Annotated in this window: 67 protein-coding genes and 2 pseudogenes (1 of these 69 running past the window's edge); 35 read left to right on the forward strand and 34 right to left on the reverse strand. The window is 43.8% G+C overall.

Annotated features, from left to right (window positions below; genetic code table 11):
• The first annotated feature begins 46 nt into the window (after positions 1-46).
• On the forward strand, positions 47-406 hold the full coding sequence (locus tag AAW31_RS17205; protein WP_046851186.1) for an IS630 transposase-related protein: 360 nt from the start codon (positions 47-49) through the stop codon (positions 404-406).
• Positions 402-872, forward strand: a complete 471-nt coding sequence (locus AAW31_RS17210) for a transposase (RefSeq protein ID WP_144413014.1) — start codon at positions 402-404, stop codon at positions 870-872. Before AAW31_RS17205 ends, AAW31_RS17210 begins: the two co-directional genes overlap by 5 nt.
• 20 nt (positions 873-892) lie before the next feature.
• On the opposite strand, the gene AAW31_RS17215 is transcribed toward AAW31_RS17210, so the two are convergent.
• Positions 893-1,099: a hypothetical protein gene (locus tag AAW31_RS17215; RefSeq protein ID WP_046851188.1), complete on the reverse strand. Its 207-nt coding sequence runs from the start codon at positions 1,097-1,099 to the stop codon at positions 893-895.
• A gap of 209 nt (positions 1,100-1,308) precedes the next feature.
• Between AAW31_RS17215 and AAW31_RS17220 the strand changes: the two genes are divergently transcribed.
• The 3 genes from AAW31_RS17220 (at position 1,309) to AAW31_RS17230 (ending at position 2,520) form a co-directional block, all read left to right on the forward strand.
• On the forward strand, positions 1,309-1,605 hold the full coding sequence (locus tag AAW31_RS17220) for a hypothetical protein (protein WP_046851189.1): 297 nt from the start codon (positions 1,309-1,311) through the stop codon (positions 1,603-1,605).
• A 101-nt stretch (positions 1,606-1,706) separates the two neighbouring features.
• A complete protein-coding gene (locus tag AAW31_RS17225) occupies positions 1,707-2,063 on the forward strand; it encodes a hypothetical protein (protein WP_046851190.1) in 357 nt (118 codons plus the stop codon).
• A gap of 91 nt (positions 2,064-2,154) precedes the next feature.
• Complete coding sequence (locus AAW31_RS17230; RefSeq protein ID WP_046851191.1) at positions 2,155-2,520, forward strand: hypothetical protein; 366 nt, start codon at positions 2,155-2,157, stop codon at positions 2,518-2,520.
• Positions 2,521-2,732: 212 nt separating this feature from the next.
• Here the strand turns inward: AAW31_RS17230 and AAW31_RS20980 are convergent, their stop codons facing one another.
• The 3 genes and pseudogenes from AAW31_RS20980 to AAW31_RS17245 all read right to left on the reverse strand — a co-directional run bounded on the left by AAW31_RS20980 (position 2,733) and on the right by AAW31_RS17245 (position 5,157).
• On the reverse strand, positions 2,733-3,149 hold the full coding sequence (locus tag AAW31_RS20980; RefSeq protein ID WP_144413015.1) for a hypothetical protein: 417 nt from the start codon (positions 3,147-3,149) through the stop codon (positions 2,733-2,735).
• A gap of 12 nt (positions 3,150-3,161) precedes the next feature.
• The gene (locus AAW31_RS17240) at positions 3,162-3,608 is read right to left on the reverse strand and encodes a phage regulatory CII family protein (RefSeq protein ID WP_046851193.1); all 447 of its coding nucleotides are present in this window, start codon (positions 3,606-3,608) and stop codon (positions 3,162-3,164) included.
• Between the two features lie 208 nt (positions 3,609-3,816).
• A pseudogene (locus AAW31_RS17245) lies at positions 3,817-5,157 on the reverse strand (IS1380 family transposase).
• Positions 5,158-5,344: 187 nt separating this feature from the next.
• Here AAW31_RS17245 and AAW31_RS17250 point away from each other — a divergent pair.
• Positions 5,345-5,533 (forward strand): hypothetical protein, encoded by a 189-nt coding sequence (locus tag AAW31_RS17250; RefSeq protein WP_046851194.1) that lies wholly within the window; start codon positions 5,345-5,347, stop codon positions 5,531-5,533.
• Positions 5,534-5,541: 8 nt separating this feature from the next.
• Here AAW31_RS17250 and AAW31_RS20225 read toward each other — a convergent pair whose 3' ends face one another.
• Positions 5,542-5,862 (reverse strand): transcriptional regulator, encoded by a 321-nt coding sequence (locus tag AAW31_RS20225; RefSeq protein WP_082110590.1) that lies wholly within the window; start codon positions 5,860-5,862, stop codon positions 5,542-5,544.
• Between the two features lie 103 nt (positions 5,863-5,965).
• Between AAW31_RS20225 and AAW31_RS17260 the strand changes: the two genes are divergently transcribed.
• The 4 genes from AAW31_RS17260 (at position 5,966) to AAW31_RS21530 (ending at position 8,050) form a co-directional block, all read left to right on the forward strand.
• Entirely contained in the window at positions 5,966-6,637 is a 672-nt protein-coding gene (locus AAW31_RS17260; protein ID WP_258920441.1) for an XRE family transcriptional regulator, read from the forward strand.
• 145 nt (positions 6,638-6,782) lie between these two features.
• A complete protein-coding gene (locus tag AAW31_RS17265) occupies positions 6,783-7,166 on the forward strand; it encodes a hypothetical protein (protein WP_046851195.1) in 384 nt (127 codons plus the stop codon).
• Positions 7,167-7,581: 415 nt separating this feature from the next.
• Positions 7,582-7,797: a hypothetical protein gene (locus tag AAW31_RS22345; RefSeq protein WP_200899661.1), complete on the forward strand. Its 216-nt coding sequence runs from the start codon at positions 7,582-7,584 to the stop codon at positions 7,795-7,797.
• A gap of 79 nt (positions 7,798-7,876) precedes the next feature.
• Entirely contained in the window at positions 7,877-8,050 is a 174-nt protein-coding gene (locus tag AAW31_RS21530) for a hypothetical protein (RefSeq protein ID WP_158441583.1), read from the forward strand.
• 108 nt (positions 8,051-8,158) lie between these two features.
• Here the strand turns inward: AAW31_RS21530 and AAW31_RS17280 are convergent, their stop codons facing one another.
• Both AAW31_RS17280 and AAW31_RS23800 read right to left on the reverse strand, forming a co-directional pair.
• Positions 8,159-8,986: an IS3 family transposase gene (locus tag AAW31_RS17280; RefSeq protein ID WP_046848692.1), complete on the reverse strand. Its 828-nt coding sequence runs from the start codon at positions 8,984-8,986 to the stop codon at positions 8,159-8,161.
• A 20-nt stretch (positions 8,987-9,006) separates the two neighbouring features.
• Positions 9,007-9,288: an IS3 family transposase gene (locus AAW31_RS23800; RefSeq protein ID WP_036503716.1), complete on the reverse strand. Its 282-nt coding sequence runs from the start codon at positions 9,286-9,288 to the stop codon at positions 9,007-9,009.
• Between AAW31_RS23800 and AAW31_RS17290 the strand changes: the two genes are divergently transcribed.
• The 7 genes from AAW31_RS17290 (at position 9,288) to AAW31_RS22350 (ending at position 12,655) form a co-directional block, all read left to right on the forward strand.
• Positions 9,288-9,674 carry a PIN domain-containing protein gene (locus AAW31_RS17290; protein WP_046851197.1) on the forward strand — a complete coding sequence of 129 codons (387 nt, stop codon included), beginning with the start codon at positions 9,288-9,290 and terminating at the stop codon, positions 9,672-9,674. The two genes, AAW31_RS23800 and AAW31_RS17290, sit on opposite strands and share 1 nt — an antisense overlap.
• Positions 9,675-10,483: 809 nt before the next feature.
• Positions 10,484-10,660, forward strand: a complete 177-nt coding sequence (locus AAW31_RS21535) for a hypothetical protein (RefSeq protein ID WP_158441585.1) — start codon at positions 10,484-10,486, stop codon at positions 10,658-10,660.
• 170 nt (positions 10,661-10,830) lie between these two features.
• Positions 10,831-10,977: a hypothetical protein gene (locus AAW31_RS21540; RefSeq protein ID WP_158441587.1), complete on the forward strand. Its 147-nt coding sequence runs from the start codon at positions 10,831-10,833 to the stop codon at positions 10,975-10,977.
• Entirely contained in the window at positions 10,974-11,159 is a 186-nt protein-coding gene (locus AAW31_RS17295) for a hypothetical protein (protein ID WP_046851198.1), read from the forward strand. The genes AAW31_RS21540 and AAW31_RS17295 overlap by 4 nt, the downstream gene beginning before the upstream one ends.
• Before the next feature lie 35 nt (positions 11,160-11,194).
• On the forward strand, positions 11,195-11,476 hold the full coding sequence (locus AAW31_RS17300) for a helix-turn-helix domain-containing protein (protein ID WP_046851199.1): 282 nt from the start codon (positions 11,195-11,197) through the stop codon (positions 11,474-11,476).
• A gap of 347 nt (positions 11,477-11,823) precedes the next feature.
• On the forward strand, positions 11,824-12,318 hold the full coding sequence (locus AAW31_RS19280; RefSeq protein ID WP_052752338.1) for an HNH endonuclease signature motif containing protein: 495 nt from the start codon (positions 11,824-11,826) through the stop codon (positions 12,316-12,318).
• Positions 12,311-12,655 carry a hypothetical protein gene (locus tag AAW31_RS22350; RefSeq protein ID WP_187426941.1) on the forward strand — a complete coding sequence of 115 codons (345 nt, stop codon included), beginning with the start codon at positions 12,311-12,313 and terminating at the stop codon, positions 12,653-12,655. The genes AAW31_RS19280 and AAW31_RS22350 overlap by 8 nt, the downstream gene beginning before the upstream one ends.
• On the opposite strand, the gene AAW31_RS17315 is transcribed toward AAW31_RS22350, so the two are convergent.
• Complete coding sequence (locus AAW31_RS17315; protein WP_046851200.1) at positions 12,652-12,900, reverse strand: hypothetical protein; 249 nt, start codon at positions 12,898-12,900, stop codon at positions 12,652-12,654. The two genes, AAW31_RS22350 and AAW31_RS17315, sit on opposite strands and share 4 nt — an antisense overlap.
• Before the next feature lie 207 nt (positions 12,901-13,107).
• Between AAW31_RS17315 and AAW31_RS17320 the strand changes: the two genes are divergently transcribed.
• From AAW31_RS17320 to AAW31_RS17350, 7 genes are all read left to right on the forward strand, one after another.
• Positions 13,108-13,872 (forward strand): hypothetical protein, encoded by a 765-nt coding sequence (locus AAW31_RS17320; RefSeq protein WP_052752339.1) that lies wholly within the window; start codon positions 13,108-13,110, stop codon positions 13,870-13,872.
• A gap of 268 nt (positions 13,873-14,140) precedes the next feature.
• Positions 14,141-15,472 (forward strand): IS110 family RNA-guided transposase, encoded by a 1,332-nt coding sequence (locus AAW31_RS17325; RefSeq protein WP_046851201.1) that lies wholly within the window; start codon positions 14,141-14,143, stop codon positions 15,470-15,472.
• A 178-nt stretch (positions 15,473-15,650) separates the two neighbouring features.
• The gene (locus AAW31_RS17330; protein WP_046851202.1) at positions 15,651-15,878 is read left to right on the forward strand and encodes a DUF4224 domain-containing protein; all 228 of its coding nucleotides are present in this window, start codon (positions 15,651-15,653) and stop codon (positions 15,876-15,878) included.
• Entirely contained in the window at positions 15,875-16,327 is a 453-nt protein-coding gene (locus tag AAW31_RS17335; protein WP_046851203.1) for a hypothetical protein, read from the forward strand. The genes AAW31_RS17330 and AAW31_RS17335 overlap by 4 nt, the downstream gene beginning before the upstream one ends.
• The gene (locus tag AAW31_RS17340; RefSeq protein WP_144413016.1) at positions 16,300-16,965 is read left to right on the forward strand and encodes a site-specific integrase; all 666 of its coding nucleotides are present in this window, start codon (positions 16,300-16,302) and stop codon (positions 16,963-16,965) included. The genes AAW31_RS17335 and AAW31_RS17340 overlap by 28 nt, the downstream gene beginning before the upstream one ends.
• Positions 16,966-17,320: 355 nt before the next feature.
• A protein-coding gene (locus AAW31_RS17345; RefSeq protein WP_235264581.1) for an ISNCY family transposase occupies positions 17,321-18,765 on the forward strand; the annotation gives its coding sequence in 2 pieces (ribosomal slippage) (positions 17,321-18,692 and positions 18,692-18,765; 1,446 coding nt in all).
• Positions 18,766-18,885: 120 nt separating this feature from the next.
• Positions 18,886-19,125, forward strand: a complete 240-nt coding sequence (locus AAW31_RS17350; RefSeq protein ID WP_235264406.1) for a tyrosine-type recombinase/integrase — start codon at positions 18,886-18,888, stop codon at positions 19,123-19,125.
• 434 nt (positions 19,126-19,559) lie between these two features.
• Here the strand turns inward: AAW31_RS17350 and AAW31_RS17360 are convergent, their stop codons facing one another.
• From AAW31_RS17360 to AAW31_RS23220, 19 genes are all read right to left on the reverse strand, one after another.
• Complete coding sequence (locus AAW31_RS17360; RefSeq protein WP_052752341.1) at positions 19,560-22,031, reverse strand: EAL domain-containing protein; 2,472 nt, start codon at positions 22,029-22,031, stop codon at positions 19,560-19,562.
• Positions 22,032-22,066: 35 nt separating this feature from the next.
• Complete coding sequence (locus tag AAW31_RS17365) at positions 22,067-22,507, reverse strand: response regulator (RefSeq protein WP_046851205.1); 441 nt, start codon at positions 22,505-22,507, stop codon at positions 22,067-22,069.
• Positions 22,497-24,992 carry a sensor histidine kinase gene (locus AAW31_RS17370; RefSeq protein ID WP_052752342.1) on the reverse strand — a complete coding sequence of 832 codons (2,496 nt, stop codon included), beginning with the start codon at positions 24,990-24,992 and terminating at the stop codon, positions 22,497-22,499. Before AAW31_RS17370 ends, AAW31_RS17365 begins: the two co-directional genes overlap by 11 nt.
• A gap of 621 nt (positions 24,993-25,613) precedes the next feature.
• On the reverse strand, positions 25,614-28,934 hold the full coding sequence (locus tag AAW31_RS17375) for a mechanosensitive ion channel domain-containing protein (protein WP_046851207.1): 3,321 nt from the start codon (positions 28,932-28,934) through the stop codon (positions 25,614-25,616).
• Positions 28,935-29,227: 293 nt separating this feature from the next.
• Positions 29,228-30,010, reverse strand: a complete 783-nt coding sequence (gene tatC / locus AAW31_RS17380; RefSeq protein WP_082110512.1) for a twin-arginine translocase subunit TatC — start codon at positions 30,008-30,010, stop codon at positions 29,228-29,230.
• A gap of 106 nt (positions 30,011-30,116) precedes the next feature.
• Positions 30,117-30,530, reverse strand: coding sequence for a Sec-independent protein translocase protein TatB (tatB, locus tag AAW31_RS17385; protein ID WP_046851208.1), 414 nt, complete (start codon positions 30,528-30,530; stop codon positions 30,117-30,119).
• A gap of 125 nt (positions 30,531-30,655) precedes the next feature.
• Positions 30,656-30,889, reverse strand: coding sequence for a Sec-independent protein translocase subunit TatA (gene tatA / locus AAW31_RS17390; protein ID WP_046851209.1), 234 nt, complete (start codon positions 30,887-30,889; stop codon positions 30,656-30,658).
• A 25-nt stretch (positions 30,890-30,914) separates the two neighbouring features.
• Positions 30,915-31,265 (reverse strand): histidine triad nucleotide-binding protein, encoded by a 351-nt coding sequence (locus AAW31_RS17395; protein ID WP_046851210.1) that lies wholly within the window; start codon positions 31,263-31,265, stop codon positions 30,915-30,917.
• The gene (locus AAW31_RS17400) at positions 31,266-31,595 is read right to left on the reverse strand and encodes a phosphoribosyl-ATP diphosphatase (protein ID WP_046851211.1); all 330 of its coding nucleotides are present in this window, start codon (positions 31,593-31,595) and stop codon (positions 31,266-31,268) included.
• Entirely contained in the window at positions 31,592-31,981 is a 390-nt protein-coding gene (gene hisI / locus AAW31_RS17405) for a phosphoribosyl-AMP cyclohydrolase (protein WP_046851212.1), read from the reverse strand. Before hisI ends, AAW31_RS17400 begins: the two co-directional genes overlap by 4 nt.
• A gap of 46 nt (positions 31,982-32,027) precedes the next feature.
• Positions 32,028-32,804 (reverse strand): imidazole glycerol phosphate synthase subunit HisF, encoded by a 777-nt coding sequence (hisF, locus tag AAW31_RS17410; RefSeq protein ID WP_046851923.1) that lies wholly within the window; start codon positions 32,802-32,804, stop codon positions 32,028-32,030.
• Positions 32,805-32,894: 90 nt separating this feature from the next.
• Positions 32,895-33,641: a 1-(5-phosphoribosyl)-5-[(5-phosphoribosylamino)methylideneamino]imidazole-4-carboxamide isomerase gene (gene hisA, locus AAW31_RS17415; protein ID WP_046851213.1), complete on the reverse strand. Its 747-nt coding sequence runs from the start codon at positions 33,639-33,641 to the stop codon at positions 32,895-32,897.
• 79 nt (positions 33,642-33,720) lie between these two features.
• Entirely contained in the window at positions 33,721-34,371 is a 651-nt protein-coding gene (gene hisH / locus AAW31_RS17420; protein WP_046851214.1) for an imidazole glycerol phosphate synthase subunit HisH, read from the reverse strand.
• A gap of 25 nt (positions 34,372-34,396) precedes the next feature.
• Positions 34,397-34,984: an imidazoleglycerol-phosphate dehydratase HisB gene (hisB, locus tag AAW31_RS17425; protein WP_046851215.1), complete on the reverse strand. Its 588-nt coding sequence runs from the start codon at positions 34,982-34,984 to the stop codon at positions 34,397-34,399.
• Positions 34,985-35,014: 30 nt separating this feature from the next.
• Entirely contained in the window at positions 35,015-36,103 is a 1,089-nt protein-coding gene (hisC, locus tag AAW31_RS17430) for a histidinol-phosphate transaminase (RefSeq protein WP_046851216.1), read from the reverse strand.
• Positions 36,104-36,428: 325 nt separating this feature from the next.
• On the reverse strand, positions 36,429-36,758 hold the full coding sequence (locus tag AAW31_RS17435; RefSeq protein WP_235264407.1) for a hypothetical protein: 330 nt from the start codon (positions 36,756-36,758) through the stop codon (positions 36,429-36,431).
• A 562-nt stretch (positions 36,759-37,320) separates the two neighbouring features.
• A complete protein-coding gene (locus AAW31_RS17440; RefSeq protein WP_046851217.1) occupies positions 37,321-38,652 on the reverse strand; it encodes an IS110 family RNA-guided transposase in 1,332 nt (443 codons plus the stop codon).
• Positions 38,653-39,042: 390 nt separating this feature from the next.
• Positions 39,043-40,104, reverse strand: a complete 1,062-nt coding sequence (locus AAW31_RS17445; RefSeq protein WP_046848937.1) for an IS5 family transposase — start codon at positions 40,102-40,104, stop codon at positions 39,043-39,045.
• Positions 40,105-40,271: 167 nt separating this feature from the next.
• On the reverse strand, positions 40,272-40,406 hold the full coding sequence (locus tag AAW31_RS23220; protein ID WP_258920403.1) for a hypothetical protein: 135 nt from the start codon (positions 40,404-40,406) through the stop codon (positions 40,272-40,274).
• Positions 40,407-40,562: 156 nt separating this feature from the next.
• On the opposite strand from AAW31_RS23220, the gene AAW31_RS19285 reads away from it, so the two are divergent.
• Together AAW31_RS19285 and AAW31_RS17455 are read left to right on the forward strand one after the other, a co-directional pair.
• Positions 40,563-41,768 (forward strand): ATP-binding protein, encoded by a 1,206-nt coding sequence (locus AAW31_RS19285; RefSeq protein WP_052752343.1) that lies wholly within the window; start codon positions 40,563-40,565, stop codon positions 41,766-41,768.
• A gap of 445 nt (positions 41,769-42,213) precedes the next feature.
• A complete protein-coding gene (locus AAW31_RS17455) occupies positions 42,214-42,870 on the forward strand; it encodes a response regulator (protein ID WP_046851218.1) in 657 nt (218 codons plus the stop codon).
• 140 nt (positions 42,871-43,010) lie between these two features.
• On the opposite strand, the gene AAW31_RS17460 is transcribed toward AAW31_RS17455, so the two are convergent.
• Entirely contained in the window at positions 43,011-44,186 is a 1,176-nt protein-coding gene (locus AAW31_RS17460) for an FAD-dependent oxidoreductase (protein WP_046851219.1), read from the reverse strand.
• On the reverse strand, positions 44,164-44,937 hold the full coding sequence (locus AAW31_RS17465; RefSeq protein ID WP_046851220.1) for a glycerophosphodiester phosphodiesterase family protein: 774 nt from the start codon (positions 44,935-44,937) through the stop codon (positions 44,164-44,166). The genes AAW31_RS17460 and AAW31_RS17465 overlap by 23 nt, the downstream gene beginning before the upstream one ends.
• A gap of 147 nt (positions 44,938-45,084) precedes the next feature.
• On the opposite strand from AAW31_RS17465, the gene AAW31_RS17470 reads away from it, so the two are divergent.
• The 9 genes and pseudogenes from AAW31_RS17470 to AAW31_RS17495 all read left to right on the forward strand — a co-directional run bounded on the left by AAW31_RS17470 (position 45,085) and on the right by AAW31_RS17495 (position 52,433).
• Positions 45,085-45,717 (forward strand): hypothetical protein, encoded by a 633-nt coding sequence (locus AAW31_RS17470; protein WP_046851221.1) that lies wholly within the window; start codon positions 45,085-45,087, stop codon positions 45,715-45,717.
• Positions 45,718-45,831: 114 nt separating this feature from the next.
• Positions 45,832-46,149: a hypothetical protein gene (locus tag AAW31_RS22355; protein ID WP_200899662.1), complete on the forward strand. Its 318-nt coding sequence runs from the start codon at positions 45,832-45,834 to the stop codon at positions 46,147-46,149.
• Positions 46,150-46,320: 171 nt separating this feature from the next.
• Positions 46,321-46,599 (forward strand): hypothetical protein, encoded by a 279-nt coding sequence (locus AAW31_RS22360; RefSeq protein WP_200899663.1) that lies wholly within the window; start codon positions 46,321-46,323, stop codon positions 46,597-46,599.
• A gap of 27 nt (positions 46,600-46,626) precedes the next feature.
• Positions 46,627-47,010, forward strand: a complete 384-nt coding sequence (locus AAW31_RS22365) for a hypothetical protein (protein WP_200899664.1) — start codon at positions 46,627-46,629, stop codon at positions 47,008-47,010.
• Between the two features lie 329 nt (positions 47,011-47,339).
• Entirely contained in the window at positions 47,340-49,745 is a 2,406-nt protein-coding gene (locus AAW31_RS17480) for a penicillin acylase family protein (RefSeq protein WP_046851222.1), read from the forward strand.
• 39 nt (positions 49,746-49,784) lie between these two features.
• Positions 49,785-50,255 carry a hypothetical protein gene (locus tag AAW31_RS17485; protein WP_046851223.1) on the forward strand — a complete coding sequence of 157 codons (471 nt, stop codon included), beginning with the start codon at positions 49,785-49,787 and terminating at the stop codon, positions 50,253-50,255.
• Positions 50,256-50,271: 16 nt separating this feature from the next.
• Positions 50,272-50,867: pseudogene (locus tag AAW31_RS23940) on the forward strand (chromate transporter).
• 5 nt (positions 50,868-50,872) lie between these two features.
• The gene (locus AAW31_RS23945) at positions 50,873-51,604 is read left to right on the forward strand and encodes a chromate transporter (RefSeq protein ID WP_309567365.1); all 732 of its coding nucleotides are present in this window, start codon (positions 50,873-50,875) and stop codon (positions 51,602-51,604) included.
• Positions 51,605-52,145: 541 nt separating this feature from the next.
• Entirely contained in the window at positions 52,146-52,433 is a 288-nt protein-coding gene (locus AAW31_RS17495) for an Lpp/OprI family alanine-zipper lipoprotein (RefSeq protein WP_046851224.1), read from the forward strand.
• Positions 52,434-52,498: 65 nt separating this feature from the next.
• Here the strand turns inward: AAW31_RS17495 and AAW31_RS17500 are convergent, their stop codons facing one another.
• The 5 genes from AAW31_RS17500 to AAW31_RS17520 all read right to left on the reverse strand — a co-directional run.
• A complete protein-coding gene (locus AAW31_RS17500) occupies positions 52,499-53,446 on the reverse strand; it encodes a L,D-transpeptidase family protein (protein WP_046851225.1) in 948 nt (315 codons plus the stop codon).
• A gap of 129 nt (positions 53,447-53,575) precedes the next feature.
• On the reverse strand, positions 53,576-54,712 hold the full coding sequence (locus AAW31_RS17505; RefSeq protein WP_052752344.1) for a Kae1-like domain-containing protein: 1,137 nt from the start codon (positions 54,710-54,712) through the stop codon (positions 53,576-53,578).
• Complete coding sequence (gene hypB / locus AAW31_RS17510; RefSeq protein ID WP_046851226.1) at positions 54,702-55,619, reverse strand: hydrogenase nickel incorporation protein HypB; 918 nt, start codon at positions 55,617-55,619, stop codon at positions 54,702-54,704. Before hypB ends, AAW31_RS17505 begins: the two co-directional genes overlap by 11 nt.
• A 14-nt stretch (positions 55,620-55,633) precedes the next feature.
• Positions 55,634-56,089, reverse strand: coding sequence for a hydrogenase maturation nickel metallochaperone HypA (gene hypA, locus AAW31_RS17515; RefSeq protein WP_235264408.1), 456 nt, complete (start codon positions 56,087-56,089; stop codon positions 55,634-55,636).
• Between the two features lie 36 nt (positions 56,090-56,125).
• Positions 56,126-56,505 carry the 3' portion of a HupE/UreJ family protein gene (locus AAW31_RS17520; RefSeq protein WP_158441589.1) on the reverse strand. It continues 232 nt past the right edge of the window, so only the last 380 of its 612 coding nucleotides appear in the window; its start codon lies beyond the right edge, outside the window; the stop codon is at positions 56,126-56,128.

Below are 56,505 nucleotides of genomic sequence, written 5' to 3' on the forward strand. Positions count from 1 at the left end.
GCATTCATCTATAGCATGTCCCCTATAAATTGATTATAATTTACAGATGACCTATCCGATATTATTTCGCCGTAAAGTATTATCCGTTCGTGAGAAGGAGAACCTCTCAATGGCGCAAGTGGCCAAGCGTTTTGGTGTAGGGGTCGCCAGCGTGATGCGTTGGATCAAAACTCCCGATCCCAAGACCACCCGCAACAAACCTGCCACCAAGATCAACATGGAAATGTTGGCGCAGGACATCAAGAATTATCCGGACGCGTATCAGTACGAGCGCGCCAAACGGTTGGGTGTCAGCAAGCAAGGCATTAACCATGCTTTAAAGCGTCTGGGCGTGACTTATAAAAAAAAGCCTGTGTCACCCCAAAGCCAGCGAAAAAGAGCGGCGTATCTTCCAGAAAAAAATTGAAGACTATGAGCGAGCAGGCCGCGTTATCGTCTACCTTGATGAAAGCGGCTTTGCGCACGACATGCCACGCACGCATGGCTATGCGCCAGTGGGTGAGCGCGTCCATGGCGTAAAAAACTGGCATGCACGAGGTCGAACCAATGTGATTGGCGCTCTCATCGGAAAGACGCTGCTGACCATAAGTCTGTTCATCGCCAATATCACCGCTGACATTTTCTATGCGTGGCTGACGCAGGACCTTTTGCCTAAACTTCTGCCCGCTTGCGTGATTGTCATGGACAACGCAACCTTTCATAAACGGCAGGATATCCAAACCGCCATTGCCAATGCCGGGCATACACTTGAATACCTGCCGCCTTATTCCCCTGACTTAAATGACATTGAACCCAAATGGGCTCAGGCCAAAGCCATCAGAAAAAAGGAAGGTTGTTCCATCGAGCAGCTCTTTGCCGCTTATGAAATTTAAATCATTTTATATGGGATCTGCTATAAGTTAAACACTTCTTCAAAGACTTCACAGAAATCAAGCGCACCTTTGATACCAGGAACGCTAGTCAATGCCAGCGTACCTTCAGGTAATTCCTGATCTGGCATCCAGTCATCAATAATGTTGGATAAGCCAAGATGCTTGGCCAACTTCTCAGCATTTCTCGTTTTTCCGCAACCTTGCGGGCCGTAGATAATTGCACTCATTTTTTCTCCTTTTTTATAAGAAAGTAGCGTTGATTAAATTTGGATAAGCCCGAGAGGTTGGCGGTGTCAAGCTCTTAAATACCTTCCCGTTTAATTGATGAGTTGAGCTATGTTTCATCTCTTAATCCGCATTTAAGTTGCGATCAAATCTGGTACGTTCTCTGCTTGAATTCCCGAACTCCACATATAACCATAAGAGGAATCCCGTTATGTTTTCTGAATACTCTAAAGAACCCTTGCAGAAAGACCGCCCCATGGTATCCATTACAATAAGTGTTCCGGTTGATGTAGTGGACTCTCTGAGAAGAATAGCGTCAATTACAGAATTTACCGAATACCAGGAATTGATAAAGTCATACATTAATGAAGGGTTGCGCCGAGACGAATGTAGATATTCCGGCATATCAATTGCGCGTTTTATCGAAGCGCTAAAACAACATGGCGTACCTGAGATCGTAATCCAACAAGCTACATGGGATTTAATTGAGTCCGGCACACCGCAGTAAACCAGAGAAGCTAGATATGTCATCAGCATCATAATTGGCAGCCTCTCCTATGCTGATAGAATAGTAAGTTCCACCAAACTATTAACAGCAAAGGAGAGACCATGAAAGAGATATACCTTGTGTATGCCGAAGCAATACCTGCAAGAGCTGCAATCAATTCTAATATTGTCGAGGTTGATGCAATCATTTTTGTAGCTGCGGAATCTCAAGTAAATGCCCAGATACTGGCTCGTTCTGCATTGATGAATTATGAGTATGATCTAACAAAGGTCATAGCAGTCTCCATGCCAACTCCCTCCGATATTTCGAATTGCGACTCACAATTAATATCCCTGTACCACGAGGCGATTGATCGAGGATATGGAATTGAGATAATTGCTCATGCGCTTGATTCGGAACATCCTTTAGAGATGCGCTCTTTAAGCACTCCTACTATTAACGAGACAAAAAAGTATTAACTGATTCATTACTAATCGCCTATTTAGGTGGTTTCTCCTATGCTGATAGAATAGTAAGTTACAACAAACTAATAACAACAAAGGAGAAACCATGAAACTTAGTGACGATAAGAAATTTATAACCTTATCAATCAATGAAAAATTATCAGCGAACGAGCTTTCGACACTAATATATGAACTGTCTCTTCTCAGAGCAGAGATGCTTCCTGAGGTGCCGTATAACCTATCAGTTAACGGGGATGACAACATGGCTTCTATGCAAGAGGATCCAGAAATATTCATTACAACTATCGGAGATAACATTGGATTAGGGTTTAGAGATTCCGGGTTTGGCTGGCTTATCTTTAAGCTCCCTCACAGCCAAGTTTGCAACATTCGAGACTACCTCACTGCTTATACAAAGTCCGGAACCAGCGATCTCTTCATCAGCAACGGAAGCAAGAACCTCCTCCATTGATCCGGGAGAATCTGACCCTTCAATAAAAAGTATATTTTTATCAGTCATATTTATTCACCTTGTAAAAAATCCCCGCAACACCACACCGGAGGGAAGTCGGCAGTAAGGGAGGAGTTACGGGGATTCGTCATGTCAACTACTCGTATTACCTTTAAATTAAGATATTGCGTGTATGCAATAATCATATTTTTGATGTTATGATTTCCAGTTTATCAACCGCGCCCAAACAAATGATGGAGAATCCGCTTTCCAAGCTTGCGCTTGACTACTTGTACCAAGTTCTCATGGTGGTTTGCTTTTTTGTTTTCTTGTTTACTGGCTCCGGGTTTCTTTCCGAATTCCCGACCGTTCCGACTGCCTTGATGTCTATCGGTGGTTTTTTTGTTGGCCTGGGAGAATTGATCAATCATCCGCTTCAAACGAGACTCCTTCCAACTACAGCCAATACCCTTGGCGCCACTGCTAAGGGCTATCCGCGCAATAACAAACCAACCGGAATAGTTTTTGTTCTTTCTGGGCTTTCCATTGCTGGAGTCGGTATTTACAAATTGCTTAGTTAAATCACATCCGCATTTTGGGCAGTTCTTGTATAACGGCGTTACATCCCAACCAGGCTCTAGTTCTTTCATTTTTAACCTTAATTACTCGGAAAATCTTTTATAAAGGCTCGCCGTCACCTGATTCAAAGCAAGCAACAGCGGCGCTAGTTCTTTACGCTCAAAGGCATCGTACTTGCCATCATTGCTTAAATGCTCTGATCCTTTGTTCAGGCAGGCTGAAGCAGTAGCAACTAATGACAGGAAATGTTTAACCTGCCCCTCATCGCTCATGTCATTACCACTCATATCCATATCCATCGGAATTTGATTCACCAGCTGGCATATCTCAAACACAGCTCGTTTCTCTTGAGTTAAATCGATCATGTTGATGATGGTCGAGAATGAAGGAGGCTGCGTTTCATGATTAGGATCGAGACTGTTTGCCAGTCCTATAGGTGATTTACCCAAACGCTTTGCCAGCTCGGTTATTCCCCCATTGAATGCTTTTGCGTCACGCTGCAATGCTAGACCCGAATATTGCACAAGCATCAAAAATAAGAGCGAATTTGCCAGAAACTCATTTTACAATTGGATAAATCAGATCTCTATTCAAAATTTGTTGTGATGGAATGCGTTTTTCTGAGGATTTTGTCGGAAATTATGACAAAAAAGAGGTTTTTCTTTGTTGACAGGCGTAGCCCATCCACCCCATTGCTATTTTATGCGGTAAACGGCGCTTCATAATCCTGGGAATGAGTTACCCAGGAGCAAGTCTGGCCGCGGTTTGGAAGAACAGTTTTTGGTAGGGACAGCTACTTGCCAGTAAAAAGCGAATACGGCGGGTATTACGTAGCATGACGGCACCGATTTTGATCAGTTTGAGGCGTAATGTGCTCACATAGGCCTGAGCCAGTTCGGTACCTTGCAAGGCGAGTCGCCGTATGGTTTCCAGCAAGATGTAAGCCAGCGAGGACAGGAGTAGACGAAATTGATTTGACCACCACCGATGGCAACTGGTGCGGTCTGCAAACAGATCGAGCTGTTGTTCCTTGATCCGGTTTTCCATTTCACCGCGTAAACAATAAATCTTATCGTACAGAAGCTGCGGTTTACCGGTCAGATTGGTGACGAGATAACGTGGATGACTGCCTTTGTCAGTGTGTTCGATTTTAACAATGATGCGCCGTGTCCGCTGCCAGCTTTTTGCAGCATATTGAAACTCGTCAAATCGTCGTACTTTCTCACCTGATTCAACATACTGCTTCTCTGCCGCTTGCTGCCATTGCGCAGTGATCTCATTCAGCCGCTTGTTTTGGGCGATACCCACGATATAACCCACCTCATGCCGCTCACACCATGCCAACATTCTGCGGCGGCAAAAACCACTGTCACCTCGAAAAATGATACAAACTGCAGGCCAGCTCTGCCTGAACCGTTTTACCAGCAATGACAGAATGGCCCAGGCATGTTTTGCCCCATCAATATTACTTGGCCGCAGGTAGCTTACCAGCAGTTGATCCTGGCAGAACACATACAGCGGCAAAAAGCAGTAGTGATCTGAATGCCATGAAAGAAGCGGCCTTCCTGTTTGCCATGAACCGCATCATCAGTAACATCAAAAATCCAGCATCAGTTCCTTGGGTGGCTGTTTAAATGAAGCCATAAACCGCTCTACCATTACTTGATGAACATGCCAGGCCGTTTGCCGATTCGCCCGATTCTCCCAGCGGCATAAGGTAGAGCTGCTCGCCAATACCTCTGCGCGTTCAACCGCTGATTGAATCGCCAAATCATGGCGTAATTGCTGATGATCATTGAGGTCTTCATAGCCACATGCCAACGCATAAACCCGTTGGCGCAATAGCGTCAAACTATCATGCCTGCAACTTGCCTGCCGACGATTATCGTCCAGTACTTGAGCAACCGCTTTGCTCAACCCAATGCGTTTATCCACCTGGCGCAATAACATGACGCCACCATCTGAAGTAATATCGCCACCCTGGAAATTCACTTCAACAGTACGCTTTTTTACCTCTGGAAAATTAAACGATTCCTGGGTACACTTTGTCACTGGCAATTCCTTTTCTTTATTCAGCATAGGTAACTGAATTATAAAGATTTAATGGGGAATTGCCACTTCCCTTCGTGCAATATTCGGGCTAGAAACAACGATCTGTATTCTTGTTTAAATGTTCTGGTACCCACCTTTAATCCTCCAACTTTTTAATCTATGAAGTTTTTATTGCCTTGCTGATAATGACGACATCATTTAATTAGGAGCCGTCATGAAATTCTTACCGCCAGTTAAAAAGCCACCGCCAGAACCGCTTGATATGCGATCAGCGTCTGCATGGGCTGCCATTATTGGGGCCGTCATCGAAGCTGAGCGGATCAGGACTGGCAAAGAGAAAGTGGATTCATCTTGCATTAGCGATTCCATAGCTCCAACTGAACGATCTGATGTAAATAAATAAGCGCCATGTCAGCTTTGACGACGATCAAACACACGCCTGTATTCCTTGCGCCTGTAATTTTTACGCCTGTCTTCTTGACGACGCTCATGGATACGTCGTTCCGGAAGCTCGCCAGCAATAATTTGTTCGCTAGCAGCAGACTTCCTAACGTACAAATCAGGTCTCAATTCTTCGCGAGATATGCCGGTAACTTTTTCAACGTCCAGTATCCTGTCAGCTGGAATCACTTCCCATTGAGACACGGCAGCCCTGCTTAAACCAAGCTTCTTTGATAGCGCAACTACCCCGCCGACCCTTTTTGCTATATTTTTGATATGTTCTTTACTCATGAAAGAAAGTTTAGAGTCACTTAACAACAAATGTCAAGCTCTACTTGATTACAGAAGTATAGTTTTGCTATACGATTAAATATATGGAAATTGGAACTAAACTATTAAAGTTAAGAAAAGCCTTGGATTAAACCAGGAGCAATTTGCCGAATATGCCGGCATTTCTAAATCCGCTGTCTCCCAATGGGAAAATGGCGCGACCACACCAGGGCTAGAACAACTGTTAAGGTTGAGAGAAAACCTGTCTTTTTCTTTTGATGAGTTACTTTGTGATGAATGCAGAGAGCCATCATGTCTTAAGTTGACGACAAAAAAAGAAAGCAGCAAAATCCTGCCTTTTGAGAGAAATGTAGTGAATATTTCCGTGTTTTCAGCTAAAGGTTCAATGGGATCAGGTGAGCCGCAATCTGGCTACGAGACCATTGTTGGCGACATCAAAGTTAGCAAAGAGTGGGTTGAGGAGAATTTAAAAGGTATTACGAATGTAAGAAATCTTGCGGCAATGACCGGCAGAGGCAACTCTATGTCGCCAACATACAAGGATGGAGATATCCTGATTGTTGATACCGGGGTGAAGGCAGTAGATGTTGACGGCGTATATGTTTTTACTACTAATGGTAATCTATTTGTTAAAAGAATAAGAAAAAGACTTGACGGAAAGCTTGAGGTGTCAAGCGATAACCCTATCGTAAAGTCTTACGATATCTGCGACGAAAAAGATCAGCTAAACATCCTTGGCCTGGTAAGGTTGTCGTGGAATTGTAATAAGATTTGATCGACTATCAGACTTATTGAAAATTGCCAAGTGCAGCTGTTTGTAGAGCTGATACGGGACGGCGTGATGTAACTTAAAGCGCAGCGAAACAAAGTTTTCTAAAAATCCTCCAAATAAAAATCACAACATTTATGCGGAGGTATCTGTGAATCAGATAACTCAACTCAAGAGTTACTCAATAAGAGTACATAAGATAAAAGATACGATTCAAATTCTAGCTTTTCTCATAATTTTATGGCTGCTTTTATGGCTGCCTTCTGTTGAAGTTCACGCATTTAGTGCGATCACTAGAGGTGGGTATGTTGCTTGCACAAAAAAAGAATGGCTAGAAGACATGTTTCGTTTTAGTGCAGCGAAAGATATATATAGCCTCCAATCCTACTTAGACTCTAGAAAGTGCATCATTCTCAAAGAAGGGCTTCTAGTTACGGTAAAAGAATTTCCTGATTTGAATAATATTGTAGGATTTACCTATCGTCGCGAGGTGATAATGTGGGCTAATATAAAGGCATTAGATTATCGAGATTAAAAATAGTCACATTTGCGCGTCATATAGCGGCAAGGCTACCAAGCGCGACTGTTTGTAGGGCTGATACTGGATCAATTTGAAAAACATTAATATCATCATGGATTTATTGGCCTCATCTTATACGTCTCCAATTGACGACAACAGCATATAAGGAGAGAATCTCACCTTTTTGTTAATTACTCAAAGGGGAGAGAATGAAAAGATCAGTAGTAGTTTTAGCTGCAGTCACGTTATTGTCAGGGTGCGCTTCTATGTTTAATGGCACATCGCAACAAATATCAATCAGAAGCAACCAGCCGGACGCTGATCTTTATGTAAACGAAATGTTTATAGGCAAAGGAAATGGAATCACGTCCTTCAAGAAAAAAAAGAATACATAATTACTGCGCGTAAAGATGGGTGTCAGGCTGTCTCTGTGCCAGCTTCCAAATCATTCGATGCCACTACTTTACTTGGTATATGGTTAGATTTTGGGATCATTACTGTGCTAATGATAGATGGTGCTGCAACCGGAGCCTGGAAGAAATTTGACCAAACAAGCTATATCATTGATCCGCAATGCAGCACACCTGTTGCCACAATGCCAAGCACGCCAACTCCAAATACAACAGCGCAGAAAGAAGATAAGTAAATTAACAGCACTGCAAGTAAATCTTACTAAATGCCCCGAGATGGGGCGCTTTGTTCTATTAAAATTATTGATATTCATCTTGTCGCAGCAAGGCTACCAAGCGCAGATTTTTGCAGGGTTGATATGGGGATGGCGTGATGAAGCGAAGCAATTATTTTTTTATCTTAAAATGAAATTATCAAATACATTCAAAAACTTCTCAATTAATCCTTCAATTGCTTGTCTAAAATTGATCAGACGTGATCTGGTTTGATTTCGGTTACAATACTCGCAAAGATATGGACGCTGAACATTGATGTGGTTCCCTGTAACTGGACAACCTGAAAGAAAGTTCAGCTCTGATATGTATAGTTAAACAGGTTCAGGCAACCCGATCAATTCTTGGATCACTATAGTAGATTTCATCAGGCGTAAGACGGTCAAGGCTTTGATGAAATCGTTCTTGATTGTACCATTCAAACCATGTGGATAAATTCTGCTTTATCTCCTTCAGATTATTGAATTCTCTGGTATATAAAAGCTCATACTTAACTGTCCGCCAAAGTCGTTCAACAAAAATGTTGTCATAGTAGCACCCCTTGCCATCCATGCTGATCTGAATATGATGATCTTTTAGTATGGAGGTAAATGCTTCGCTGGTAAACTGTACGCCCTGGTCGGTATTCATGATCTGTGGACAGCCATAATCCTGGATGGCTGCCTCCAGCGCCTGAGTACAAAAGTCAGTATCCAAGGTATTGGACAAGCGCCAGCTCAACACCTTACGCGAATGCCAGTCGATGATGGCAACCAGATAGCCAAAGCCTTTCTCCATGGGGACATAGGTTATGTCGGCAGCCCAAACCTGATTGGGTTTATTAATGACAAGTTCTCTAAGCAGATAAGGATAGACCTTATGCTGTTTGCTTGAGATGCTGGTCCTGGGTTTTGGAGCTATGCTGACAATACCGAGTGTCTTCATTAAGGAAGAGGCTTTCTTGCGCCCTAACATGATTCCCTGGCGTTGAAACCAGGTAGCATAACTGCGTGAGCCATATTGTGGCGTCTTTAAGTACTGTTCATCCATCATGCGCAGCAGAACCAGATCAGCATTACTGATTGGTTGCGGTTGATAATAATAAGTTGAGCGCGCCAGATCCAGCAGCTGACATTGACGAGTTTGACTAAGTTTGCCATGGGGCTCAATCATCTCTTTGCGTTCTACAAGACTTAATGATTGAGCTTTCTTGCTAAAAAATCGCGTTCTACCGCCAATTGACCAATAACCCGGTGCAGGTCATCTGTTGTAGGCTGCTCCTTATTGGCGGCAGTATTATTTTTACAAAACAGCTCGGCAGCTTGCTCAATGAGTTGCCGTTTCCAGCTATTGATCTGCGTGGGATGTACATTATAACGCGCTGCTAATTGGGGGACAGTTTCATCACCACGTATCGCTGCCAGCGCTAGTTTTGCTTTGAATTCGCTCGAATATTGTATGCGCTTTTTACTCATTGTTATTAAGCTCCTTTTTAATTCTGCCAGAGCTTAACAACCTGTACAGTTTTTGGGTACCACTTCACCCTGTTATTCCAGTACAACCAACACCAAAAATAATTGATAGCGCCAGAGCGCTGATATGGGAATATGGATTAAATATAAAAACAATAGATGCGATCCATATCGCAACAGCAATAACGCTAAATTGCAGTGCATTTATCACTACCGATGAGAAACTGGCAGATTTAATAAATAACTCCGATCATAGATTATCAATAAAAATAGGATTTGCTGAAATTTTTAGCGAATATTTACCTGATAAATACAGACAAAATATTTTAGAGCTGAGAAGAGAAGAAAAAAATAATGAAAAAATCAGAAACAACATAATCTCAAAATAAAAAATTCGATGAAGTCTTGCGTCGAATGCTTTTTACTCATCCATAAAAGCCAAAACCAATCCAAGAATTAGATGCGGCGCATAGCCAGACAAAAGGGATATAAAATCTAAACTATGCGTCGCAAGAGACATTACTTAAAGGAGTTGCTATATGACAAAGTCGTGAAAGAGGGACGTCAGTAACAGCAGCAAATTTGATACTCCTAAATTGCTGGAGCATAATTAAGACTGACTTTCAGCAGCAAAGTTCAAAAACTTAGATATCTGATGGCGCTTACCAGGAAAGATTGAAAGACGCAGCACATAACAAAGACTGATTTATGAATAATCCCTCTCTAAATATTTCTCATATTCGTCAGGATAATTATTTCTCAACTCACTGGATAATTCATTAACCCTCTCAACGCATCTATTAACCCATTCATCAGAACCAATATACCCAGAATTATTATCTACCGCTCTCTTTAATTCAGTTTGAGCTTGGTCAATTTCTTGCTTAGTTCCATATCAATTTCCTCCTATTAGAAACTTCTTTTGAACAACATTCATATCAATTCAGACACATGCAAACTGTTTTAAATCCCTAACGGGATTTTTAACGGATTATTTCTAATCTACATTACATTTTTTTGACTCGTTTTTACCTTTTGCCCTACCCCACACCCTCTTAAATAAGCTCATAGAAACTCCTTGCGTTAAACATAAGTAGATTTTAACAGCCTATGTTAAGTTATACTTGACTTGATAAGTATAGCTACTCTAAACTTATCCTACCAACACAACAAAAATGTTATCTACCAGGAGACAAACATGGCATTCCAATATGAATTAGATGAAGAAGTCATCGACGACAACGGCAAAGAGGGCTTGATCATCGGTCGGTTTAAATTTAGCGGCAGCTCACCCGGCTACCTGGTCACATTCGTGAATAGTGAAGGCTTACCGTTTGATCAATATAAATCAGAGTCAGCATTAACAAAAAAGTGAGGAACCATGAAACCGACTGCAAAAGTTAAACGGCTAATCAACTTCAAGATTTCAGTCACTTGGATTGGAGGCATGTATACATGCTATCAAATGCTGTTTTTCAATTCTGAATCGGCTCGTTATTACGCCACTGAGGTGCATGGCATTGAGCCAAAGATCAAAGTGGAGCCATGCGCGGATTGATTCAGCAAATTGGATTTCAGTTAATTGTCGGTGCTCTGTACGTGGCAACACTGTTCATCACCCTGCTTTCAATTGATGAGGTTTATTTCCCAATGGTTCTGGATTCAATCAAGAAACAAGGATGCTGCTCATGAATATTAGCCCAGGAATGAAAGTGAGATTCCACCCGATCATAGGCGGCAAGCATGATGGCAATCTCTACGAAGTTAGATGTATTGGGAAATTATATGGCCGTGACTTTGCATGGCTTGAGGGAAAGCTTGATCTTATTGATATACGATCATTGACCATGCCGACGTCATTAAAGGACTGTTAAGATCTTGGTTGTGATAGTTAATAAAGGTTATTGATATGAGCAGGCAATTCAGCAATATAGAAAATCTTCGTGAACTTAGGCTTAAGTTTGGCCTGAGCCAGACAGAATTTTGGAGCGCGGTAGGAATTACGCAAACAGGCGGATCAAAATATGAGTCAGGTAGAAGCATGCCAAGACCAGTAAGAGAGCTGGTGAGACTGATTTATGTTGAAAAGGTAGATTTGGCTAAAGCCAAAAGAATCGATCTGGAGATAGTAAGAATGCTCAAGGAGCAGCATCCTGAAATCTATAAAAGCATCAAAGAGTCAATTAAATAATTTTTATGGGAGTGGTTATGGGATTTGTTGGTGGAAAAAAAGAAAAGCAATTAGCACACATTGCACACAAGTTTGATTATGTAAGGCCACAGATATGAGTTTTTGGGAGCGTTTTAGGTTCTGGCATGATCGCAAATTATCCATACTCGAATCAATAAGACGGGCTCGCAATATTAATAGCATCCTGTATTACGAATTTTACGATTTTATGCATAGAGATTCATGAATGGGCTTTGTTTGAGCCAAAAGATTCAACAACAAGGGAGATGTTATGAGCAACAACATATTAGAAACCTGCCGCGAGCTAATAAATATATACCCTCTGGTCTAAAGACGAGGAAAAACTGTTGGCGCATCTCTACCCCAACAGCCACCACCAAGCATTGGTCAAGCTGTTCAGAGGGCGCTTTGATTATGTCAAGATCAGAGCCAAAGCTATGAAAGAAAGATTAAATAAATCAGAGCGCTATTACCAGGGCATCTATACCAAGAATGCAAATCCCTGGAATAAAGGGCTCACCCTCAATCCAGCGTTAAAACAATACCAGATGCCAGGCTTTGGCCGTATCAGAAAAAATCGTAACGGTTACCTGGAAGTCTGGCATCAAGGCAAGCTCCAGGTGCTCTCCCATGTCATCTGGGAAAAGCACCACGGCAAACCGGTACCACACGGCATGACCTTGCGCTATGCCGATGGTAACAAGGACAACGTAGATCCAAGCAACCTGGTACTGGTGAGTAGAAGTGACGTCATACGCGAACACTCATTCAGCAATTATCCGAAAGAAATCAGGGAAGTTCACCTGATGAACAAAGCAATCAACAGGATCATCAATGAATAATAATCAAAACAATATCACCGAACTGCGCGCCATTCTGTTCGACACACTGCGCGGATTGAAAGATAAATCAATCGACATCGAGCATGCCAAAGCGATCTCTGACACCGCTCAAGTCATTATCAACTCAGCCAAAGTGGAAGCAGACTACGCCAAACATTACAAAAAGAAAACCACATCATTTATGCACGACAAAATCATAAATTCATCGTCAGACGAATCTAATGACATCGATGATGACGATACAGATGATCGACGTGAGCTGGCAGACGTTAACCGCACCGAACCCAAATTAACCAGTTATGTGCACCGCACTGGCGGTGGGAAGCAGCGGATTTAATTTAGCAAATTTACCGGGACCACCAGAAAAACGAGAGTATGAGGTTCTGTTTCATCTGGATCCAAGATCTCATCAACACGTACAGAAATTGGCTCATATGTCTCAGGACGAACAAGGCAAGGTCTAATGATTAAATCACCCTTATTCGGCAGCGTAGCGCAAGATGAATCACATAGATTTTCATTATATGACACCTGTTCTACATCCCATGGATACACAGCCCATCCTACAGCCGGATTACTCATTGTCGTTCCTCGGCGACATTGTGAAGTGAATTTACATAATAACACCATATTATTGTGGGTTATGAAAAGTTAATGAACCAACACCAAAAAGATAAATTAGATGCGAGTCTACAATCAAATCATCAAATTCCCTGATTTAGAAGAACTCAAACAGCCTGAGAATGTTGGCAATACTTCTGGTATTAAACGGATGCTTTAGGGTAGCCAATGACAGACAACATTAAACCGGCAATAAAAGAGCGCCCTATTCTATTTTCTGGGCCAATGGTTAGAGCAATTTTGGAAGGGAGGAAGACGCAGACTAGGCGTGTTGTTCATCCCCGTTTCACTGATTACATAAAGTGGTTACACGATGAAGATAGCCCAGTGCGCATCACGTACGATCAATGGACTAACGAAGAAGGAAAGCAGATGCACTCAGAGTGGATGCTTTACACATCAGAATATCCTGAAGAGGGTGTTATTCCTATTGGACAGCTCTTCGGTGCGCAGGGAGACAGGCTTTGGGTGCGCGAGAATTCCATCATTACTCCAAAACATTGGAACGATGGGCTAGGTTGCAACTGCAAGGATAAGGAAGGGCTGCCTAGAATTGTTCAGTACCTAGCGACTGATCCAGATCGTGAAGTGGCAAAGGATTATAAATTAAAGGTAACACCTTCAATACACATGCCACGCTGGGCATCTCGCATCAACCTGGAAATCATCAACATCAGCGTAGAGCGTTTGCAGGATATAAGCACCATAGATGCCATTCGCGAAGGAATTGCAGAGACGTGGGGAGAATTTGGCGGCAACCCACCGCAGTGGGCTTTGGATTCAATCACTAAGGAGTATGGCTCACCGGGATCACATCTCTACGACAACAGGCAATCAAGGGAAAATTACCGTTTGCTATGGGAATCCATCAACGGAAAAGGCTCATGGGATCTGAATCCATTCGTGTGGAAGATTGAGTTTAAGAGGGTTTGATGAAAAGCTTTTTAGCGTAGTAATCCGCTAGAGGCGGCAAGGCGCGCAGAAGAAACAAGCGGCGTCAGAGCTTGAGGAGTAAAGTTGGAATGTCGCGCTGGAGAAGACCGACACATCACTGGTGCTAATCCGCCCGTTTTTTAGCGTGGTCATGGGTCACGTCGGCGACATTGGTGAGTCCGTGGCAACGGACATCCCGTTTGAAAGAGTGAGTACAACGACGTACCTGAACCAGCGCGACATTCCAATAGAGATAATGGAGGATGTCATGGCAAAGTTCAAGCAAAGTAAATTGGAGTTAATCCATCCGAATGCAGCGGGGATTGATATTGGCTCTGCGAGCCATTTTGTGGCGGTACCGCCGGATCGAGATAACAAGCCGGTAAGGGAATTCAAGAGTTTCACCGCAGACCTGAATGGTTTAGCGGACTGGTTAGAGGCCTGTGAAATTGACACTGTGGCAATGGAATCGACGGGGGTATACTGGATTCCACTGTATGAACTTTTGGAGTCGCGCGGGCTGACTGTGTATCTAGTAAATGCGCGGCACGTTAGAAATGTTTCTGGCCGGAAGTCGGATGTACTGGACTGCCAATGGTTACAGCAACTGATGAGCTTTGGGTTGTTGTCTGGCGCATTCCGTCCGAAAGATGAGATATGTGCACTACGAGCCATATCTCGTCAACGCGATATGCTGATCCGTTATCAGGCGCGACATGTGCAACATATGCAAAAGGCTCTGGCGCAAATGAACGTGCAATTGGCGAACGTGATTTCGGATATTGTGGGCGAAACCGGTCAAAAGATCGTTCGTGCCATCATTACTGGTGAGAGAGATGGGCACATCCTGGCGAATCTCAAGAGCAATCGCATCCGGGCTGGCAAAGACGAGATTGAGAAATCGTTAGTCGGGAATTGGCGGGAAGAACACCTGTTTGCACTCAAGCAAGCGATGTCACTCTATGACGCCTACAGCGAACGACTCACCGAATGTGACCGGCAGCTTGAAACCATGCTGGCGGCACTTCAGGTGCACAAGGTAGAGATCCGCCAGAAGAAGCGCCGCTCCAATGTCAAGAACGCTCCCAAATTTGATTTGCGTGCCCATCTGATTGGCATGTGTGGGGTTGATTTGACGCGAATTGACGGCATCGAAGTGATGACTGCGATGAAAGTCCTGAGTGAAGTGGGCGCTGACATGAGCAGGTTCAAGAGTGCGAAGCAGTTTGCCTCGTGGCTTGGGTTGTGTCCTGGAACAAAGATATCGGGCGGAAAAGTGCTATCGGGGGCAAGCAAGCGCACAGCGAACCGTGCGGCTCAGGCACTGCGCATGGCGGCAGTTTCATTGAAATCCAGCCAGTCTGCACTGGGTGCCTATTACAGAAGATTATGTGGCAGACTCGACAAGGCAAAGGCAATCACAGCGACAGCACACAAACTGGCGCGCTTGATCTACACGATGCTAACGAAAGGAACCGAGTACGTCGATAAAGGGCAGGAGTACTATGAGGAGCGATATCGTCAACGCGTGTTGCATCATCTGACTGTTCGCGCTCGGAAGCTGGGGTTTAATCTTACCCCTGTTCCTGAGGCTACTTAATATTTGCTGTAAAACCATTGTGTTACATTTGTTTCTTGAAAGAATTGTTTTGTGTTTGCGCGTTATGTTCGGCAGGTTCGTTTTTATCATATTTAATAATGAGGTTATTAACTCCTGCCATACTGAATTTTATTGAATGAAAATGACAACTGATGAGGAAAGCAAGGGGTTGTAATTTATGGAACAGACGATAGAACAAGAAAGCATCTGGCTGAGCGATCGTGATTTAGAGAAACTTACCGGATGTAAAAAACAATCATTACAGATAGAGTACCTGCGCGAACAAGGTATCGCATTCAGGATTAACCGCCTGGGTGAACCTGTTGTGTCCAAGGATGCTGCAAAGGGTATTCACACTAATGTGCAGCATATTAAACCTAAATGGCAGCCCAATGTAATTAAATGAAACAGGGAACGGCAATAAAAAATGCTTTAAAGATAGCAGAAAGAATAAGACAAGTTAATGGTTTAGTAGGAACTCCAGCCACTAGATTTGAATGCTACAGAATTAAAAGAGCCTGGATATTTGGGTCGACTATAAAAGGAAAGCTTAATCCAAATGATCTTGATATATTAATTGATGGGCATCACTGCGGCAGACATTACGTAGCAAACAAAAAATATACAGATCTATCTTTGTATGTTGGAGCCAAAAAAGACAGGGATAAATACAGGAGGAGCGGACTAATCCTTCCTGTTGAGTCTGATATTACAGCATATCGGTACATTAGAGATAACCTCAAAATGGTTAGATTTCATGATTACCGTATTGATAAGGATGTTGCCAACCCAAGAATCATGATTTATCCACGGAATGATCTTATATCATGGGTAGAAAACCAAGCAAAAATCTAAATTTGCCAAAACGCATGAGGGCCAGGAAGCGCCACAAGGTAATTCATTATTACTATGACAATGGTGGCAAGCCTCGCAAGGAGATACCGCTAGGATCAGACTATGCACTAGCTGTTAAGTTATGGGCAGAGATTGAGACAGCGAAAAAAGATACCAAGCCAAGCGTTATTACTTTCAGGTATGTGGCTGAGAGGTACATAAGAGATGTTATACCTACCAAATCTCCTACAACTCAAAAAGACAACATGCGGGAGCTAGACAGACTGTATAAATTCTTTGATAACCCCCCTGCCCCACTTGAGGAAATAGAGCCTATTCACATCAGGCAATATCTTGATCAGCGTGAAGCAAAATCAAGAGCCAATCGTGAGAAAGCGTTATTCTCGCACATCTGGAATAAAGCTAGGGAATGGGGCTATACATCGCGATCTAACCCATGCCTGGGAGTTAAGGGAAATAAGGAAGTTGGAAGGAAAGAAATCTACATAGAAGATGATTTATACAATGCGGTATATCAAGCCGCAAGCGTTCCTCTGCGTGAAGCAATGGATATGTCTTACCTAACGGGGCAAAGGACTTCAGATGTACTAAAAATGCGTGAGAATGATGTAGTTAATGGGATGCTGCAAATCAGGTAAAATAAAACTGGAGCAAAACTAAGGATAAGTGTTGAGGGTGAACTGCTTAGCTTAATAGAAAGGATTAAAGAAAGGAAATCTAAATATCCGATTAGATCATTGCACATGATTGTTGATGAGAAGGGTCGGCCATTTACCTATAACATGCTTAATTAGTGTCGGCCCGAAAACCCTCTTCTTCTATAATAAACATAGGGTTGCGTCTAATTCAAGAAAAGAAGATTGCTGAAAAATTGAGTGAAAGTGCCGTTATTAGGTGGTTTTGGCGTATTTTCAAGCAAAACAATTTCAAACTTCGATTCAAATCAGCGAAAATATTGTCCTCAAAGACAAACTTCGTTCAAGTGGAAATCAAATGCGCGTAACCCAAACTTCCCAGATGGAATTAGGTGAAATTGATGTATCCCACATCAAATTTGACTTGAGATCACGAGATGATATTCCGAGGATACTGCGCGGCTTACAGCACCTGTACCTGGATGAGGCATTGTGCCACAAAGTTTTTGCCTTACTGGAAAGTGAAATTGCCCCCAAGGTGGATAAGCACAATGGTCGTCCTGGCATGACCCTATGGAGTGTCCTGGTATGTGGCGTATTACGGCTGGACTTAAATGCTGATTATGACCGTCTGCACGAATTGGTCAACCAGCACAGGACCTTGCGCGCAATGTTGGGGCATAGTCTGTACGATGAAGACAAGAAATATGCCTATCAAACCCTGGTGGAGAATGTCAGTTTGTTCACGCCAGAATTGCTGGACAGATTAAACCAGATCATCGTCGAGGGAGGGCATATCCTCATAAAAAAGGACGAAAGCGCCCTGCGCAAAGCGATTACGCTGACGGCGCGCTGGTGCGAAAGCCAGCACTTAAGCGACTGGGGGCAATATCGCTACAATCTACGTCAATTAAAACGACTTATGCGCAATGCACAGAGCAAGAAGCGCCGCAAAGCCGCAGACCAACAAAGCAACCTACAAACGATTCAAGCGTATCAGGCCTATATTGAGCAAGCCCAATGTTACGTGAACAAAATTCAAACCACCTTAACCAAGCTGGTTACAACTGCTACGCGCGAGTTGCTGCAAAAGATTGAAATTGAAGACTACCTCCAACATGCCAAGCGCCAAATAGACCAAATTGAGCGTCGTGTTATCAAAGGCGAAATCATTCCTCACCAGGAAAAAGTATTCTCCATTTTTGAACCCCACACCGAATGGGTCAGTAAAGGCAAAGCCGGTGTGCCTGTCGAGTTAGGCGTCAAAGTGTGCATTCTGGAAGACCAGCATCAATTCATCTTGCACCATCACGTAATGGAAAGACAAACCGATGATCAAATTGCGGTAAACATGGTCACGCAAGCTAAAAAACGCTTTCCCATACTCAATGCCTGCAGCTTCGATAAAGGTTTTCATTCACCTGCTAACCAGGCTGAATTAGCCCAACATCTTGAGCAGGTTACGCTGCCCAAAAAAGGCAAACTATCCAAAGAGCGCAAAGCAATAGAACAAATGGAAGAATTTGTTAAAGCCCGTCGTGCGCACTCAGCAGTAGAGTCAGCAATCAATGCGCTGCAGGTGCACGGACTAGACAAATGCCCAGATCATGGCATGGGTGGTTTTAAACGTTACGTTGCACTGGCTATTGTCGCCAGAAATATCCGCCGAATAGGTAATATTCTATGGCAGCAGGATGTGGAGCGTGAGCGCAAAGCGATAAAACGTAATTTAAAGCACCAACAAGCAGCTTAAGCTCTCCCGCTAACGCAAAAAACCGCCTGATTGCGAGCAATCAGTGGTGAGTGCTGGGTAGAAACCGTATTTTTCATGCCATGCCTCACAAAAATACAATCAGAGGCTTTTTTGGATGTATGGTTTCGTTGCATTTTTACAAAGGCACTTAAAAATTAAGCAGATTACTGGTGAAAAAATGGGGTTTTCGGACTGGCACTAATTATGCTTTTTATAAAGCAAGAGACAAAGCCGGAATCGATAAAGATAAATTTCAGTTTAGGGATTTGAGGGCTAAAGCTGGAACAGATAAAGCAGATTCATCTGGTGATATTAGGCAAGCTCAAAAACAGCTTGGCCATAAGAGCGTCACCATGACTGAGCATTATGTGAGAGATAGAAAAGGTAATAAGGTTACCCCAACTAAGTAAACTTTTGCGGAGCAAGGTATAAAATGCGGAGCAAAATATATTTTAAAATACTTAACAAGCATTTGTTTTATAAGAAAAAAATACAATCGCTCAGGTGCATTTTAAAGGGATCATCTGTTCCATCGGAAAAACTCCCTCAGTTACAGTTGTACTCAATGACTGCTTTTTATATTGCTGAATTGAAGACTGGCGACTTGTATATTATATCCGTCAGCAATGGTCGTCTAGTCTGAAAGAAATTAAATGAAATGAACTACAGAAAATTATCGTTTATTCCATTTCCCAATCAAACATGACGTGAAGGCGAACCGCAGGCTGTATCAGTATACGGCAAGGTGAAGCCGACAAAGCCGGTTTTGATTGGGAAATGGAATTAAATTGTTAAGTCAGTCCTTCAAAGATACCAGAGCTTATCTCTCCTTACGAAAGCATTATCAACTCACTTTGTTTTTTTCATGTAATACATTGGCAAGTTCAGGCATGGGTAAAGGTCGACAAAAATAATACCCTTGCACCAGATCACAATCGTGTCTACGCAGGAATTCAAGTTGGCCACTCGTTTCTACACCTTCTGCTGTTACTTCCATATCAAGCTTATGCGCAAGAGAAATACTCGCCTCAACGATCGCTGCATCACCCGAATGATCAGTTAAGTCAGTCATAAAAGTCTGATCAATTTTCAGTGCATCCAGTGGGAAACGTTTCAAATAAGCCAGTGAAGAGTAACCTGTTCCAAAATCATCCACAGCGATCCGTACACCCAATGCATTGATTGACTCCAGTACTTCGGCCGCGCCAGCTGGATCACGCATCAAAATATTTTCGGTAATTTCCAGTTCAAGCGCATGCTTGGGCATTTCTTCATCGCGTAATGCATACCGTATCTTATCAAGCAAATCGATATCATTAAATTGAGTAGCAGAAACGTTAACAGAAATACGGATGTCGTTGAATCCCGCTGCTCGCCAATCACGATGTGTTTTGCAAGCCTGGCGCAAGACCCATTCACCTACTGAAATGATCATCCCCGACCTTTCCAAAAGCGGAATAAAATCAGCCGGAGGCACGAGCCCACGCACCGGATGGTGCCATCGAATTAATCCTTCCGTTCCAATCACACGGTTATTATGGAGATCAATCTGCGGCTGATAATGCAGCACAAATTCATTTTGTGCCACAGCACGTCGCAGATCGGCCTCCAAAGCTAACAGCTCGTGACCACGGATATTCATATCCGATGCATAGAAACAATATTGATTAGGCCCCATCGACTTTGCGCGGTACATAGCAGTATCAGCATGCCGCAATAAATCTTCTATTCGGTCACCATCATGTGGATAAAGAGCAATGCCAATACTGAACGTGACATAGACATCGTGGTTATGAATAATCACTGGATGTTTGAACGCATTATATAGCTTGTTTAGCACATCCAGTATATTTTCAGGATCCTTTAACTCGTTGATGATAATGGTAAATTCATCACCCCCATGGCGTGCAACGGTATCATTTGACCGCATACAGCTTTGCAGGCGCTGCGCAAGCTGTTCAAGCAAGATATCCCCTGCTGTATGACCGAGGCTATCATTGATTCGTTTGAAGTTATCAAGATCGATAAATAGTACGGCAATATTATAATTGTGTCGTTGAGCATTCTTTAATGCTGAGGCAAAATGTTCAAGCAATAAAAAACGGTTTGGTAAACTGGTTAAACGATCGTGAGTAGCCTGATGCTGCAGTTCGGCCTCGAAGCGCTTCCGTTCCGAGATATCGCGTGCAGTCGTTGATAAATATTCAATAGTATCATCGCTCTCCTTATGGGCAAGCACTACCTGTGAAACCGGTAGCTCTTTTTTTCCCGGAATCTGTAATAGCGTTTCGCCACTCCAGCTACCCTGCTGCCGAGCTATCGCAAGAATCTCAGCAAATGGTTGCTGGTTCTTATCCGTAGCAAATAATTCCTGGATGGTATACCGGCTGATATCTTTTTCCACACTCAGCTCCAGCAATCGACGCCCTGATTCATTCAGATAGCGTAAATGACCCTCCGGCTCAAAAATAGCGACCAAATCGGGAGTGGCATTTAATATGGCGGTTAGCCGCGTGCGCTCTTCTTCTACTTTAATGCGAGAAGTGATATCTCTTCCAGTAGAAACAAAGTGAGTGATATGGCCTTGTTCATCCTTCAAAGGGGTGATAACTTGTTCCTCGTAAAATAACTCCCCATTTTTATGTCGGTTAACAAAGGTGCGCTGATAAACCTGACCACTCGAGATAGTTTGCCATAGTTGCAAATAAAAATTGTCGCCATGGAGACCCGAGTAAAGAAACGCAGGCGTTTTTCCTTTAACTTCTTCAGCGCTATAACCTGTTTGCTTCTCAAAGGCTGGGTTAACATATTCGATACGACCTGCGGGGTCGGTGATAAATATACTGTCAGTTGCTTGATTGACTGCCAGCGACAATTTACGCAGTAACTGATTGAATTCACGGTGCTCCCGGCGTTTCTGAGTTTCTTGCAGCTCGCGATTGACAGCAGGGAGCAAACGGTTGAGATTTCCCTTCATGACATAATCTTGAGCGCCCAGTTTCATGGCTTCTACTGCCACATCTTCACCGATCGCACCTGAAATGAAAATAAAAGGAATATCAGCATCTCGCTGGCGAACGATTTCCAGCGCCCGAATGCCACTAAACCCAGGCATGGAATAATCCGAAAAGATAATATCCCACGGCTTCTGTAATTCTGCGATCACACCTTTTTCAGTGTCTACCCGTTGCCAATCAAACTTGAGCCCTTGTGACTCAAAATAATCAATTAGCAATAAAGCATCATCTTCTGCATCCTCTATGAACAAGAAGCGCAATAATGGTAATTGCATATGTTGTTTCCGGGTAGTTGACATACCTGGTTCCTCTGTACTTTGTACTCTATATACAGCTAGAGTTTATAGGGTGGTTCATTCACTGACAACCAGTATTGCCCAAGCTGCCCGGCTACCCTGAGAAAATCATCGTAATCCACTGGTTTGCGTACATAGCTATTGGTTCCCAGGGAATACGCTTTGAGTCGATCTTCATCCTCATTGGAGGAAGTCAAGATCACAATCGGTATCAGACGTGCGTGTTCATCAGCACGAACGCGACGTAATACTTCTAATCCATCTACCTTCGGCAGTTTAAGATCGAGTAGCATAAGTACCGGTAGTTGGGTAGGACTCCGTCCTTCATACACTCCTTGCCCAAACAGGTAATCAAGCGCCTCCACACCATTTTTTGCTAAAAATATCTTATTACGGATATGGTTAGCTTGCAGTGCATCGATCGTGAGTGTAGCATCGTCTTGATTGTCCTCTACCAGCATTATTACTTCAGTGTTCATATATTTCCTTCTCATTTAATGTGAAATAAAAAGTCGATCCTTGATCAATAGTACTCTCCGCCCAAATATCTCCACCATGCTTATGAATTACGCGTTGTACAGTGGCAAGTCCGATACCGGTACCCGGGAATTCGTGCGGATCATGCAATCGTTGAAAAACACCAAATAATTTATCAGCATAGGTCATATCGAAACCAACACCATTATCTCGGATAAAATAAATCATCCTTCCTTTTTTTATGTTGCATCCAACTTCAATCAAAGCCTGTGGGTTGTGAGCGGAAAATTTCCAAGCATTACTCAGCAGATTATCCAGCATGATGTGCAGTAATTGCGCATCACCACGGACAATCAAACCGGATTGTACCGTATATCGCACTTTTCGATCAGGTTCCATCTGTTGCAGCGTAGCTAGTATTTCATTTGCAAGCGACGTTAGATTGACCCTCTCCCACTTAAGTTCGGTACGAGTGACGCGTGATAATTTGAGCAAACTATCAATGAGCTCAGCCATGCGCTGCGCAGCCAGCCGTATTCGCTTAAGCCGGTCACGCCCGCGTTGATCGAGCTGATCAGCATACTCATCGAGCAAAGTGCGACTGAAACCATCCAATGCGCGTAAAGGGGCTCGTAAATCATGGGAGACAGAATAACTAAATGCTTCCAGTTCGTGATTGATCGCTTCTAACTCGTTAGTGCGGAATCGAAGATTCTCATTCAACAGCTTAATCTGCCACTCACTTTCCTTGCGTACACTGATATCTTCTACAATGCCATCAAAATAGATACCAATAATTTCATCCTTTTTCATCACTGCCGTCAATCCAGCATAGAATTCCCGACCTTTTAGTGTTTTCAAGCGCACCTCTTCTCCATAAACATACCCTTGGAGTAAAACTTTACCCATTAGTGCCTTACGTTCAGCAAGCTCACAATAAAATTCACCAAAAGAGTGGGCGAGCAGCTGCTCGGTGGATTCAGCTTCGAACAAATTAACCATGGTAGGGTTTATTTCGAGAAAGCTTCCTTTTGCATCAGGCAGACTGCGGAAAACGCCAACAGGCAGATTATTCAGTAGCTCGCGATAACGTTCCTGAACCCGTTTCCTGGCTATTTGTGCTTCCTTACGAGCGGAAATATCACGAATAATACTGGTAGTCAAGGTACCTTGCTCTGTCTCAAGGGGATTTACGCTGATTTCAATCGGAAATTCACTGCCATCCTTGCGCCTGCCATAAAGTTCCATCCCACTGCTAACTGCCTGAGTTCCTGCATCAGCAATAAATTGATGTGGGAGAAACGGATGCGCTTGATGAAACCGTTCTGGTATAAGTTGTAGCGCTGATTGACCCACTAACTCACTACGGTTATAGCCAAACCACTTCTCGGTCTGAGAATTCATTAAAGCAATCTGTCCAGCCTGATCCACCAGAAGGATAGCCTCGGGTGCGGATTCGAGTAATCTACGAAACTGGAGTTCGCTTCTTTGCACGCGGCCCTCCGCCCTCCGACGTTGTAGTGCATAATGGGCGACTATTCCACTTAACAGCACAAGTAATATCGTTAGCAGTGCGCCTACCAAAGCCAGATTACGACCATATTCAGCAACACTCGCAGCAATAATTTTTGGGGAGACGTAAGAAACTAAAACCCATGTTTCGCCAGTTTCGATATTTAAATCTGACTTAGGGCTTTGTATTTTTGACAAATTTATCTTAACGTAAGTAAAAAGTCCCTTTTCATGCATCCATTGGCCGATGGGTGCATCACGCGAAATAAATGACCATATCTCTTCACCAAATTTTTTCTCAAGGTTTTCTGTTCCTTGACTTCGGAACATAAAGCCGAGTTCCCCTGCCGGATGAGGTTCTAGTAACCATCTTCCCTGGTCGTTAACTAATCCCAGCTCGCCCACGGAAATATCAGAAATGGCTCGCAGGCGTCTCATTAATCTCTCCCCTTTATAGTTAAGGACGATGAGACCGCGTAGTTCGTTGTTACTATCAAAAACGGGTGCACTGAATCGTACCGTTGGTTTGATGGGTTGTGCAATAACGCCACGCTCGATAGTGGGTTCAAACGGAGATATATAAATGCTCTTTGCACTCAGGGCAAGCGTTTTCTGCACAAAGTCGAGTTCAAATTGGTTTTGTAGCTGCTCTTGCGGTGTTATTGTTGGCTTACCTTGATAATTATGGATACGTGTTATTTCCTGACCTTGCTTATCGATGAAACGAACTTTTCCATAAAGTTGGCGAGAGTCCAAAAAAGTTATCATATCTTCGGTCAGGCGTGAATAGGCTGCGGAGTCACCCGTATCCAGCCATTGCCGCAATGAAGAAAGCTCTGCAAGATAAAGAGCATCACCTCGTAATACACCGAATGTATACTCGATGGCCTTCTCACCCAGTTGTGCAGACAATCGCTCGTTCGCCTCAATAATTGCATAATTTGCATCATCGTGAGCATCGAACAGAAGCGACAATACGATTGCAAGTGATAGAAGAAGGGGGATGCATATAATCAGGAAATACTTTATAAACCTGTAGCGGCTTCTATCTGATTTCATAAGCACTTTTTTTATTAATCCGACATTCAGATAAGCAAATCATTCACTATCAAAAATGAAGAATATCCATCCATCACAATACCCTACACTATATCTAAAGTAAAAACGACTTTGTCGGCTTCCTTGCCGTATGATTGATCCTGTCTGCGGCTCGCGCCTTCTCGTTATTTTTTGATGTGGAATGGGAATTAATCGTCCGGGCAGTAGGTAATATCGTAATTACTCGTACCATAAATTTGTTGATATAAATTAATATTTCTTTAATTCAAACAAGAGTGGTGGAGATGGTGATTTGAGCATAAGATTCCCGGGTCATCATGCGATGGGCCAGATGAGTCAGTATACCCTATTACTAATAAAGTAAATCATAATTGATGCTCCACTTGCTTTTCCTCTATATTCAATTGACACATTGGCCTGTTTATGCTGCACGAACCATAACGTTGGCCTGTACAATATACTCATGTGCTCAGAATTTCAATGCTCATCATCTTTTTTTGCGATATCTCAATATTTTATTGTTCTCTTCTTGCATGCTTATTTAGATATTTCCGTATTATTATTCTTGCGATATAGGTGAATATCCAATTGCGGGAATGCAATGTTGATTTTTTCTTCAGCAAAACGACGATTAATCTCCATGTTCAAATCATGAGCCAGATCCTGTCGATCTGAAAGCTGACCCGCATAAACCCTCAATTCGAAATCCAGCGAGCTTGCGCCAAATCCCTGAAATAAGGCGACGGGCTCCGGTTCACGTAGAACCAAAGGATGATTTTTGGCAATTTCCAGTAGCAATGTTCTAGCCCTGTCACAATCAGATCCATAAGCAATGCCCACAGGTATTTTGATACGCGTGACCTGATCACTGAGAGTCCAGTTTAACAACTGCTGAGTAATAAATGTTTTATTAGGTACCACGACTTCCTTTCGATCAGCATCGATCAAAGTTGTCGCACGGATATTAATCTTGCTGACTGTACCGGTCACATCATTCAATGTGACAAGATCGCCTATTCTGATAGGACGCTCAAATAGCAGAATAAGTCCGGAGACAAAATTAGCCACGATTTCCTGCAAACCAAAACCCAGGCCGACACCCAATGCTGCAACCAGCCATTGAATATTGGACCACTCCATACCGAGCATTTGGAATGTAACCATCACACCGATAATGATAATAGCATATCTGAGTAGTGTGGTAATCGCGTATCCGGTACCCGTATTCAAGGATAAATGTCGAAGAACTAAAAGTTCCAGCGTACCGGGTAAATTATGCGCAGCCACCATGACCAGGCTCAGAATGATCAATGCCACCAGCAATGTTTCCAACGTGATCAAGCGCACGACCGCTTCACCTTCCCTCATAATCGAGGTTCGCCAGACAACAATATCTTCCAGAAATCCCAACGCCGGTAGCATTTCATACCAGATGACGCTTAAGCCACCAATCAGCAATCCCCATACACTGATTTTTAATAAAGTAGCTGATTGTGTGCTAATTGATTCAATATCAATGTAGTTGTCATCCACGAACTCAGTTTCACTTTTTCCAGCCGTTGCGCGCAGGGCAAGCACTTCTTCCCGTTTGGCAATGGCTCTTTTAAACGCAATTCTACGTTGGGCAATTAATAGACTACGGTAGCTCAGGAAAAAAACCAGACTACACAGTATGATCAAGATGACTGATTGGAAGATCAGAATACTTTGATACAATGCAGCGAAGTAATAGCCTCTTGCCGCCATGACAATCATGTACACTTGCTGTACGAAAAGAAGTAACATCCACAGACGCGGATTCTGAATAAAAGTAAAACTTTTTCCTTGATAGAGCACTTTTCCGGAAGGCGTAATCGCCATCCAGCCTAAAGCAAATACTGCCAATACTATGCAGAGCAGCATAAAAGCAATTCTTCCGATACTATTACGCACGACGTCATCCGCAAGTGCATCTGTAAAAGCAATGGTAACACTTAATACCAATATAGTAGGCGCATAATACTTGATATCCCTATACATTTTATTCACCATATCCGCATGCCATCGGAATTGCGTAATGAGTAATCCTGTTGGTTGGCAAAGCTCAAGAAGGAAATACCAGAGAAAAACAGTCACAGCAGCCACATAAAAAGCAAGAGAAAACGCATGACTCATTTCAGTGTTCATACTGTACTGTAGAACGAGATGAATCAGTAATAACGGTAAGGAAATCACTAAAGATTGAACCACTACGAACAACAACATCCCGATGGGGTAGCGTGCCTTGTCTTGATTGACTTTTCCCCAGGCCTCTTTTCCAATCTCTTCCCATTCCCGATAGCGAGACCAATAAAACCGCTTTAAAATCAAGCCGATCAATAAAGAAAAAGCCAGAATGGCTATAGCTGGCAGCCATACTTTTTCGCTAGTTTTTACTAGAGCAGTTTGCGTCTTATCAGAAACAAGCCAGGCGGCTGCAGCGCTGAGATCGTTATTGATATTTAAATCGATTGGTCTTGCACTGCGGGTGATCAGCAGGTTTTCTTTGAGTAAAAGCTCATATTGATTGATTTTCTCAATCAATTGATTCTTAATTGAAACATAAACTTCTAAATCTTTAACATAGGAGTGCAATATTTCCTGGAATTGATCGATAATATGTAAACGGGAATCTTTAAGCTCCTGGAATCCTGCTGTGATCTCCTGATAAAAAGGTGTTTGCTCATCAATAGCATAATCTTCCGTCATTTTTTTGAAATAAGCTTTATCGTTCATCATTTCCAGCTTTTCTTGTTCAAGCTGGAACAATTCCAGTTTTGCATTACTGAGTGATTTTTGTGTTGGTCTGATATTAGGTTTGGATAATAGTTCCTTTAATTGTTTTCTGATCTCTGTTCCTAATTCTTCATCTTCTTCTTGGAATTCGAGTCTCTGCTGAAGTGCGGCATAATTTTTTGTAATAAAATCAAGCCGATTCTCGTTGCGATTCTTTTGCATCATCAATTTAGTCGCATGCGCAGCATAATTACTGAGTTTAGCGGCAAGCTCTTCATTATGTTTAATTATCTTAAGCAGCGCTGGATTCCATTTACTTTCACCTAGCAATTGCTCAGACTTCTCAACCACTTTTTTAGTCTCAGTTTTTCTTTGCAGGTTGATCTGCTTGGTTAACCATTCTACTTTCTGCACCAGCATTTGGATCTCTGGATTAAGTGTCAGCTTTTCCTGTAAGGTGGCAATTTCAATCGCTTTGGGTAACGTTAAAGCTTCCAGTTCCAGCATGCGAATCTTGTCTGTCAGCGCTCGACTCTGATATTCCTGAAGCATCTTAAAGGCATCGGCAATTTTTTCATCAGGCATGTCTGCCGCCAGAGATGCTTTTTCAACCAGCGATGCACGTGTCTTGCTTGTTGCGTCTATTTCTTCACGGATTTTAATGGTGCGCTGACGGAGCGTCCCAATTTCGGAGGTCAGTTTGTGCTGCTGATTTTGTAGTTCTGATAATTTTGCTTGAGTAATAACGTGCTGCTGCTCCATTTCGCTTAAAGACAATCCTGCCAACGCTGTGGCATTAAATGTGAGCGAAATCGCTTTGTCTTTCTGCTTTCTCAGTATCTCAAGCTGCTGTGGATATTCTTTTAGCTGCTGCGAACAAAGTTGGGTTCTTTTGAGGTATTCCTGGTGGTCAAGCAATACCTGTTGAGTATCGAGATAAATCTCTTTAAGTTGCTTTTTTTGCGGGGTTTCTTCCCCACCATTCAATGTCTCAATCTTAGCCTGAATTACCCGAGTTTGATTAGCGAGCTCATCTGCCTGGCTATGCTCAGCACCTGTAACGGACCAAAATAAAAAAGAGAGGATAGCAAGTAGTTTCATCATGAATAACCACGTTTCGATGGATTTATTCCATTTCCAAATCAAAGATGAAGCGAAGGCGAGCCGCAGACTGCATCAATCATACGGCAAAGTGAAGCCGACAAAGCCGGTTTTGATTTAGCAATCGAATTAAACACCATCCTGATCTGATTGTTTCAACATTTCCAAAAGAAAGAATTTAGGGCAACTCACAGTCATTACTGCAAACTTGTTTGTATCTACCTGGCGATGCTGATTAGGTAAAAAAGCGGGAAAAATAAAAGTAGGTAATTAGGCATAATCTAATTGCATTGGAGCTACTCGTCTTTTTTGCTCATAGCCGGATTATTTACACTATTGACCATTTGTTGATCTGACACCGGGTTCGCGGGTTTACTCGTTAAGCCAGCAAGGAATATACCTAGTTCGTAAAGTAAATAGAGCGGCACTGCCAGCATAAACTGTGAAATCACATCAGGAGGCGTAAAAATCGCACCGATCACAAAGGCGCCGACTAAAACATAAGGGCGCACCTTTTTCATCTTTGCCAACGAGATGACCTCTGTCCGAACAAGTACGATAACGAACACAGGAACTTCAAAAGTAATGCCAAAGGTTAGGAACATGGTAAGGACAAAACCGAGATATTCGCCAATATCGGTCATAACCGCCACCCCTTCAGGTGCAAAATAAACAATAAACTCAAATACCAGCGGCAATGCAACCAAATAAGCAAATGCCATCCCTATGAAAAATAATAAGCTGCTCACGATAACAAGTGGCAAAAACAGGCGCTTCTCATGGGAATACAGTCCGGGTGCGACAAAAGCCCAAATCTGATAAAGCGTATGGGGCAAGGTTATCAAGAAAGCTGTCATCAGAGCCACTTGCATGGGTATAAAAAAAGGTGTGGTGACTGCTGTGGCAATCATTTGTCCACCTAATGGAAGCTTCTCCAGCAAAGGTTGCGCCAGGATAGTATAAAGATCGCGCGCAAAGTAAGCGCAAGGTAAAAAACCGAGTACTAACACAGAAAATATACGAATCAACCTGCTACGTAATTCCACTAGATGTGAAATAAAGGTACTCTCGTCATTCATAAGCTCATGATAAATCAGACTGGGTGAATAGTGAGTGCTAAACTTGACAGTTACGCTATCAAGCAGCTCGTCAAGCTGAAATAGCCATTGAAAAGCATAATATTTTTCAGAATACGGTATTGCTTTTATTTGATTCTGAAGTCTGTTGTGAAGGCAGAGCTTGACTCTGAACAGCTATTGTCTTTTCTGTGGAAGCGCCAGTTTGCTCGATCTCAATCAGTGCTGGTTTTGTTATCTTTTCTGCAGCATTGATATCAACAGCATTCTCTATTTGATCAAATTCCTTCCTCACAGTTTGTTCGATGGAATGGGTCGTCTCCTGGACAGAATTTTTTAAACGCCTTAATTCTTCGAGTTCTATCTCGTAGCGAATATCATTCTTGACGCTATCCACATACCGTCGTGCACGTCCTAGTAAGTGCCCCATGGTACGCGCTACCCGAGGAAGTCGTTCTGGTCCGATTACAATGAGTGCTACAATCAAAATGACGAGCATTTCTGTAAAGCTGACATCAAACATGCCTCATTTCCTCCTAACCGATTACTTTGCCGAAGGAGCTATCGGGCAAAAAACTGCTAATATGTATTCTTTACTGATAGTACTCACCAATATCAATATCATAAGCCCTGTGCAACGCAATGATATCATAATTTAATTTCATTCTTCTCTTTGACACCTGCTTCGGCAGAGTGATGGGTGATCTGCGGAGACTGAGAAGAAGATGGTGTATTATCTTCATCAGCACCTTTCATACCTTCCTTAAATCCTCTGACTGCATTTCCGAGGTCACTGCCCAAATTACGCAGCTTTTTCGTACCGAAAACCAACACGACAATCGCTAACACTACCAGCCAATGCCAAATGCTAAATGTTCCCATTGTTTATCCTTTTAATAAATCTAGATTACCCATGATGAATCATCGTGGGCAAACGATCTTTCCCTGCAATGATATGAATATGAAGATGGAGCACTTCCTGACCGCCTACCCGTCCTGTATTGATAATGGTACGAAATCCATTGACACACCCTTGCTCTTTTGCCAACTGGGGAATCAGCCATAACATCTTCCCTAATAGCGGCTGATCTGCTTCGCTCACATCATACAGTGAGCTGATATGTCGCTTGGGTATCAGCAGGAAATGAACGGGTGCAGCCGGATGAATATCATGGAACGCAACAAAATCCTGATCTTCAAACACTTTATTGGCAGGAATTTCTCCTTGCACAATCTTGCAAAAAATACACTCTTCCATTTATTGACCTGTTTTACGCGATAGTTTTTCTTCAATACCCGAAATACCTTCTCGTCGTTCTAATTCGCGCAGCACATCCTCTGGTTTTAATCCGTGATGGGCCAGCAATACTAGACAATGAAACCACAAATCTGCCATTTCATAAACAACATGCGCTGTATTCTCGTCCTTTGAAGCCATGATTGTTTCTGCAGCCTCTTCGGCAATTTTTTTGAGTATCTTATCCTGACCACTGGTGAGCAGTTTTACCACATAAGAATTGGAGGAATCAGTCGTTTTACGCGCCTCGATCGTTTCTGCCAGACGATGAAGTATAGATGAATCAGTCATTGCTTATAGATCTCCGTCGGATCCTTAATAATGGGCGTTACCACTACCCACTGATCTCCTTCCAATTTATTAAAAAAACAACTCTGCCTGCCTGTGTGACAGGCAATCCCCCCTATTTGCTCGATGGCAAGTAATATCACATCCTCGTCACAATCCAGATAAATTGCTTTTACCTTTTGCACATGGCCAGACTCTTCTCCTTTGTGCCAAATTTTCTTGCGGGAACGCGACCAATAAACAGCCTCACCTGTTTCGACAGTCAATTTAACAGCCTCTCGATTCATCCACGCTACCATTAATACTTTACCGCTCTTTTCATCCTGTGCAATAACAGGTATTAACCCATCTGCAGACCAGTTTATTTTATTTAGCCAAGCATCCGACATAAAAGTTCATCTTAATAAGATATTTTAAAATGCTATTGTTTGTGTATTACAAACGTACTTCAATTCCATGCTTTGCCAAATATTGCTTGGCTTCCTGGATCGTATGCTGACCATAATGAAAAATGCTGGCCGCCAGTACTGCATCTGCATGTCCTTGTAGAACCCCCTCAACGAGGTGATCCAGACTACCTACCCCACCACTCGCAATTACCGGCAAATCGATTGCGTCTGAAATGGCGTGAGTCAGGGCCAGATCAAATCCATGGCGTGTGCCGTCTCTGTCCATACTGGTTAGTAAAATTTCACCTGCACCGAGTGTCTGCATTTTTTTAGCCCATTCAATCGCATCAAGCCCTGTTGCGTTACGACCGCCATGAGTAAATACCTCCCAACGGGGACCGGAGTGCTGATTGTTCATGACATGTTTGGCATCTATCGCGACCACGATGCACTGCGAGCCGTAATGACTTGCTGCATCTGCTACCAATTGCGGATTGAGCACCGCAGAAGTGTTGACGCTCACCTTGTCAGCGCCTGCATTTAACAGCCGACGGACATCCTCCACTTTACGTACTCCTCCACCGACAGTGAGTGGAATGAAGACCTGGGCCGCCACCTCTTCCACAATATGCAGAATCAAATCGCGATTATCAGAACTGGCGGTAATATCCAGAAAAACAAGCTCATCAGCACCCTGCTCATCATAGCGGCGCGCTATTTCCACAGGATCACCTGCGTCCCGGAGTGAAATAAAATTAACTCCCTTGACAACACGTCCATTATTGACATCAAGACACGGAATAATTCGTTTGGCAAGACCCATGAATCCGGAGACCTTTATAATATCGAATAAGAAGAGGAAGGAAATATGTGAATAGGCCTGAATTCCATTCACGACATCATGTTATTTTTATCAAACCATTGCACTTAGTTCATCAGCCAGTAGTTGTGCCTTTTTAAAATCCAGTGTACCCTCATAGATAGCACGCCCAGTAATCGCACCCATGATGCCTTCTGACTCAATTTCACAAAGTGTTTTAATATCATCCAGATTGGTAATGCCACCACTGGCGACTACCGGAACAGTCAGTTTCCGCGCCAATGCTATTGTTGCCTCGATATTGATACCAGCCAGCATGCCGTCACGACCGATGTCAGTATAAATAATCGCCTCAACCCCATAATCTTCAAACTTTTTCGCCAGATCGACAACATCATGGCCAGTCACTTTGGACCAGCCATCCACTGCCACCTTACCCTCCTTAGCGTCAAGACCTACCATAATCTGACCAGGGAAAGCATAGCACGCATCATGCAAAAACCCGGGTATTTTTACCGCAGCTGTTCCAATAATGATATAACTAATACCATTATCCAGATAACGCTCGATGGTTTCCAGATCACGAATTCCCCCACCGAGCTGGATCGGAATGCTTCCATCAATTGCCTTAACAATAGCACGAATAACTGATTCATTCTTTGGCTTGCCAGCAAAGGCACCATTTAAATCAACTAAATGTAATCGACGTGCGCCTTGTTCCAACCAATGCCGAGCCATATCCTCAGGGTTTTCAGAGAATACGGTTGCGTCATCCATGACTCCTTGTTTAAGACGTACGCATTGCCCATCTTTAATATCTATTGCAGGAATAATCAACATATGTTGTCTGGATAAATAATTAAGAATAAAAATAGCGGACTGAAAAAACCATAAGTAATATAAATTAGATTAGATGGTACTAACGATTTGAATGCGGCTCCCACTTGGTAAAATTACTTAATAACGTCAAACCTGCCAACTGACTCTTTTCCGGATGAAATTGAACAGCAAAAATATTGTCCTTAGCGATGGCACAGGTAAATGGAGTTGGATAAAGCGTATAAGCAGCTGTTATTTCCGAGTTCACTGGTTCTACATAATAGCTATGCACAAAATAAAAGCGCGCATCATTGGAAATACCATTCCACAATGCGTGCTGGATGGTTTGATGCACCTGATTCCAGCCCATGTGAGGAATTTTGAGCTTATTTTTATCAGAATCTATCATTGCATCATGCGAGAAATGACGCACTTTGCCAGGTAAGATCCCTAAGCCTTTTACATTTCCTTCTTCACTTTCATCAAATAACATTTGCAAACCCAGGCAGATGCCAAGAAAAGGTTTATTCCTGGCTGCTTCCAGCACAGCATCCTTTAATCCATGACCCGTTAGTTCACGCATGCAATTAGGCATCGCCCCTTGACCCGGAACAACAATGCGTGACGCTTTTTGCACAACGGATGGGTCACTGGTTACGACAATGGAAGCGGTGGGCGCAACATGCTCGAGCGCTTTAGATACCGAACGTAAATTACCCATTCCGTAATCAACAATGGCGATATCAGTCATACTTGATGTGAAAAAATGAAGAAGTTTACAAAGAACCTTTTGTGGAAGGAATCAAATCGATAGCACGCGGATCGACTTCTAATGCCATGCGCAAAGCGCGCCCAAATGCCTTAAAAATAGTTTCTGCCTGATGGTGAGCATTATTACCTGAGAGGTTATCGATGTGCAAGGTGATCATGGCATGATTGACTAGACCCTGAAAAAACTCGTGTACCAGATCTACATCAAATTCACCAATACGCGCACGAACAAATTCAACGTGGAATGCCATGCCAGGACGGCCCGATAGATCAATGACTACTCTTGACAATGCCTCATCGAGCGGCACATAAGCATGTCCGTAGCGACGTATGCCTTTTTTGTTCCCGAACGCTTGGGCTAATGCCTGTCCCAAGGTGATACCAATGTCTTCCACTGTATGATGAGCATCGATATGTAAATCACCTTTCGCTTTTATTGTTAAATCAATCATGCCATGACGTGCGATCTGATCAAGCATATGATCAAGGAAAGGTACGCCGGTATCCAGTGTCGCTTGACCGCTGCCATCCAGATGGATTTCGACAGTAATTTGAGTTTCCAGCGTATTACGTGTAACTTGGGCTTGACGCATAGAGAAATTCTGGTTCGTGGTTATTGACGATCAGGCTAATTGCAGTGGTTTCTCGAGTATGTGGCGGAGTGTTTTGCAGAATAGTGTATTTTCATCAGAAGCACCTACTGTGACACGCAGGCAATTTTTTAACAATGGATGTGACCCATCAAGATTCTTGATTAATATCCTATGTTGCTGAAGTTCCTGAAAAATCCGACTAGCCTCATTGAGACGAAATAAAACAAAATTTGCATCGGATGGAAAAACTTCCACCCCCTTCATCGTTGCCAGACGAGCTCTTAAGATAGCCCGTTCAGCTTTGATGGCTGCAGCCTGCTCCAATAATATATCATAATGCTGAAGTATTCTCTCCACTACCAATTGTGTCATGATTCCGACATTATAGGGCAAACGCAGTTTTTCCAATTGCGCCAGCCATTCAGGCCGCCCAACCAGCAATCCCAATCTTAATCCAGCCAATCCTAATTTTGAGAGGGTACGCATCAGCAATAAATTGGGATATTGAGTGAGCATATCCATAAAAGTTGCATCGGCAAATGCCTGATAGGCTTCATCGACTACGACAATGCCGGGAGTAGCCTCAATAATACGACAGATTGCCTGGGGATCAAATAAATTACCACTGGGATTATTCGGATAAGCCAGAAAAATAACTGCAGGCTGGTGTTGGGAAATTGCAGCAAGCATGGCCTCCAGGTCAATAGAAAAATCAGCGGCTAATGGCACTCCCACATAATTCATACCACAAAAAGTAGCAATAATACGAAACATGGCAAATCCCGGATCAACACCCATCAGCACCGCTCCTGGTCTAGCCGTAGCAAGTGCAATCACCTGAATGATCTCGTCTGATCCATTTCCCAGCATAATCGCCATTTCAGAAGGAATGGCCAGCGTATCTCTTAATATCGCTTTAAGTGGTGCGGCACTAGGATCAGGATAACGATTAATATGAGCCTCTTCTGCTAATTGAGAAATTTCTTCACGCAAAATCAAGGGCAAAGTATACGGATTCTCCATTGCATCCAACTTTATCATACCCTCTGCAGAAGGAATATGATAAGCAGAAAGCGCAAGAATTTCTGGGCGGATGATACTTTCGAGTAAATTGGACATGCTATTTGATCAAGAATAACAGGAAGCTCAAGCTTATAAGGCAAGAAGTGAAGTCATGTAAAGCATTTAATCGCAGAAAATTAAATTGGAGTATCGATATTGACTAACATGTTATATCAATCAAATTACCAATCTCAATGGATAGATCATCATTTAGTATTCCATTTTTTATTAGATACTCATTTTACTCATTTTATTTTATAGCTAGCCAAAAAGGATCTTGAGCTTTAATGTACAAAGTTTAACACACACGATCAGAAACCAAAGTATTAAAAAAGCTTGTATAAATTTGAATTATCCAATGATATAAATCTATCAGTTCTTCTTATAATGACTCATTATCCTTTTTCTCTTGCCATGTGAGATATAAAAAAACACCCACAATGACTGCAACAGGAAAAATGACATAATAGCCAAGCGCATAAATTGCCACCTCTGCCTCCTCCCCTGCTGGCAAGGGACTGCTGATAATTTTATAGCCATGGAATACCGCCACAAAAAATACAACTACCAGTCCTGCAATTCGCCGATTCAGTAATCGCCGATCTGCTATCAGATTCAGTCCATGAGTAGCAAAATATCCTAGAAAATAGATGACCGTATAAAAAATTAATGCGCCCACTGAAGTCAATAAATCTATGAGTTTATCGTACAAATCAAATAATTGGTCAAATCAATCGCTTCCTAATCTCTTTTAATCGCGATGATACCTAAACAGTCGATCATCAATCAACTTGTATTCCTCAATTGAATAAGCTCAAACACCTGATTCGGTTAACGTCTTGCCTCGCATTTTAATCAAAATCAAAAATTTTTGTCATAACAGAAGTCAATTCTGCATATAAATAAAATATTTACTTAAGGGTACCTCTAAAAATTCAGAGTTCTAAACAAGACAAGGCGACAACAAAAAATGTTGGCGCAGCCTATCACTGATAGGTAAGGAAATATTTTTTGTCAACTGCGAGGTACTGTGGCGAAGCGGAGTAAGCAGGCAAACCGTGAAGCAGATGCTCGCAAATATGAAGTTTTAAAGGTGCCCTTAATATATTTCATCAATTCTAAATAGTCATGAATAGTTACCACACTCGTCTGTCACAATCCCATCTTCAAGGCTCTTCAATTTCAATTTAGATTTGAAGTGCTATGATCATGCAAAAAACTTAAGGGCACCTCTTTCAAGAAACAAATGTAACACAATGGTTTTACAGCAAATATTAAGTAGCCTCAGGAACAGGGGTAAGATTAAACCCCAGCTTCCGAGCGCGAACAGTCAGATGATGCAACACGCGTTGACGATATCGCTCCTCATAGTACTCCTGCCCTTTATCGACGTACTCGGTTCCTTTCGTTAGCATCGTGTAGATCAAGCGCGCCAGTTTGTGTGCTGTCGCTGTGATTGCCTTTGCCTTGTCGAGTCTGCCACATAATCTTCTGTAATAGGCACCCAGTGCAGACTGGCTGGATTTCAATGAAACTGCCGCCATGCGCAGTGCCTGAGCCGCACGGTTCGCTGTGCGCTTGCTTGCCCCCGATAGCACTTTTCCGCCCGATATCTTTGTTCCAGGACACAACCCAAGCCACGAGGCAAACTGCTTCGCACTCTTGAACCTGCTCATGTCAGCGCCCACTTCACTCAGGACTTTCATCGCAGTCGTCACTTCGATGCCGTCAATTCGCGTCAAATCAACCCCACACATGCCAATCAGATGGGCACGCAAATCAAATTTGGGAGCGTTCTTGACATTGGAGCGGCGCTTCTTCTGGCAGATCTCTACCTTGTGCACCTGAAGTGCCGCCAGCATGGTTTCAAGCTGCCGGTCACATTCGGTGAGTCGTTCGCTGTAGGCGTCATAGAGTGACATCGCTTGCTTGAGTGCAAACAGGTGTTCTTCCCGCCAATTCCCGACTAACGATTTCTCAATCTCGTCTTTGCCAGCCCGGATGCGATTGCTCTTGAGATTCGCCAGGATGTGCCCATCTCTCTCACCAGTAATGATGGCACGAACGATCTTTTGACCGGTTTCGCCCACAATATCCGAAATCACGTTCGCCAATTGTATGTTCATTTGCGCCAGAGCCTTTTGCATATGTTGCACATGTCGCGCCTGATAACGGATCAGCATATCGCGTTGACGAGATATGGCTCGTAGTGCACATATCTCATCTTTCGGACGGAATGCGCCAGACATCAACCCAAAGCTCATCAGTTGCTGTAACCATTGGCAGTCCAGTACATCCGACTTCCGGCCAGAAACATTTCTAACGTGCCGCGCATTTACTAGATACACAGTCAGCCCGCGCGACTCCAAAAGTTCATACAGTGGAATCCAGTATACCCCCGTCGATTCCATTGCCACAGTGTCAATTTCACAGGCCTCTAACCAGTCCGCTAAACCATTCAGGTCTGCGGTGAAACTCTTGAATTCCCTTACCGGCTTGTTATCTCGATCCGGCGGTACCGCCACAAAATGGCTCGCAGAGCCAATATCAATCCCCGCTGCATTCGGATGGATTAACTCCAATTTACTTTGCTTGAACTTTGCCATGACATCCTCCATTATCTCTATTGGAATGTCGCGCTGGTTCAGGTACGTCGTTGTACTCACTCTTTCAAACGGGATGTCCGTTGCCACGGACTCACCAATGTCGCCGACGTGACCCATGACCACGCTAAAAAACGGGCGGATTAGCACCAGTGATGGGTCGGTCTTCTCCAGCGCGACATTCCAACTTTATTCCTCAAGCTCTGACGCCGCTTGTTTCTTCTGCGCGCCTTGCCGCCTCTAGCGGATTACTACGCTAAAAATACCTAAAAAAAGCAAATCAATTCAACCAGGAGGGCAATTTCACTTGATTCTCAAAGTTTTTCTGTCCAATAATTAAATTTTTCTAAATTCAAGGTGATTCGGGTTGTTATCTTCTCGTTTTTGCTCCCTTTAAGCCATTTCGGGCGCACTAACCCTATCGAAACTGAAATACCCTTTTCGAATCAGCGTCGCTACACGCTTGATGTTATAGACGAGGTTGAGTAAGCCTATTTGTACTTTTGCTCTCCCATAACCTATGGTACGAATCGTGATTCCGCCCAGTTCATTCGTCATCGAACCAAACACATGCTCGACTCGTGCACGCACCCGTGATTTCTCTTTGTTACTGGATTTTTGTGCTTGCGTGAGGGGATGATTGCGAGCGCCTTTTTCGTGAATCTGACTCGTGTATTTTGAGGTGACCAGACTTTCTTCCTGTGCATTGCTGCGGTATGCTGAGTCCGCATAAATATCTGCGCCTCCCACTTCAGGGGATTGCAGCACTTCTTCCAAAACCTGACTGTCATGAATTTGCGCTGAAGTAACTTCCCATGTGGTTATCAGCTTGGTATCGCGATCCATATTGACGTGATCTTTGTAACCATAAAACGATTCGCTGTTCTTCTTCGTCCAACGCGCATCAATGTCTTTTTGCGCCAGTTTGTGGGGATTCTGTCCCCATTCAATCGGAACGGCATCTTCTTTAATCATCTTGTTTTCTTCACGTGTATTGCGTTGTTTAGGCACACTCACAAAGGTCGCATCAATGATCTGACCTGACTTCAGTTCTACCTCCAACTCTCGTAAACATTCATCGAATCTTGCAAACAGACGATCCATCAGATGGTTCTCTTTCAACTCTTCCCGGAACGACCACATGGTCTTTGCGTCAGGCACTACCCCTGCCAGACCAAGTCCCAAAAACCGCATGAAACTCAACCGGTCCCGGACTTGATACTCCAGCCGATCATCTGACAGATTATTCATTCTTTGTAATACCAGCATTTTGAATAGCATCACCCGATCAAAGGGTTTGCGGCCTGCTTCACTTTTCCGGGGCTTCGTCGTTGTCTCTGCAAGAAGATCAGCGAATAGATTCCAATCGATTATGCGATTCAGCTCTTCAAGCGGATCATTTAACTTACTTAGCTGAGCATATCGATTGTCAAGGTCAAAAAAACCGAGTTGCATGGTGAGGACTCATATCGGGGAGCATAATCTCATTATTATACATTTGAAACAACGTGTTATCCTGGACAAATCAAGAAAATACTACTTTCTCCTAACGCGCCTCATTTTATAGCTTGAATTTTTAGAGGTGCCCTTAAATAAATTAGCATCAGCTATTAGAACAAAAATTACCAACAAAATTTCCAACTGAATAGAATATCGATAACCACGAATAGCAGTGATTCCATTTTCCCATCAAAACTGGCTTTGTCGGCTTCACCTTGCCGTTTATTCATATAGTCTGCGGCTCGCCTTCGTGTCATTTTTGATGGGGAAATGGAATAATACCGGATGAGGTTGAAATTACATTGAAATTACCTTGTCTAATTGAGTAAGAAAGAAATTAGATCACTACTGGACTATAGAACAAAACAAAGCTACCCATTTAATCCCTATGCTATTGTCGGAAGGGGAATAATATGAATAAAAATCAGGATCCCATTGAAACAAATGCCAGCGAAATTTACAGCAAGATAGATTTTGCCACCGAACTGCAAATACATCGGCTGGAATTAGAAAAGCAAAACAGCAAGCTTAATGATGCACAACAGCTAAAAGAAACACCTGACCGTTATGCCGCTTTCTATGATAATGTCCCAGTAGGCTACCTCATATTGGATAAAGCCGGTAACATCCTCGCAATCAATCTAACCGGATCTACCCTGCTCGGTAAGGAACGGGCATCCCTTCTGAATGAATCTTTCTCAACCTACATTGTTCAAGATGACAACGATAGGTTCCTTAAGCATTTGCAACAAACTTTCAATTCCTCCACTAATGCTGTCACTGAGTTGAGGATCAAAGGCCCGCTCGGTAAAGTAACTCAAATACGATTAGAAAGTCTGGTCATAGAAGATGCCGGGATTTGTCGCACGGTCATGACCAATATTAACCCTATCAAAGAAACAGTTGACTACAATCAAGAGTTATTGCACGGACACCGTCGACTGATGCAGAATCTATTCAAAATACAGGAAGAGGAACGACGACTTCTTGCGCGCGAACTGCATGATGAACTGGGGCAGTGGCTTACAGCTATACACGCGGAAACAGAAACGATTGCCTATTTCTCGGAAAAAGATTCAACTATCCACATCAGCGCTCAAGCTATTAAAGAATGCATAAAAAGAATGCATGACGCAATGCACGATATGCTGAGTCAGTTGCGCCCTATTCTACTGGACACCCTAGGACTGGAAGATGCCTTACTTGAACTAAAAAAACAGTGGATTTCCCACAATCCTCACATTACGCTTGAACTGGTGTTCGAAGGCAAATTTGATAAACTCAGCGAGCTCATTAATATCACCATATTTCGCATTGTCCAGGAAGCGCTCAATAATGTGCGCAATCATGCTCAAGCTAGCCAGGTGCGCGTATGCTTGCATCGCAAAACGGGTGCCACCGCCACAGAGGATACTTTGTCACTAAGCGTGGAAGACAATGGCAAGGGCTATGATGCTGATCAAATACCTCATGGATTAGGAGTATTGGGAATGCGTGAACGAGCAATCGCAGCAGGTGGCAAGTTCTTTGTGCGCAGCATCCCAGACCATGGCACACAGATCCACGCAAAGTTTCCACTTGATTCCTCAAATAGAAGGAGAAAAACGGATGTACTTTAGTGATGCATTGCGTTGATCAAATTGATCCCAGTCAATGATTACTTTGCCGATCCCCTGTAGCATGCTCCCTCCAGCTCGTCTCTTGCTATCAGCTTGCAACATTTACAATGTTATTTATTTCATTTCCCAATCAAATATAACGCGAAAGCGAGCCGTAGGCAGTATCAATAATACGGCAAGGTGAAGCCGACAACGTCAGTTTTGATTGGCAAATGGATTAAGACTTCTCGAAACGTAAAGATTAAAATAAAAATATGTGCTCCTCTAAAAATTCAGAGGTCTAAACATGACGAGACGGGGTAAGCAGGCAATCCGCAAAGAGGAATTTTTAGAGGTGTGGCCATATATGACTATAAAATAAAGTGGACTAACCTCACCAAACTACCGTAGATAGAGTATAAAATTCACGTTAGCTTCCACTGAAAACAGTAGAGGGGCTCGAATTGTGAGAGAGAAACCAATTACAGTTTTATTAATTGATGACCATCCAGTAGTACGCAATGGCTATCGCCGTCTGCTCGAAAGTACGGCAGATATTCATGTAGTAGCCGATGCCGATAGTGGAGAAACCGGCTGTACGCTTCATCAAGAGTATAAACCCGATGTGACCATTATTGATCTGAATCTAGACAGTCAAGGAATAGATGGGTTAGAAACTATTCACCGTATCAAGACAAAAAATCCAGTTGCAAATATTCTGGTATTCAGCATGTATAGCAATGAAATTATGGTCCAACGCGCGCTAAATATGGGAGCAACCGGCTACATCACTAAGCAAAGTAGCCTCGAACAATTATTAGAAGCGGTTCGCAAGGTAAGTCAGGGACGCGTCTATATTGACCAAGAATTGGCTTCTAATTTGCTGACTGACAAATGGAGCGGCAAACCTTCTGAAAATCCACTGGATGTGCTTTCTAAGCGTGAATTTCAGTTATTTAAACTGATAGCGGAGGGAAATTCAGTAGCGCAAATTGCAGAAATGATTTCTATCAGTCCCAAAACGGTTGGCGTCCATCAGGCAAGCATTATGAAGAAATTAAAATTAAAAAATAGCTCTCAACTTGTTCGTCTCGCTATCAACTGTCATGTCATTCAACCATAACGTTATCCATTTCCATTGTTCCTATTCCATTTCTAAATCAAAAATGACGCAAAGGTGAGCTGCAGACAGTATCAATCATACGGCAAGATGAAGCCAACAACGTCGGTTTCAGTTTAGAAATGGAATGCCTCGATGTTCTCTTACGGCAGCTCAAGCATTAATTTAGAAATATCCGCTTTGGGTATGCGATCAGGCAGAGTCGGCATAATCGTATGCAACACTTTTTGTGCAGTGGCCCGACACACTGTCAGCTTACCACCATAGATGCTGACGACATGTGGCTTCTGAGAAGAATCACACTGTAAATGAATTTCTCGCGAGCGATGAAATGGAGCGCCATGGCTTGCTGGCAGAACGCGCAGGCCAGAAAATTTTTCTCTGACAACCGGATTTTTTTCTGGAAAATAATGATGAAAACAATCCAATAAGTAAGTCTCTTCTGTAGCTAATGGAGACGATGCTTCAGGATCGCCATTAAATAGAGTTTCGGTCGTCCCTAGCAGAATATGCTGATACCATGGCAGCACAAAGATAGCTCTTTGATCTGCAGGAGACTCCAGATAATAACATCCCTTGTTTAGCCTCCCCTCCAGTACCAGATGGGTTCCTTGCACCAAATCAATTGGATAGGCCGGTGGTTGAGGGTCAATCCGATGCAGCACCTGGTCAACCCAGGGGCCGGCAGCATTCACCAGCACCGTTGCACTGCAGTGATTGATTCTGCCCCCTTGCTGATACTCAATTTCACACATTGAAGAAGAAAGAGTGACATGAATAAATTCAGCAGGACACTGCAATTCCGCACCCAATGATTGCGCAGAATGCATCAGCGCTTGTGTTAAAAGCCGATCATCAGTCTGTGCATCCCAATATTGAAAAACATGCTTTAATCCCTTCGTTGTCAGACCGTCTAGTTGCTGCCATTGCGATTGGGAAACGGAACGGAAATGCGCTGAGCCACTTCCCGCAGCCAGCAAAGCATACAAACTGAGACCTGCGCGTATGACCAATGTACTGCGAGAGGTTTGCCGATAAATCGGGATATAAAATGGACTCAATCTGACCAAGGAAGGTGCTAATCTCAGCCAGTCAGTTCTCTCTCGTAAGCTTTCATAGACGAGGGCAAAATGGCCATTTTCCAGATAGCGTAGACCGCCGTGAATCAATTTACTAGAGCGGCTGGAAGTAGCGGCAGCCAATGCGGTTTTTTCCAACAACATAACAGTGTAGCCACGTGCTGCTGCAGCCTGTGCCACTGCTGCGCCCTGAATCCCGCCGCCAACGATAACGATATCATAGTGATGGGTGACAGGCATTTCTCTTTAGTATGGGATGTTGTAACAATGTGCCGATGGTATCGGTTTCAATGAGAGGGATTCCCTCATCAGCATACTTAAGTACGGAGCGGCTATGATTGATCGTATAGACAGCCCATTGCCAAGGTCCTTGCCATCTTTTCTCGATTCTATGTGGCAGACGTTTAGCATTACAAAACAGAAATTCTGGTGTCAGTTGCTTAGCGATAGTGGCATGGCCTTGATCCCATTTAGGGATGACCCAGCCAATCCGCTCAGCGCCTTGCTTTCTTGCAAACGCTACTGCTTGTGAATCAAATGAAATCAAGACACATTGCTTGGTGTAAGGATAAATAACTTCAAGAATGATATCGATTGTTGCCGTCAAACCAAATTTAGCAAGACTTTCCGCTTTTATTTCGACAAATGCGGTAACCTTCGGTCTCTCCTGTAAGAGCTGGCAGAAAGTGTTTAAATCAGACAACGGTTCCGTCTCTGGTGGGCTCGTAAGATTAAAACCCGGATAAGGCACTGAAAGTGTATTAATCACTTCATCGTCAAGCTGGGTTAGCCAGTGATCACTCCCTGTCAAGCGTCTGAGGTGGTCATCATGACATAAGTAAGGAGTTCCGCGCGCGCTTAACTGGATATCGATCTCGACAAAACATGCTCCAGCCAGCATCGCAGCCTTTAACCCAGCAAGACTATTCTCAGGATAGCGCGCAGGATAACCGCGATGAGCGATGAGATAAGGAATATTTTGTTCAGCCATAGACTAGGTTTCCCTGCAAATATAATGTAAATCAGAGTCTACTCTGGATTTTAAATCATAGCGATCAATCAAAATTTGACTGCGAAAATAGATGATAAAATCCCTAAAATAATAATATTGGAAGTTTTGAACTCGCCCGGAAAAATAATGCGTAAATTTGCTATCAGTTTTAATCTGCTCCTTCCTGTCCTATTGGCAGCGCTACTTTTCATACCCTATACCTTAAATTTTCTTGCGCACGCTATGGTTGGAGAAAAACAATTTCCTCCTATCATCATGATGAAATTACCCGTTGAAAGTACGGCTGTTACATTACCTGCAGAAGTGGCGCAATTCACACCTTTTGATATTACGCTTCAACTGGATAGTGATGCGTTAGCGAAGCGTATCAATGACATAATAGCCAAGTTCCCTCAGGGTGTCGCCATGCAGGGTATTAGCGGCAAGGTACTTTCTCACATGCAAGCTGAAATTGCCGGGAATGGGTTTCACATTGACAATCCAGGGCCGCAAGCGCAGCTTATTTCCACTCAGGGTGGAACGCTTTGGTCCTGGAAAATCATCCCTTTATCACCGAGCCGCCAAACACTCGCACTCCGACTTCATATCACAGCCATCGACCAAGGTCAGGAAAGTCAACAAATTGTTGATCTCGCTGAGATACAAACTTTTGTACAAAAAAATCCAACTGAATGGATCAAGCGATATGGAATCTGGTTCCTGGCAGCAGGTTTGTTAATAGTAGTCAGCTGGCGAATAATACGCCGGTCTAAAAGTTAGAGAATATATAATATACAAACACTACGGCCAGCGTCAGCCTCTTCCAATATGAAATGAGTCTGAAGGGGGTGCGTATTTCCAGCGAGAAATGAGTCTGAGCAAGTAGTTTCCGAATTGGTCATTATGCGAGGCATGGTGATCGATATGGATGAAGCAAAGCTACAAACGGTGGCACAGATTAAGCTGTTTCTGGAGGGGACGCATGATATTGCACTCAAGATTCCTAAAGCGGAACAATATAGGTTTATCGAGAAGGTATTGAAGCGGTTTGGTTATACTCGACTGTCTCGGTGCGACAAAGGCGTAATGTTACGCTATCTCAAACGTATGACAGACCTGTCACGGCAGCAGGTAACACGATTAGTTGAGCGGTACGGTAAATCAGGTCGAGTAGTTAAAAAGTACAGTGCCACCAAGAAGCTGATGGAATGAGCCTACCTGATTTTCAATGACACGCGTTTCGAACGGCTGGCGAATATCTCGGTCTCTCATCTTTACAATTTACGTGCTGGCCGGGCTTATCAGGCCAAACGGCGGCATGAGACAAAAATCCGCCCAACTGCTGTACCTATTGGGCAGCGCCGCGCTCCCCAGCCTGATGGCGTGCCTGGTTATATTCGTATAGACAGCGTCCATCAAGGGGATCAGGATGGTATGACAGGAGTTTATCATATCAACGCAGTCGACTGCGTGGCCCAATTTCAACTTGTCGCCACTTGCGAGAGGATTAGTAAGGCATATCTGCTGCCAGTTATCCAGCAGCTACTTAATCAGTTCCCGTTCACCATGCTGGGTTTTTACGCTGATAATGGCTCAGAATACATCAACTACCAAGTTGCCAGGTTACTGGAAAAGCTGCGCATCGAATTCACCAGGTCATGACCACGACATTCCAACAATAATGCTTTGGTGGAAGCCAAAAACGGTGCCGTTGTGCGTAAACATCTGGGCTATACCCCTATTCCGCAACGATTTGCTAAAAAAGTCAACGCATTCTTCACTGATTTTCTTAACCCCCATGTCAATTTCCACCGTTCCTGCTTCTTTCCTGAAACCGTCACTGACGCAAAGGATCAAGAGCGGAAAAAGTATCGTTACGGACACATGATGAAACCTTTCGAAAAGCTGAAATCATTGCAAGATGCAATCCTGCATCTAAAACCAGGGATAACACTTGAACAATTGGATGCAGCCGCATCAAGAATGAGTGACAATGAGGCTACCGCAGCACTCAATAGGGCGCGACAGACATTATTCCAATTCATTGCTGATGCATTCAAGCCATCTGCTTAATGATGCAATGGTAAAATACAAATAAAACATTTTTTTAACCAGACCAAAACAGAATCAAGTTCGAATACTCAAATTCAACAGCCTTCTTTCAGACTCATTTCTGTATTGGAAAATACTGCATCCTTAAATGCGATCTGGTCTAATTTATTTAATATATTGACATTCTTGATAAATTATTAGTTTGATCATCAGTACCAAATACTGATACTTTTATGATATTCATCAAATGGATATGGGTCATTATTTTATTGATAGTCATTGCGATGGCACTGGCAAACCAAGTATGCGCACAGTCTCAATTTTCCTAATGCTGGCAAATAATTAGTAAAATGGCTCGCCGAGTTAACCTGATTTACTGGTTTCTGCTCGCCCTGCTGGTTCTGGTGTTAGGGCTAACAGGCACATGCTGGCTACTATTACAAGGCAGCTTGCCAAAATATGAGGGAGAGGCATCTATTTCTGCTCTTTCCGCACCGGTAGTCATCGAGCGGGATGCGTTGGGAAGTGTAACTTTACATGCGCAGGATCGCCTTGATCTCGCCAGGGCACTTGGTTACGTTCATGCACAAGAGCGTTTTTTGGAAATGGATCTTATGCGTCGTAGTGCTGCTGGAGAGCTGGCTGAATTATTTGGTGCAGCAGCACTGCCAGCCGATCGTAAAGCACGGGGACATCGTATGCGCGCCCGCGCTACGGCCATGTTGTCCGAGCTACCTGAAAGCCAACGCCAATTGATTGATGCTTATCGTGATGGCGTAAATGAAGGGTTGACTAAACTGGCGGTACGCCCGTTCCCTTATCTACTGACACGCATCCAACCTCACCCCTGGCATAGCGAAGATACCTTACTGGTGGTGATATCGATGTATTTTACTTTGCAAGAAGCGATCTTTCAGCGCGAACTCCAACTTTCCACTTTGCGCGCGGGTTTACCTGAAACGGTTTACCGATTCTTAACCGCACCTGGGGGGGAATGGGATGCTCCGCTGACCGGGGCGCCTTTTGAGTGGCCCCAGCTGCCTTCCAGCGAAGTATTCAATTTACGAAAAAGTGGCCCCAGCCTGAAGCACAATTTACCGCATCATCGAAATGATTATCATGATGAAGCGCCGGGTAGCAACAGTTTCGCAGTAGCCGGCTCACTAGCGGGGGGTGCTGCGCTGATAGCCAATGATATGCATCTCACGTTACGCACACCCAGTTTATGGTTTCGTACACGCATCATTTATCCGCATTCGCAACGGCCCGAGAGCTTTATTGATACTATTGGCGTGAGTTTGCCCGGCACACCTGCGATTGTGGTAGGTTCCAATCGCCATATAGCCTGGAGTTTTACCAACAGCTATGGCGACACGGCTGATTGGGTCCGAATCATGATTGATCCGGCCGACCCATCGCGTTACCGTAGTGCTAAGGACTGGAAATCGATTACGGTCCATCGTGAAACGCTGCGTGTGCGTGGCGCACCGGATGAAACAATTGAGGTTCGCGAAACCGAATGGGGGCCAATACTGGCAAGCGACCATGATGGCATCCCGCTGGCGCTTGTTTGGGCTGCCCATCAGACAGGTGCGATCAACATGGATTTGATCGAGCTTGAACAAGTGGAAACAGTGGACAGGGCGATTGTAGTTGCCCAGCAGGCAGGTATGCCTGCACAAAATTTCATTGTGGGTGATCGCGACGGTCATATCGCATGGACAATTGCTGGACGCATTCCGTTACGTCGAGGTCATTACAATCCAACCGAACCAGCGAACTGGAGTGAAGGAAATATCAGTTGGCAAGGTTGGCTCGAAGCAGCACAATACCCGGTGATCATTAATCCACAGGAGCAGCGTTTGTGGAGTGGTAATGCGCGCATGGTCGATGGCGACATGTTGGCACAGCTTGGTGATGGTGGCTATGAACTGGGTGCACGTGCCCGGCAGATCCGTGATAGTTTGCAGAAAACTGAGCATTTCACACCCACTGAGTTTTTCTTGATTCAATTAGATGATCGCGCCTTGTTTCTTTCTCGCTGGCGGCAACTGTTTGAACAAATATTAGATCAAGCTCCTTCCTCTAGCTGGCGCGCAGAAATGCAAGAAGCGATGCGTGACTGGGATAGTCATGCCTCTGTCAACTCCGTCGCCTACCGCATAGTGCGCACGTTTCGTCAAGAAATCATCAGCCGCATCCTGGATAATTTTACTGCTGAAATACAAAGCCATTATCCGGATTTCTCATTCCCAAGATTAGCTCAGATCGAGCACGCCATTTGGCTGTTGATTGTGCAACGCCCTCTGCATCTGTTACCGCCGGAATATACCAGTTGGGATCAACTGCTCGAATCTTGTGCGCAACGCATCGCAGTCGAGATGCAGGCTCAACCAGGTGGGATCGCTGCGCGCACCTGGGGCGAAAAGAATACTGCGGCTATCCGGCACCCATTAAGCCGTGTGCTGCCGGCATTCATCGCTCAGTGGCTAGATATGCCGCGTGATCCCCTACCGGGCGATAGTTACATGCCGCGCATCCAGTCCCCCAATTTTGGCGCCTCCCAGCGTTTCGTGGTGGCACCGGGCGAAGAAGAGCACGGTTATTTTTCCATGCCCGGAGGGCAAAGCGGTCATCCGCTCTCTCCTTACTACGGCAGTGGTCATGCTGACTGGGTAGCTGGCAAAGTAACGCCATTTTTGCCTGGGCCGCCTGAACGCACGCTTTCTCTGCTGCCATTCAAAACCAGTCAATAATTTTTGTTCGTATTGATTATTAGCTTAAAGGAGATGTCAATGAAAAAGATTTATGCGCTCGCATTGTGCCTGAGTATGACCACAGTCATGGCGATGGATATCGATGAACGAAAAATACTCTCACTCAACGAAATGCAGCGTAATCACATTCTGGCCGAGATGCGTGCCTTGCTGCAGGGCACGCAGCAGATACTTCATGCACTTTCGAAAGAGGATATGATGGCAGTCGCTCGCCATGCACGTATACTGGGCAAGGAGATGACGCATAAGGGAGAGGATCATTTGCGTTCTGTGCTACCGGAGAATTTCATGCAGCTTGGCATGTCGGTACATCAAAGTTTTGATCAGATTGCTACCGATGCAGAAACTTTGAAAAACCCCAAGCATACCCTGATCCAATTAAGTGATACCATGCAGCACTGTATCACTTGCCATGCCGCCTATCAGATCCGAACGACTGAGCTACCCGCCAAAGCTGAAAGCCACCCCGCTCATCATAACCATCATTGATAGAAAATCAGGCGACATGGGAACTACTTCTGACAAAGACACGCTGTCGGACCAGATCAGCTTGCGTGAAGCATGGCTGTTCTGGTTTAAACTGGGCTGGATCAGTTTCGGCGGTCCAGCGGGACAAGTTGCCATCATGCATGCAGAATTGGTCGAGCAACGACGCTGGATCAGTGAAAGGCGTTTTCTGCTGCACTCAATTACTGCATGGTATTACTCGGTCCCGAAGCCCAGCAGCTCACGACCTATATCGGTTGGCTCATGCACCGAATTTGGGGAGGCGTGGTCGCGGGCATATTGTTTGTATTACCTTCGCTCATCATCCTGATTGTCTTATCCTGGCTCTCTACATCGCGTTTGGTCATACCTCCCTCCCTCGTGGCCGGGCTGCTTTATGATATTAAACCCGCAGTAATTGCTATCGTTGGGCAAGCTGCCTACCGGATCGGATTGCGTACACTCAAGAATTCTGGATTATGGGTTATGGCAGCTGCTTCCTTTGTCGCCATAGCAGTTTTCCAGATACCATTCCCGGCAATTCTGCTGGCTGCCGCGCTGATCGGCTATATTGGGGGGCACGCCCGCTCAGTTTACGGAAGGCACAAACCCTAGTAAGCTTGATCGCATACGGCCCCGCTATCATCGATGATACCACTCTCCTACCTGAGCACACCCATTTCCGCTGGCCACGTCTGATCACTGTCATCATTGTGTGTGCGGTGCTATGGATTGTGCCGATGGCATTACTCGTCAGTCAATTTGGCTGGCTTGGCACGCTGACTCAGATGAGCTGGTTTTTTACCAAAGCAGCCTTCCTGACATTCGGTGGCGCTTATGCTGTCCCGCCTTATGTCTATCAAGGCGCAGTCGAATACGACGGATGGTTGAATCCTGCTCAAATGATCGATGGCCTGGCGCTCGTTGAAACTCTCCCTGGCCCACTCATTATGATAGTTGCGTTTGTCGGCTTTATTGGTAGCTATACCAACACATTGTTTGGTGCCGACCTTCCTCTACTGGCGGGTGCTATTGCGGCCGTGGCAGTAACTTGGTTTACTTTCCTACCCTCCTTTTTATTCATATTGGCCGGTGAGGCGCTAGTAGAAACGACACATGGCAATCTTAAACTCTCTGCCCCATTGACCGCCATTACTGCCGCCGTGATCGGCGTCATTTTCAATCTAGCACTGTTTCTTTACCTATCATGTTTTATGGCCGCAAGGTTTATCATCATCATTCGAATGGCCCGCTGCACTGATTACATTCGTTGCCAGCATTGCGCCATTCTATTTCAAACGCAATGTCATTTATGTAATTGGCGCATGTGCCATGATGGGCTTAATTTATAGTATCCTTTGGAGGTAATTCTATTTCCAAATCAAAAATGATACAAAGGCGAGTCGCAGGCAAAATATAACAAATAGGGCAAGGAAGAGCAGACAAAGTCTGTTTCGTTTTAGAAATGGAATATCTATATAGAATGTATACAAATGCATAATTGCTGATCCATTTGTAATTCTTTAGTATTAATTTGTAATAGAGTTTGGTTGGTTTAATGCATTACTTCTATCCTGCTACGGCTAAAATTTATTTTTTAAATTATTGATGAATAAGTATTAATTCCTGCCTTGGCAGTACTTGTACGTTAAATATGCTGGTATAGATTCAATTTAATAGCTAAACCTTTATCTGGCTAAATTATACTTTTAATTCAATATTATTAAAGTGTGGTAAATATGATACATTCACGCTTTATATTGTCTTTATATTGTTTAAGAAATCAGGTAGCATCGCGATGTTGTCATAGGTTTTTGAATCTGCACGTGAATGGACAACTTGTGTTGAGAATTTAAAGTTTTGTCTTAATCAAATAACAGTATGGAGATGAAGATGAATAAGAAAATTAAATATGTATTTACTGTAACAACCCTAAGCGCATTAGTTGCATTATCTGGCTGTGCAACAACAGGGCAACTCGAAGAAGTAAAATCACAGCTTAATGCTGTTCAGCAAGATGTAAATTCTGCTAAATCAGAAGCTGCTGCAGCTAGAGCAACTGCAAACGAAGCAAAAGATATTGCAAACAGAGCGCTCAATACGGCTAATGACGCCAATTCACGCGCAGCGCAGACTGATGAAAAAATTGATCGTATGTTTAAAAGATCTATGTATAAATAATTTATCAATCAAAATAAAAAAGCCCCATCAGGGGCTTTTTTATTGCCTATCACAACCTATTTTGTCTATTTTGAAATCAGCACCGGAATACCATTTTTTTCAAATACCGCCAGCTCAAGCGCCATTTCATCAATAACTATATTTTCTCTAGCTGGGTTTATCTTTTTACCATTGTCGCTTTTCTCAAGAAAACTGGCAATTGCTTCACGTACTTTCTGCATATAATCGTCGCCATACTCCTTCTCGTTTTCTTCTAAGGGCGGATGTAATTCTATAAACAATGAACCAGCCAGCCAGCCAAGTTTGATAGGTTGATTGACTAACTGCACCGGCGTTCCGACGGGCACCTGGTCAAACAATTTTTCAATATCTTCAGGATACATGCGCAGGCACCCATGAGTGACGCGCATACCTATTCCAAAGGGCTTGTCCGTGCCATGGATCAGATAACCTGCGGTACCCAGATAGAGTGCATGCCGCCCTAATGGATTGGTTGGTCCAGGTGGTACCACATCCGGCAGGGGTGGATTGCCTGCTTCTATAGCCTCTTTTTTGAGCGATTGAGGTGGTATCCAGGTAGGATCTTTTTGTTTTCTGACGACAGTAGTTTTACCCATTGGCGTACTCCAATCCATTCTGCCTATGCTGATTGGATGAGTAATGACGACTGGTTTCTTCCCTTTCTCAGGTTTGAGAAAATAATAAAGACGCATTTCAGGTAGATTAATGACCAAGCCTGTACGCTCAGCCTGTGGAAGAATATACCGGCCTGGTATTACTACCTTGGTACCTTCGGAAGGGAGCCAGCGGTCAACAAAAGGATTAGCCATCAATATGGCATCCTGTCCAATACCATACTGGCGTGCAATATCAAGCAAAGTATCCTCTTGACTTGCCTCTATCACCTTTACTTGACCAACAATATCAATATCCGATGGAGGCAATGTCCAAGTCGTAGCTTGTGCCAATGTTGTTGTCAAAAGGGTAAAAAGTAAAATAGCAGTGCTACGCATAACTTAGCTCACAAAAAATATATCCATTTTTCCTGATCGTCCAGAAAAAATTTGCAAATGACAAATCGCTTAACTATAACAGATACTAAGAACTCTGATTAGAGAAGCTCTACAAGTAAACGATAATCTTCAAGCGCCAATTGATTCATACCATTGTGCAGCTACCCAAGCCTGACCTAAAGAAATAGCGCTGTCATCAGGGGGCAACTGTTTAGCATATAATACTTGTAGGTTATTTTCAGCAAGATGCTGACTCAATAGTTGCAGTAATAACTCATTATGAAAACAACCCCCTCCCAGTGCAATCCGTGCACAATGGTATTTCCTGGCCGCGAGCGCTACCCACTTGGCAAGCCCATCAGCGAGGGTAGCATGAAATACAGCAGCACCCTTGACAACATCAGTACATTGCATAAGCCAGGCAAGCAACGGAGAAAAATCGAGCACATTATTGGCGGTAATTTGATAACCCTCCTCAAGAGAACTCACCTTACCATACGAGGCGGCCAATGTTTGTAACTGAATGGCAGCCTGAGCCTCATGAGATTGAATTTCATTTACCCCTAATAAGCCAGCAACCGTATCGAACAGCCGCCCCATACTCGAAGTAGCCGGGCAATTCAAATTGCGTTGCAGCATAGCAACCACAGTATTAACTGCTGGCTGAGCTGGGAAACGCAATGCTATCTCATGAGTATGTCCTAGATCGAATAACGCTGCTGCGGCCATACGCCAGGGTTCACGCGCTGCCCGATCACCGCCTGGCATAGCAAGTGTAGCCAGATGCCCCAGACGTTCAAAATACCCCCCTTCCACGCGTAATAATTCACCGCCCCAAGGCATCTTGTCTGTACCCAACCCTACCCCATCCAAGGCTAGACCCAACACTGTTTCACTAATCCCATGTTCCGCACAAATGGCAGCAATATGGGCATGGTGATGTTGCACCGCAAGAATCGGTAAATCATGCTTTGCAGCATAAGTATGTGCATAATGCGTACTGTAAAAATCAGGGTGTAGGTCATGTGCTACCACTTTAGGCTGCACATTAAGTATCTTGCACATGTGGAGCACGGTCTCATCCAGCTTACTGCGTGCCTGTGCAGTATCAAGATCTCCAATTACCGGCGAGACTAAAGCAGTATGACTTCGTGTAACGCAAACTGTATTTTTTAACCAAGCGCCACAGGCCAGCATGGAAGGTAGGGCAAAAGGAAGTTCTATCGAATAGAAAGGTAACTCAGTCCAAGTGGAGCTAATCAACATGATGCTGAGAATTTTCTATTTTCTTCTTGCCAGCTGCCGCCTGGCAATAGCCAACTTTAATCCAGTCTATCCATTCCGACATTCCTTCCCCTCTTAAAGCTGAAAGTTGAATCACTCGCAGTGAAGGGTTAATGCGGCGGGCATAGATAATTGCGAGTTCTGGATCAAAGGTCAGATAAGGCAGCAAATCGCATTTGTTAAGTAATAGCAGATCTGCGGCACGAAACATATCCGGATATTTTAGCGGCTTGTCTTCACCTTCTGTCACAGATAGGATCACTACTTTATGTGCCTCACCCAGATCAAAGCTGGCCGGGCAGACCAGATTGCCGACATTTTCAATAAATAATACACTGTCCTCCCGCACAGCAAGTTGCTGCATCGCTTGACTTACCATGTAAGCATCCAGGTGACACCCCTTACCTGTGTTGATTTGCAAGGCAGGAATACCACAGGCACGAATACGCGCAGCATCATTTTCTGTCTGCTGATCGCCCTCGATCACGTACATACGCTGTTCTTCTCGCAAGGCAGCAATCGTTTGCACTAATAAAGTCGTTTTGCCAGAACCAGGACTGGAGACGAGATTGAGTGCAAAAATCCCGCGCTCAGTCAAGTAACAGCGATTGACCTCAGCATGAAGGTTATTCTTGGCTAGAATATCACGTTCGATTTTTACCATGCGTGCATGACTCATACCTGATGCATGCGATTGCGCAGCGCCTGAACCAAAATCAATCAGGTCAGGCTTATGAACAGGATAATCAGCCGATGCCTTCAGAGAAGTTGGCTTTGGCATGTTGGCAGGCATTCGATAACGGATTGCTCCCGCTGGTTTACGGGAATGCTGCAATCGTTTTCCATCTATCTGGATCAAACCATGTCCGCAGCCACATGTTGTACACATGATCATCACTCCTTTTATTCAACTTCAAGTTCTTTGACACGTAAGGTATCGCCACATAATACTTCAAGCTCAAAATTGCCACATTGTGAGCAAACACCATAAAGCGTAGCCATTGGTACTTCCTGCATACATGTTTTGCACCAGCCTAATCCTAGTATATCAATAATTTCCAGCTTCGCATGCTGAGCGATACTGCCATGCATTACGACGTCAAAACAGAAACGCAACGCTTCCGGCTCCACACAAGTCAACTGGCCAATTTCCAGCCACACCGTTTTGACGCGTGTAAAAGACTGATGCTGCGCTGCTTCTTCGATGATCTGTAAGACATTTTCGGCCAATGACATTTCATGCATAAACAATTCTACCCAGCATTTCAAAAGTTGTGAAAATGAATTTTCCGGGTAGCTACCTATCAAGTAGATAGATGAGGAGCGCATACCTTCCAACACAGCGATTGGAGCACTCATCAGGTTGATGAGCGAAACTACGTTTTCAATTATCTCTTACCCGATCAAAACCATGCTACTTCCGTACAAAATCACCCCCATTCCGGCAAGTCGTAACCATTGCACGCTTCCCTTGTGTTTAATGAATATGCCAATACCGATACCCAAAGCATGAAGTAATACGGTAGCAGATACAAATCCCAGCGCGTAAGTAAACCCTGATATATGTTGGGACATTTCTGCACCATGGGCATAACCATGACAAAACGCGAAAATCGCGACTATGATAGCACTTACGATCACTGGCAATCGGATGGAAGCGGCAATCAACATACCGAAAACCAGCAGTGAAATAATAATACCGACTTCAGTATATCCAAAAGGAACCGCGATTATCCCTGCTAATCCACCCAAGGTCATGACAGCAACAAAAGTAA

Origin of the sequence: Nitrosomonas communis (assembly GCF_001007935.1) — a bacterium.
GTDB lineage: Bacteria > Pseudomonadota > Gammaproteobacteria > Burkholderiales > Nitrosomonadaceae > Nitrosomonas > Nitrosomonas communis.

Bases quoted from the DNA above. Each gene is read 5' to 3' on its own strand.
- AAW31_RS17395 (WP_046851210.1), bottom strand. From the start codon at position 31,265: ATGGAAGAGTGTATTTTTTGCAAGATTGTGCAAGGAGAAATTCCTGCC.
- hypA (WP_235264408.1), bottom strand. From the start codon at position 56,089: ATGAGTGCTCCAATCGCTGTGTTGGAAGGTATGCGCTCCTCATCTATC.
- AAW31_RS17215 (WP_046851188.1), bottom strand. From the start codon at position 1,099: ATGAGTGCAATTATCTACGGCCCGCAAGGTTGCGGAAAAACGAGAAAT.
- AAW31_RS17500 (WP_046851225.1), bottom strand. From the start codon at position 53,446: ATGCGTAGCACTGCTATTTTACTTTTTACCCTTTTGACAACAACATTG.
- AAW31_RS21535 (WP_158441585.1), top strand. From the start codon at position 10,484: ATGGCATTCCAATATGAATTAGATGAAGAAGTCATCGACGACAACGGC.
- AAW31_RS17440 (WP_046851217.1), bottom strand. From the start codon at position 38,652: ATGGCAAAGTTCAAGCAAAGTAAATTGGAGTTAATCCATCCGAATGCA.
- AAW31_RS17400 (WP_046851211.1), bottom strand. From the start codon at position 31,595: ATGACTGATTCATCTATACTTCATCGTCTGGCAGAAACGATCGAGGCG.
- AAW31_RS17340 (WP_144413016.1), top strand. From the start codon at position 16,300: ATGGGTAGAAAACCAAGCAAAAATCTAAATTTGCCAAAACGCATGAGG.
- AAW31_RS17360 (WP_052752341.1), bottom strand. From the start codon at position 22,031: ATGTCAACTACCCGGAAACAACATATGCAATTACCATTATTGCGCTTC.
- hypB (WP_046851226.1), bottom strand. From the start codon at position 55,619: ATGTGTACAACATGTGGCTGCGGACATGGTTTGATCCAGATAGATGGA.
- AAW31_RS17320 (WP_052752339.1), top strand. From the start codon at position 13,108: ATGACAGACAACATTAAACCGGCAATAAAAGAGCGCCCTATTCTATTT.
- AAW31_RS17375 (WP_046851207.1), bottom strand. From the start codon at position 28,934: ATGATGAAACTACTTGCTATCCTCTCTTTTTTATTTTGGTCCGTTACA.
- hisF (WP_046851923.1), bottom strand. From the start codon at position 32,804: ATGGGTCTTGCCAAACGAATTATTCCGTGTCTTGATGTCAATAATGGA.
- AAW31_RS17365 (WP_046851205.1), bottom strand. From the start codon at position 22,507: ATGAACACTGAAGTAATAATGCTGGTAGAGGACAATCAAGACGATGCT.
- AAW31_RS17460 (WP_046851219.1), bottom strand. From the start codon at position 44,186: ATGCCTGTCACCCATCACTATGATATCGTTATCGTTGGCGGCGGGATT.
- AAW31_RS17315 (WP_046851200.1), bottom strand. From the start codon at position 12,900: ATGAGTAATCCGGCTGTAGGATGGGCTGTGTATCCATGGGATGTAGAA.
- AAW31_RS17205 (WP_046851186.1), top strand. From the start codon at position 47: ATGACCTATCCGATATTATTTCGCCGTAAAGTATTATCCGTTCGTGAG.
- hisI (WP_046851212.1), bottom strand. From the start codon at position 31,981: ATGTCGGATGCTTGGCTAAATAAAATAAACTGGTCTGCAGATGGGTTA.
- AAW31_RS17300 (WP_046851199.1), top strand. From the start codon at position 11,195: ATGAGCAGGCAATTCAGCAATATAGAAAATCTTCGTGAACTTAGGCTT.
- AAW31_RS17280 (WP_046848692.1), bottom strand. From the start codon at position 8,986: ATGATTGAGCCCCATGGCAAACTTAGTCAAACTCGTCAATGTCAGCTG.
- tatB (WP_046851208.1), bottom strand. From the start codon at position 30,530: ATGTTTGATGTCAGCTTTACAGAAATGCTCGTCATTTTGATTGTAGCA.
- hisH (WP_046851214.1), bottom strand. From the start codon at position 34,371: ATGACTGATATCGCCATTGTTGATTACGGAATGGGTAATTTACGTTCG.
- AAW31_RS17325 (WP_046851201.1), top strand. From the start codon at position 14,141: ATGGCAAAGTTCAAGCAAAGTAAATTGGAGTTAATCCATCCGAATGCA.
- AAW31_RS19285 (WP_052752343.1), top strand. From the start codon at position 40,563: ATGAATAAAAATCAGGATCCCATTGAAACAAATGCCAGCGAAATTTAC.
- AAW31_RS17335 (WP_046851203.1), top strand. From the start codon at position 15,875: ATGAAACAGGGAACGGCAATAAAAAATGCTTTAAAGATAGCAGAAAGA.
- AAW31_RS17240 (WP_046851193.1), bottom strand. From the start codon at position 3,608: ATGCTTGTGCAATATTCGGGTCTAGCATTGCAGCGTGACGCAAAAGCA.
- AAW31_RS17465 (WP_046851220.1), bottom strand. From the start codon at position 44,937: ATGGCTGAACAAAATATTCCTTATCTCATCGCTCATCGCGGTTATCCT.
- hisB (WP_046851215.1), bottom strand. From the start codon at position 34,984: ATGCGTCAAGCCCAAGTTACACGTAATACGCTGGAAACTCAAATTACT.
- AAW31_RS17470 (WP_046851221.1), top strand. From the start codon at position 45,085: ATGCGTAAATTTGCTATCAGTTTTAATCTGCTCCTTCCTGTCCTATTG.
- AAW31_RS17480 (WP_046851222.1), top strand. From the start codon at position 47,340: ATGGCTCGCCGAGTTAACCTGATTTACTGGTTTCTGCTCGCCCTGCTG.
- hisA (WP_046851213.1), bottom strand. From the start codon at position 33,641: ATGTTGATTATTCCTGCAATAGATATTAAAGATGGGCAATGCGTACGT.
- tatC (WP_082110512.1), bottom strand. From the start codon at position 30,010: ATGAATGACGAGAGTACCTTTATTTCACATCTAGTGGAATTACGTAGC.
- AAW31_RS23800 (WP_036503716.1), bottom strand. From the start codon at position 9,288: ATGAGTAAAAAGCGCATACAATATTCGAGCGAATTCAAAGCAAAACTA.
- AAW31_RS17220 (WP_046851189.1), top strand. From the start codon at position 1,309: ATGTTTTCTGAATACTCTAAAGAACCCTTGCAGAAAGACCGCCCCATG.
- AAW31_RS23220 (WP_258920403.1), bottom strand. From the start codon at position 40,406: ATGACACGAAGGCGAGCCGCAGACTATATGAATAAACGGCAAGGTGAA.
- AAW31_RS17485 (WP_046851223.1), top strand. From the start codon at position 49,785: ATGAAAAAGATTTATGCGCTCGCATTGTGCCTGAGTATGACCACAGTC.
- AAW31_RS17445 (WP_046848937.1), bottom strand. From the start codon at position 40,104: ATGCAACTCGGTTTTTTTGACCTTGACAATCGATATGCTCAGCTAAGT.
- AAW31_RS17230 (WP_046851191.1), top strand. From the start codon at position 2,155: ATGAAACTTAGTGACGATAAGAAATTTATAACCTTATCAATCAATGAA.
- AAW31_RS20980 (WP_144413015.1), bottom strand. From the start codon at position 3,149: ATGAAAGAACTAGAGCCTGGTTGGGATGTAACGCCGTTATACAAGAAC.
- tatA (WP_046851209.1), bottom strand. From the start codon at position 30,889: ATGGGAACATTTAGCATTTGGCATTGGCTGGTAGTGTTAGCGATTGTC.
- AAW31_RS17505 (WP_052752344.1), bottom strand. From the start codon at position 54,712: ATGTTGATTAGCTCCACTTGGACTGAGTTACCTTTCTATTCGATAGAA.
- hisC (WP_046851216.1), bottom strand. From the start codon at position 36,103: ATGTCCAATTTACTCGAAAGTATCATCCGCCCAGAAATTCTTGCGCTT.
- AAW31_RS22350 (WP_187426941.1), top strand. From the start codon at position 12,311: ATGAATAATAATCAAAACAATATCACCGAACTGCGCGCCATTCTGTTC.
- AAW31_RS17330 (WP_046851202.1), top strand. From the start codon at position 15,651: ATGGAACAGACGATAGAACAAGAAAGCATCTGGCTGAGCGATCGTGAT.
- AAW31_RS21540 (WP_158441587.1), top strand. From the start codon at position 10,831: ATGCGCGGATTGATTCAGCAAATTGGATTTCAGTTAATTGTCGGTGCT.
- AAW31_RS20225 (WP_082110590.1), bottom strand. From the start codon at position 5,862: ATGAGTAAAGAACATATCAAAAATATAGCAAAAAGGGTCGGCGGGGTA.
- AAW31_RS17225 (WP_046851190.1), top strand. From the start codon at position 1,707: ATGAAAGAGATATACCTTGTGTATGCCGAAGCAATACCTGCAAGAGCT.
- AAW31_RS17250 (WP_046851194.1), top strand. From the start codon at position 5,345: ATGAAATTCTTACCGCCAGTTAAAAAGCCACCGCCAGAACCGCTTGAT.
- AAW31_RS17495 (WP_046851224.1), top strand. From the start codon at position 52,146: ATGAATAAGAAAATTAAATATGTATTTACTGTAACAACCCTAAGCGCA.
- AAW31_RS17295 (WP_046851198.1), top strand. From the start codon at position 10,974: ATGAATATTAGCCCAGGAATGAAAGTGAGATTCCACCCGATCATAGGC.